The sequence below is a fragment of the Streptomyces sp. Rer75 genome (assembly GCF_013414305.1).
Lineage (GTDB): Bacteria > Actinomycetota > Actinomycetes > Streptomycetales > Streptomycetaceae > Streptomyces > Streptomyces himastatinicus.
The window spans coordinates 57,672-115,342 of sequence record NZ_CP058693.1; the positions used below are offsets into that span (position 1 = coordinate 57,672).

Annotated in this window: 46 protein-coding genes and 5 pseudogenes (1 of these 51 only partly in view); 24 read left to right on the top strand and 27 right to left on the bottom strand. The window is 66.8% G+C overall.

Annotated elements, in window-relative coordinates; all coding sequences use genetic code 11:
• A protein-coding gene (locus HYQ63_RS00225; RefSeq protein ID WP_179931951.1) for a maleylpyruvate isomerase family mycothiol-dependent enzyme crosses the window boundary here: on the top strand, positions 1–741 show its 3' portion. Its footprint begins 60 nt before the window's first position; only the last 741 of its 801 coding nucleotides appear in the window; its start codon lies off the left edge, out of view; its stop codon occupies positions 739–741.
• Positions 742–1,565: 824 nt separating this feature from the next.
• Here the strand turns inward: HYQ63_RS00225 and HYQ63_RS00230 are convergent.
• Positions 1,566–1,961, bottom strand: a complete 396-nt coding sequence (locus tag HYQ63_RS00230; protein ID WP_257231494.1) for a peptidase inhibitor family I36 protein — start codon at positions 1,959–1,961, stop codon at positions 1,566–1,568.
• 233 nt (positions 1,962–2,194) lie between these two features.
• Here HYQ63_RS00230 and HYQ63_RS00235 point away from each other — a divergent pair, with 233 nt between their 5' ends.
• The gene (locus HYQ63_RS00235; protein WP_179931952.1) at positions 2,195–3,079 is read left to right on the top strand and encodes a DNA/RNA non-specific endonuclease; all 885 of its coding nucleotides are present in this window, start codon (positions 2,195–2,197) and stop codon (positions 3,077–3,079) included.
• 451 nt (positions 3,080–3,530) lie between these two features.
• A complete protein-coding gene (locus tag HYQ63_RS00240; RefSeq protein WP_179931953.1) occupies positions 3,531–4,181 on the top strand; it encodes an HNH endonuclease family protein in 651 nt (216 codons plus the stop codon).
• A gap of 148 nt (positions 4,182–4,329) precedes the next feature.
• Here HYQ63_RS00240 and HYQ63_RS00245 read toward each other — a convergent pair.
• A pseudogene (locus HYQ63_RS00245) lies at positions 4,330–4,555 on the bottom strand (IS481 family transposase); the annotation flags it as partial.
• A 12-nt stretch (positions 4,556–4,567) separates the two neighbouring features.
• Positions 4,568–4,933: a VOC family protein gene (locus tag HYQ63_RS00250; RefSeq protein WP_179931954.1), complete on the bottom strand. Its 366-nt coding sequence runs from the start codon at positions 4,931–4,933 to the stop codon at positions 4,568–4,570.
• 90 nt (positions 4,934–5,023) lie between these two features.
• Between HYQ63_RS00250 and HYQ63_RS00255 the strand changes: the two genes are divergently transcribed.
• On the top strand, positions 5,024–5,971 hold the full coding sequence (locus HYQ63_RS00255; RefSeq protein ID WP_179931955.1) for a YafY family protein: 948 nt from the start codon (positions 5,024–5,026) through the stop codon (positions 5,969–5,971).
• Between the two features lie 58 nt (positions 5,972–6,029).
• Here the strand turns inward: HYQ63_RS00255 and HYQ63_RS00260 are convergent.
• The 7 genes and pseudogenes from HYQ63_RS00260 to HYQ63_RS00285 form a co-directional block, all read right to left on the bottom strand.
• Positions 6,030–6,918 (bottom strand): annotated as a pseudogene (locus HYQ63_RS00260) (IS5 family transposase).
• Positions 6,919–7,018: 100 nt separating this feature from the next.
• Positions 7,019–7,318, bottom strand: a complete 300-nt coding sequence (locus HYQ63_RS00265) for a hypothetical protein (protein WP_179931956.1) — start codon at positions 7,316–7,318, stop codon at positions 7,019–7,021.
• Between the two features lie 208 nt (positions 7,319–7,526).
• Positions 7,527–9,848 (bottom strand): ATP-dependent RecD-like DNA helicase, encoded by a 2,322-nt coding sequence (locus tag HYQ63_RS00270; protein WP_179931957.1) that lies wholly within the window; start codon positions 9,846–9,848, stop codon positions 7,527–7,529.
• Positions 9,845–9,979, bottom strand: a complete 135-nt coding sequence (locus HYQ63_RS44160) for a hypothetical protein (protein ID WP_257232715.1) — start codon at positions 9,977–9,979, stop codon at positions 9,845–9,847. Before HYQ63_RS44160 ends, HYQ63_RS00270 begins: the two co-directional genes overlap by 4 nt.
• A complete protein-coding gene (locus tag HYQ63_RS00275) occupies positions 9,949–10,524 on the bottom strand; it encodes an SLOG family protein (RefSeq protein ID WP_179931958.1) in 576 nt (191 codons plus the stop codon). Before HYQ63_RS00275 ends, HYQ63_RS44160 begins: the two co-directional genes overlap by 31 nt.
• On the bottom strand, positions 10,521–11,396 hold the full coding sequence (locus tag HYQ63_RS45525) for a DUF6083 domain-containing protein (protein ID WP_179931959.1): 876 nt from the start codon (positions 11,394–11,396) through the stop codon (positions 10,521–10,523). The genes HYQ63_RS00275 and HYQ63_RS45525 overlap by 4 nt, the downstream gene beginning before the upstream one ends.
• A 178-nt stretch (positions 11,397–11,574) precedes the next feature.
• Positions 11,575–11,838 (bottom strand): helix-turn-helix transcriptional regulator, encoded by a 264-nt coding sequence (locus HYQ63_RS00285; protein WP_179931960.1) that lies wholly within the window; start codon positions 11,836–11,838, stop codon positions 11,575–11,577.
• Between the two features lie 1,153 nt (positions 11,839–12,991).
• Here HYQ63_RS00285 and HYQ63_RS00290 point away from each other — a divergent pair.
• The 6 genes from HYQ63_RS00290 (at position 12,992) to HYQ63_RS00315 (ending at position 18,193) form a co-directional block, all read left to right on the top strand.
• Positions 12,992–13,567 (top strand): RNA polymerase sigma factor, encoded by a 576-nt coding sequence (locus HYQ63_RS00290; RefSeq protein ID WP_179931961.1) that lies wholly within the window; start codon positions 12,992–12,994, stop codon positions 13,565–13,567.
• A gap of 17 nt (positions 13,568–13,584) precedes the next feature.
• Positions 13,585–14,556, top strand: a complete 972-nt coding sequence (locus tag HYQ63_RS00295; RefSeq protein ID WP_257231495.1) for a hypothetical protein — start codon at positions 13,585–13,587, stop codon at positions 14,554–14,556.
• Between the two features lie 656 nt (positions 14,557–15,212).
• Positions 15,213–15,437, top strand: a complete 225-nt coding sequence (locus HYQ63_RS00300) for a hypothetical protein (RefSeq protein ID WP_179931962.1) — start codon at positions 15,213–15,215, stop codon at positions 15,435–15,437.
• 138 nt (positions 15,438–15,575) lie between these two features.
• Positions 15,576–16,685, top strand: a complete 1,110-nt coding sequence (locus HYQ63_RS00305) for a hypothetical protein (protein ID WP_179931963.1) — start codon at positions 15,576–15,578, stop codon at positions 16,683–16,685.
• Positions 16,686–16,737: 52 nt separating this feature from the next.
• On the top strand, positions 16,738–17,211 hold the full coding sequence (locus HYQ63_RS45785; RefSeq protein ID WP_373688994.1) for a sigma factor-like helix-turn-helix DNA-binding protein: 474 nt from the start codon (positions 16,738–16,740) through the stop codon (positions 17,209–17,211).
• A gap of 166 nt (positions 17,212–17,377) precedes the next feature.
• Positions 17,378–18,193: an SAM-dependent methyltransferase gene (locus tag HYQ63_RS00315; protein ID WP_179931966.1), complete on the top strand. Its 816-nt coding sequence runs from the start codon at positions 17,378–17,380 to the stop codon at positions 18,191–18,193.
• A 19-nt stretch (positions 18,194–18,212) separates the two neighbouring features.
• Here HYQ63_RS00315 and HYQ63_RS00320 read toward each other — a convergent pair whose 3' ends face one another.
• Complete coding sequence (locus HYQ63_RS00320; RefSeq protein WP_179931968.1) at positions 18,213–19,148, bottom strand: helix-turn-helix transcriptional regulator; 936 nt, start codon at positions 19,146–19,148, stop codon at positions 18,213–18,215.
• 94 nt (positions 19,149–19,242) lie between these two features.
• Positions 19,243–19,479 (bottom strand): DUF397 domain-containing protein, encoded by a 237-nt coding sequence (locus tag HYQ63_RS00325; protein ID WP_179931969.1) that lies wholly within the window; start codon positions 19,477–19,479, stop codon positions 19,243–19,245.
• 299 nt (positions 19,480–19,778) lie between these two features.
• Here HYQ63_RS00325 and HYQ63_RS45790 point away from each other — a divergent pair, with 299 nt between their 5' ends.
• Together HYQ63_RS45790 and HYQ63_RS00335 are read left to right on the top strand one after the other, a co-directional pair.
• The gene (locus HYQ63_RS45790; protein WP_179931970.1) at positions 19,779–20,243 is read left to right on the top strand and encodes an ATP-binding protein; all 465 of its coding nucleotides are present in this window, start codon (positions 19,779–19,781) and stop codon (positions 20,241–20,243) included.
• 196 nt (positions 20,244–20,439) lie between these two features.
• Complete coding sequence (locus HYQ63_RS00335; RefSeq protein WP_179931971.1) at positions 20,440–21,762, top strand: hypothetical protein; 1,323 nt, start codon at positions 20,440–20,442, stop codon at positions 21,760–21,762.
• 152 nt (positions 21,763–21,914) lie between these two features.
• Here the strand turns inward: HYQ63_RS00335 and HYQ63_RS00340 are convergent.
• A pseudogene (locus HYQ63_RS00340) lies at positions 21,915–22,196 on the bottom strand (restriction endonuclease); the annotation flags it as partial.
• 374 nt (positions 22,197–22,570) lie between these two features.
• A complete protein-coding gene (locus tag HYQ63_RS00345) occupies positions 22,571–23,413 on the bottom strand; it encodes a bifunctional 2-polyprenyl-6-hydroxyphenol methylase/3-demethylubiquinol 3-O-methyltransferase UbiG (protein ID WP_257231496.1) in 843 nt (280 codons plus the stop codon).
• A 383-nt stretch (positions 23,414–23,796) separates the two neighbouring features.
• On the opposite strand from HYQ63_RS00345, the gene HYQ63_RS00350 reads away from it, so the two are divergent.
• Positions 23,797–24,429 (top strand): hypothetical protein, encoded by a 633-nt coding sequence (locus HYQ63_RS00350; protein WP_179931972.1) that lies wholly within the window; start codon positions 23,797–23,799, stop codon positions 24,427–24,429.
• 414 nt (positions 24,430–24,843) lie between these two features.
• Here HYQ63_RS00350 and HYQ63_RS45795 read toward each other — a convergent pair whose 3' ends face one another.
• The gene (locus HYQ63_RS45795) at positions 24,844–25,275 is read right to left on the bottom strand and encodes a DUF6283 family protein (protein ID WP_373688995.1); all 432 of its coding nucleotides are present in this window, start codon (positions 25,273–25,275) and stop codon (positions 24,844–24,846) included.
• Between the two features lie 259 nt (positions 25,276–25,534).
• Here HYQ63_RS45795 and HYQ63_RS45530 point away from each other — a divergent pair, with 259 nt between their 5' ends.
• Positions 25,535–25,975 (top strand): VOC family protein, encoded by a 441-nt coding sequence (locus HYQ63_RS45530; RefSeq protein WP_306664799.1) that lies wholly within the window; start codon positions 25,535–25,537, stop codon positions 25,973–25,975.
• A gap of 98 nt (positions 25,976–26,073) precedes the next feature.
• Here HYQ63_RS45530 and HYQ63_RS44175 read toward each other — a convergent pair.
• Together HYQ63_RS44175 and HYQ63_RS00360 are read right to left on the bottom strand one after the other, a co-directional pair.
• Positions 26,074–26,598: pseudogene (locus HYQ63_RS44175) on the bottom strand (hypothetical protein).
• The gene (locus tag HYQ63_RS00360; RefSeq protein WP_373688997.1) at positions 26,595–26,963 is read right to left on the bottom strand and encodes a hypothetical protein; all 369 of its coding nucleotides are present in this window, start codon (positions 26,961–26,963) and stop codon (positions 26,595–26,597) included. The pseudogene HYQ63_RS44175 and the gene HYQ63_RS00360 overlap by 4 nt, the downstream one beginning before the upstream one ends.
• Positions 26,964–27,318: 355 nt before the next feature.
• Between HYQ63_RS00360 and HYQ63_RS00365 the strand changes: the two genes are divergently transcribed.
• Positions 27,319–27,954, top strand: a complete 636-nt coding sequence (locus HYQ63_RS00365; protein ID WP_179931973.1) for an SMI1/KNR4 family protein — start codon at positions 27,319–27,321, stop codon at positions 27,952–27,954.
• A gap of 48 nt (positions 27,955–28,002) precedes the next feature.
• Here the strand turns inward: HYQ63_RS00365 and HYQ63_RS00370 are convergent, their stop codons facing one another.
• From HYQ63_RS00370 to HYQ63_RS00380, 3 genes are all read right to left on the bottom strand, one after another.
• Entirely contained in the window at positions 28,003–30,033 is a 2,031-nt protein-coding gene (locus HYQ63_RS00370; RefSeq protein ID WP_179931974.1) for a hypothetical protein, read from the bottom strand.
• Between the two features lie 724 nt (positions 30,034–30,757).
• Complete coding sequence (locus tag HYQ63_RS00375) at positions 30,758–31,471, bottom strand: restriction endonuclease (protein WP_179931975.1); 714 nt, start codon at positions 31,469–31,471, stop codon at positions 30,758–30,760.
• A gap of 43 nt (positions 31,472–31,514) precedes the next feature.
• The gene (locus HYQ63_RS00380; RefSeq protein ID WP_179931976.1) at positions 31,515–32,195 is read right to left on the bottom strand and encodes a restriction endonuclease; all 681 of its coding nucleotides are present in this window, start codon (positions 32,193–32,195) and stop codon (positions 31,515–31,517) included.
• A gap of 754 nt (positions 32,196–32,949) precedes the next feature.
• Between HYQ63_RS00380 and HYQ63_RS00385 the strand changes: the two genes are divergently transcribed.
• Together HYQ63_RS00385 and HYQ63_RS00390 are read left to right on the top strand one after the other, a co-directional pair.
• Complete coding sequence (locus HYQ63_RS00385; protein ID WP_179931977.1) at positions 32,950–33,132, top strand: hypothetical protein; 183 nt, start codon at positions 32,950–32,952, stop codon at positions 33,130–33,132.
• A gap of 150 nt (positions 33,133–33,282) precedes the next feature.
• Complete coding sequence (locus tag HYQ63_RS00390; RefSeq protein ID WP_179931978.1) at positions 33,283–34,299, top strand: DUF4238 domain-containing protein; 1,017 nt, start codon at positions 33,283–33,285, stop codon at positions 34,297–34,299.
• Positions 34,300–34,362: 63 nt separating this feature from the next.
• Here the strand turns inward: HYQ63_RS00390 and HYQ63_RS00395 are convergent, their stop codons facing one another.
• On the bottom strand, positions 34,363–35,385 hold the full coding sequence (locus HYQ63_RS00395) for a hypothetical protein (RefSeq protein ID WP_179931979.1): 1,023 nt from the start codon (positions 35,383–35,385) through the stop codon (positions 34,363–34,365).
• 496 nt (positions 35,386–35,881) lie between these two features.
• On the opposite strand from HYQ63_RS00395, the gene HYQ63_RS00400 reads away from it, so the two are divergent.
• The gene (locus tag HYQ63_RS00400; RefSeq protein ID WP_179931980.1) at positions 35,882–36,631 is read left to right on the top strand and encodes a transposase family protein; all 750 of its coding nucleotides are present in this window, start codon (positions 35,882–35,884) and stop codon (positions 36,629–36,631) included.
• 303 nt (positions 36,632–36,934) lie between these two features.
• Here HYQ63_RS00400 and HYQ63_RS00405 read toward each other — a convergent pair whose 3' ends face one another.
• From HYQ63_RS00405 to HYQ63_RS00430, 6 genes and pseudogenes are all read right to left on the bottom strand, one after another.
• Entirely contained in the window at positions 36,935–37,090 is a 156-nt protein-coding gene (locus HYQ63_RS00405; RefSeq protein WP_179931981.1) for a hypothetical protein, read from the bottom strand.
• A 1,017-nt stretch (positions 37,091–38,107) separates the two neighbouring features.
• Positions 38,108–38,317: pseudogene (locus HYQ63_RS00410) on the bottom strand (transposase); the annotation flags it as partial.
• 155 nt (positions 38,318–38,472) lie between these two features.
• Complete coding sequence (locus tag HYQ63_RS00415; protein ID WP_179931982.1) at positions 38,473–40,626, bottom strand: LamG-like jellyroll fold domain-containing protein; 2,154 nt, start codon at positions 40,624–40,626, stop codon at positions 38,473–38,475.
• 1 nt (position 40,627) lies between these two features.
• Positions 40,628–42,808, bottom strand: a complete 2,181-nt coding sequence (locus HYQ63_RS00420) for a glycosyltransferase (RefSeq protein ID WP_179931983.1) — start codon at positions 42,806–42,808, stop codon at positions 40,628–40,630.
• Between the two features lie 282 nt (positions 42,809–43,090).
• Entirely contained in the window at positions 43,091–45,292 is a 2,202-nt protein-coding gene (locus HYQ63_RS00425) for a trypsin-like serine protease (RefSeq protein ID WP_179931984.1), read from the bottom strand.
• Between the two features lie 64 nt (positions 45,293–45,356).
• Positions 45,357–45,851: a hypothetical protein gene (locus HYQ63_RS00430; protein ID WP_257231497.1), complete on the bottom strand. Its 495-nt coding sequence runs from the start codon at positions 45,849–45,851 to the stop codon at positions 45,357–45,359.
• A 978-nt stretch (positions 45,852–46,829) separates the two neighbouring features.
• Here HYQ63_RS00430 and HYQ63_RS00435 point away from each other — a divergent pair.
• The 6 genes from HYQ63_RS00435 (at position 46,830) to istB (ending at position 57,305) form a co-directional block, all read left to right on the top strand.
• Positions 46,830–50,180, top strand: a complete 3,351-nt coding sequence (locus tag HYQ63_RS00435; RefSeq protein ID WP_179931985.1) for an ALF repeat-containing protein — start codon at positions 46,830–46,832, stop codon at positions 50,178–50,180.
• Positions 50,181–50,447: 267 nt separating this feature from the next.
• Positions 50,448–52,421 (top strand): DNA/RNA non-specific endonuclease, encoded by a 1,974-nt coding sequence (locus HYQ63_RS00440; RefSeq protein ID WP_257231498.1) that lies wholly within the window; start codon positions 50,448–50,450, stop codon positions 52,419–52,421.
• 31 nt (positions 52,422–52,452) lie between these two features.
• A complete protein-coding gene (locus HYQ63_RS00445; protein ID WP_179931986.1) occupies positions 52,453–53,496 on the top strand; it encodes a hypothetical protein in 1,044 nt (347 codons plus the stop codon).
• Positions 53,497–54,125: 629 nt separating this feature from the next.
• Entirely contained in the window at positions 54,126–54,644 is a 519-nt protein-coding gene (locus HYQ63_RS00450) for a hypothetical protein (RefSeq protein WP_179931987.1), read from the top strand.
• A gap of 493 nt (positions 54,645–55,137) precedes the next feature.
• Entirely contained in the window at positions 55,138–56,499 is a 1,362-nt protein-coding gene (istA, locus tag HYQ63_RS00455) for an IS21 family transposase (RefSeq protein WP_179931988.1), read from the top strand.
• Positions 56,496–57,305, top strand: a complete 810-nt coding sequence (istB, locus tag HYQ63_RS00460) for an IS21-like element helper ATPase IstB (RefSeq protein WP_257231499.1) — start codon at positions 56,496–56,498, stop codon at positions 57,303–57,305. Before istA ends, istB begins: the two co-directional genes overlap by 4 nt.
• The last annotated feature ends 366 nt before the right edge of the window (positions 57,306–57,671 follow it).

Below are 57,671 nucleotides of genomic sequence, written 5' to 3' on the forward strand. Positions count from 1 at the left end.
TTCCGCGCCGCGGTCGCCGCCGCTCCCAGCCTCGATGTGCAGGTGCCGACCTGCCCCGGGTGGACGCTGTTCGATCTGGTGAAGCACCTGGGTGGGGGAGACCGTTTCTGGGCCGCCATCGTCGGCGCGGGGCCTGCCGACGCTCCCCCGGCCGAGGCCACCGCTGCGCGCGCCGCTCTGGAAGTGCCGCGGGAGCGTGAGGCCCTGCTGGCCTGGCTGGCCGCGTCGACGCAGCTTCTGCTGAGCGCCCTGCGCGAGGCAGGACCGGAGAGCGGTAGCTGGACGTGGTGGCCTGCGTCGCAGTCACCGCAAACCTCCGGCGGTATCGCCCGGCACCGGGCCCAGGAGACCGCGGTGCACACGTACGACGCCCAGCTCACCGGGGGCGCCCCGCAGCCGCTGCCGGTCGAGGTGGCACTCGACGGTGTGGAGGAGTTCCTGTTCACCGTCTGCGCAACGCCGAGTGCCTGGCCGCACAAGCCCACGGCCTTCGACTTCCACGCCGCCGAGGGCCGCTCCTGGCGCCTCACGGTCGACGGCGACGGCGCACGCTCCACCCGCATCCCCGCGCACACTGCCGCGACCGACGAGGACTCGGACGCAGCCGGCGCCTCCATCCATGGCACGGCCAGTGAGTTGGTCCTCTACTTGTACGACCGCATCCAGGCCGAATCCTTGCGCGTGGACGGGGACACAGGGCTGCTCGACCTGCTCCGCGCCTGGGAGCCGGAGGAGAAGTAGGACGCGTGCCCATACTGTGCCGCCGTTGAAGCCACCCTGCAGCGGGGGCAGCATGAGGGCAGCGGGTGGCGACTAGACCTCTATGAAGGCGACGACCAAGATCATGTGCAGGACGGTGACGCAGTACAGGCCGCGCGCCGTCGACGGCCCCCTCCCGGTCCGCCTCACGCCGCACGCCCCAACTGCTGCCCCCGCGCCCGCCGTACCTGATCAGCGTGACAATCGTTCGCCGGGCTCTCGGCTACGGCTTTCAGACGCCGCTCCTGGCATCCGCCACGGCGCCTACTCATCGCCAGGCCGCCATCGAGACTTGGACGCCGAACCACCAGCCGTCCAGCTCCCAAACCTGAGCGACCTACGGGACCGCGGTGTACTCGGGTCACCAGGGAGGAGCAAGCAGTGAGCAGCACCCGCCGCGGCCCTGGGTACCGGTCCTTGGTCCGACGAGCCGGTGCTGTCCCGGGTTGGCGACAGCCGCGAACGTGCCCGTTCGGCTGCGGAGCGGGCCCGCCGCTGGGCCGCCCGCCCCGTCCGACGAGGAGCAGCTCCCGACGCGGCTGCCGGGGCGCCGCCAGCTGGGCAGCGGACCAGAGTCGAACCAGCCCGCTCCAGGTGGAACGCGATAACGGCGACGCGCAGGGGCGGAATCGGCCCGCCAGCGGCCGCGATAGGGCGGCCACTGGTCCAGCACAGTTCCGCCTGCGGCCGGGAGCTCCAAGGTTGGTCGGCCACTGAGCCTTGGAGGCCCACACAGATGGACTTGCGGATGCGGATTCCTGCCCCGGGTGCGGTCCGCGTTTCCCCTGTGCCGGACCCGAGGGTTGTCAGCCGCAGTCGTTGCGGTTGATGCGCAGGGAGCGGGTCTGGTCGTTGAGGTTGTAGCCGCGCAGGTCGTGGATCGATCCGCCGCTCTTGGTGACGCATACCCACCGGCCGGAGTAGTTGCGCTTCTCGTAGACGCGTGCGGTTCGATCCGAGTTGTTCCGCACCGAGCTGCCGCGGTCCCGGATGGCCGAGGGTAGGTCCTTCACGCTGCCGTCGACGGCCCGTTTCACCCACGGCTGCCCGCCGAAGTTGATCTCGGGGTAGATGCACACGTAGCCGTCGGGGCAGTCGATCTCTGCCGACCTGCTGGTCGCCGACGCGGCAGTGGGAGCCACGGCGGTCAAAAGAGGCACGGTCAGAGCGGCGGCCACGAGGCTGCGGGAGAGATGGTTCATGCCCACAGTGAAGAGCCACGGCCGCGTTCGCGAGGGCGTCGGGAGACAAAACCACGCGATCGGGCGGAAACGCGCGTGGTTCCTGGAAGGGCTGGGATGCGAGAACACGGTGTTGCCGTTGTGCGCCAGGTGGCGGTTGGGGCTGGGCGCATTTCGAGTCTGCTCTCGAGCATCCGGGTGAGGCCGCATGTCGGGCCAGCGTGTGGGCCAGGTCGGTGCGGTACGACAACGACATGGCCACTCACCCCGACCCTCAGCCGAACACGGAGAGCGCCAGCCGCGAATCCCTGGCGAACCGCAAGGGCTACGACGACCGCTTCCTGGGACCGGCTGTCCCGCTGCCCGTACCTGCCGATTCGGGCACCGAAACGGTCGTCCTCCCCTACGCCAACTTCACAGTCGTCTTCCGCCCGGACCGGCGGCTGGCTGCGGCAACCGCCGTCATGATCGACGGCGCCCGCCTCGTCGACGTGCCGCGCGAGGACGAGTGGCGCTTCGACCCCCGCCTCCCCGAGGCCCAGCAGGCCGGCCACCTCATCTACAAGGACAACCCGCTGGACAAAGGACACCTGGTCCGCCGCCTCGACCCTGTATGGGGACCCGACGCACCCAAGGCGAACGACGACACGTTCCACTACACCAACTCGGCGCCCCAGATGAACGTCTTCAACCAGGGCAAAAAGCTCTGGCAGGGACTGGAGAACTTCCTGCTCGAGCACGCCGAAAACTTCGACCGCAAGCTGACGGTCTTCACCGGGCCGGTGCTCGAGAACTCCGACCCGCCCTACCGGGGCATCCAGGTACCGCTCCAGTTCTGGAAAGTCGCCGCGTTCATGCAGGACGGGGACCTGGCGGCCACCGCCTACGTGCTCGACCAGAGCCCCGACCTCACCAAAGACGCCGCCGCCCAAGCCATGGCGGAAGCCGCGCGAGCAGGAGACCCTCCCCCACTCGGCGCCTTCCGCACCTTCCAGGTGCCCGTGGCCGACATCGCCCGCCTCACTAGCCTGGACCTGGGCCCGCTGCCGGCCGCCGACCGGCTCCCCGCCGGCGTGCGCGCAGCACGGCCCTGGACCCTCCTGGAGTCCTACGACGACATCACCATGCCCACCTCGTAGGAGGGCACCGGGAAGGCGGCCGAGCTGGACAGTCGCCTTCAAGGGGCGGGCCCGCCGCAGTTGGTCGCCCGCTGCCGAGCCTCGGCCGCCATGGGCTGGGGCCCGGTGGCTGCCGGTTATGCGCTGGCCAGGTACCACAGCTGGGAGGACGCGCCGTCGGAGCGGTCTCTCGTGAGCGCGGAGGACCCCGTTGCCGGGAGTGGTGCTGGCACGGCGGATGAGCTGGAACCTCCTTCAGCGAAACCGGAATTAGTGCTTCAGGTTCCCGGTCCACTTGAGGCAGGGTGAGCAGAGGGTCGAAGACCTGGTCGGATTGTCTCGTGCAGCAGGTCAGCCGCGAGCCGGGGGTTCAGCAGGGCTCGGCGGTCATCACAGTGGTGGGCATTCACTCCGTCGAGGCATCTTTTGCCTCCGGCGGCATGGACCGTGAGCATCCGCCCATGTTCAGGACATGAAGCTCGCAATTCGCGCTGGTCTGGCCGGAGTTCTGGCCGCAGCCGCGCTCGCTACCGCCAGCCCCGCTCAGGCCGAGGACATCACTCTTCCTCTGCGTTCAGCCGTCGCCACCCTGCCGGTGGCCGAGGAGGACCGCAGCGGCTACGACCGGGATCTGTTCAACCACTGGATCGATACCGACCGCGACGGGTGCTCGACCCGGTCGGAGGTACTGCTGGAAGAGGCCACGGTGGCGCCTCAGGTGACCGGCCGGTGCACCCTCAACGGCGGGCGCTGGTACTCCTGGTATGACGACCAGGAGGTCGAAGGCGCCCGTGGCCTGGACATCGACCACCTCATCCCGCTCGCCGAGGCCTGGGATTCGGGCGCCTCGGCCTGGACCAGCAAGCGGCGCGAACGGTACGCCAACGACCTCGGAGACAGCCGCGCCCTGGTAGCGGTGACCGCCCGGTCCAACCGCCAAAAAAGCGATCAGGACGTGTCCGAGTGGCTGCCTGACGACGCGGTGGTGTGCCGGTACGTGGCCGACTGGACGGCGATCAAACTCCGCTGGAACCTCACCGTCGACCCGGCCGAACAGCAGACCCTGACCGACCTCGCCGCCAACTGCCCGAACACCCCGGTCACCGTCGCCACCGCCGACTGACCCCGCCCGCCCGTCGCCCCGGAGCCCAGCATGGCGCCGGGGCGACGGGCACAGCCGTCAACTAGCAGATGTGGATCAGCTGACCGGAGCCCGCGTCGTAGCGACGAGACACGAACTGGCGTCAGCTCGGCCCTCGAGTAGGAGCAGGATGCTCTCGTCGCCACGTCTCGACCTGCGCGGTGACCCACGTCGGGGTGGCGCTTGGACTGCAGCGCGGCACCGACGAACGGTCCTGCAGACCGGCTTCACCGAACCTGCGCCAGTGATTGACATACTCATCTCGGCGGCTACGTGGGCGATGGGGCGAGTCCGACAGCGTTGGACTAATCGGCGGCGTCCCTCGACAGTGAGCGGTGTGCATTGCGATGAGTCATAGCCGCGTGTCGTCAGTCAGTGGGGGCGACTCGGATCAGGTTGCCATCCGGATCCGCAACGACGAAGGTGCGCCCGAATATTTCATCGCGCGGCTCGCTGACCACTCGGGCCCCTTTCGCCACCCACCGCTCAAACTGGCGATCGATCGCGTCGGGTCCGCCAGACAGTGGGAGACAGACCTCGCTGGTGCGTGGCACCGCCGGGGTCAGGCCGTCGATCTGCCCGCTCCAGAGCGCAAGGTCTGCGCCGTCGCCAAGATCGAAGGCGATGTATCCAGGAGTCTCGAAGCTGGGCTTGATCTCAAGCAGGTCTGCGTAGAAGCGGGCAGCTTGGGGTGCCTCGTTGACGTACACGATGAACACGATCGAGGTCGACATTGCTCACTCCCTGGGTCGGTCTCACTGAACGACTGGAGCTTGCCTGTCATTTGTGACGGATTCCGTCACGTTCCCTGAGACTCTTGATCCGTGACTCCGGATCGCTTCTTCTCGCTGCTGCTGACGCTGCAATCTCGGGAGACCATGACGACCGCCGATCTGGCGGCGCAAGTCGGTGTGTCGGTCCGTACCGTCCTCCGAGATCTGCAATGGCTGCAAGAATCGGGATTCCCGCTGCTGATCCGACGAGGCCGTTGGGGCGGGGTGACCCTTCTACCTGGTGGGATGCTCGACACGTCACGGCTCACTCCCAGCGAACGGGACCATCTCGCGCTCTACGGCCTCGACGACATGCAGCGCGAGCAACTGGGAGCCGCGGCCGACACCCGGCGCGCGCACCAGAAGATGCGTTCGACCCTGCGCCTGTCGAACATCGACGTGCTGCCCTTGAGCGCGGTCGTGACCACCGACAACAGCCCGTGGTTCTCCAGAGACGCCGAGGGGCTGCCTCCGGCAGCGCTGGTGGGTGACCTGCGGCGCGGTGTGCGGTTGCGCATCTGCTACCGCCGATCCGAGGACGTCGAGGCCACCTGGCGGGTCATAGACCCTTATGGCTTGCTGGCCAAAGCCGGGAGGTGGTATCTCGTGGCAGACTTCGCGGGGCGTCCTCGACTCCACGCGCTGGAACGGATCGTCGGCTGGGAGCCGATGCGGGCAGCTCGTCGGCTGCGTCCGGACGTGACCTTGGACAGCGTCGCAAGCGAACTGACGGCGCACTGGGAGAACCCGGAAGTCTTCCAGATCCACGCCGAACTTGACTCGAACCAACTCAGTCGGGCGAGGCGCATCCTCGGCCGCCGCTTGACCATTCGGGACACCGCAGGAGCGCAACGAGTGAGCATCACGGTCACCGGTCGGGACTTGGAGGACGTTCGCCTGCTACTGCAGTTCGGCAACAGCGTCACCGTCACCAGCCCCGCAGAAGCCCGCGAGCGCATCCGACAACTCGCTACACAGATCCTTCAGAAGTACTCGTAGAGAGTTCTCGCCCTGAATCTCCCACACGAGGTGACATGGTCGTCCTGCCCCGCAACACCTAGGCCGTGTTGCTAAAGGTCTGGACCCAGTGGAGTGTGGCGGCGAGGCACTGACCGGAGTGGTGGTTGCGGGCGGTCTTGTCTGATCGCATCGCGAGCCCGCGCCACTGCTTGAGCTTGTTGAAGCAGCGCTCGACGACGTTGCGGCCTCGGTACCGCTGCCGCTGCTCGTCACCGAAGTCGATCGGGCGGCCAGGTCGCTTGCGGCGGTGGGCTATTTGGTCGTCACGTTCCGGGATCGTCGTGGCGATGCCGCGCTCGCGCAGCCACGCCCGGTTCGCCCTGGACGGGTAGCCCTTGTCCGCCAGCAGCCGGTCCGGACGCTGACGTGGCCGTCCGGTCACGCCGGCCACGCGGATCTCGTCGAGCGTGTCGGGCAGCATCGTCGTGTCCGCGACCTGGCCGCTGGTCAGGACGAACGCCAGCGCCCGCCCCTTGCCGTCGGTGACCAGGTGCGTCTTAGTCGTCAACCCGCCACGGGAGCGGCCGATCGCATGATCAGCGGGTTCGTCTCCGAGCTTCTTATAGCTCGACAGCGCCCCCTTTGTCCCTGGGCAGGGTCGCGCCGTGCTGGTGGACACGCACGATCGTGGAGTCGATCGACGCGATCCAGTCGACGTCGCCGCCCTGGTGAGCCATCGCCTGAACCTGCTCGAGGACGCGCGCCCAGACCCCGGCCTTCGACCAGCGGCCGAAGTTCTTGTAGATCGTGTTCCAGTTCCCAAACCGTTCGGGCAGATCACGCCACGGCGCCCCGGTGCGAAACCGCCACGCCGTCGCCTCGACCACCGTGCGTCGGTCTACCGGCGGACGGCCCATAGTCTTCACAGCGGGAAACAGAGGCCCGAGCACGGCCCAGGCCTCATCAGAGATCACGTCACGCGACACAAGCACAAGGCTGCGCCCGACGACTTCGAAGACCCTCTAGCAACACGCTCCGAGGCTGACCGAGACTCGTTGCCCGCGCGCACCACGAAGCGTCAACTGGTCAGACGGGATCGGTGAACGAGATCGACTTGCCGGTGGCCTGGGCATATGCGATCTCCCTGCTCGTGGACTCGCCGATATACCCGCCGGGGTTGACGACCAGAACCCGGTCAGCCAGGTCGATCTTGCGCAGGTGGAGGGCGTCCAGGGCGGTCTTCTGCTCGTTGGTGATCAACTCGTCTGCTTCGCCTGGCGCGACGACGATGACACCTGCGAAGGTCAGATCACGGTTCGCCGCACGCATCTCGTTCACGAACCGGGTAGAGCCACAGATGCAGACAATCTCAGGTCGGTCGGGCACGGCTCAGTCCTTCGGTCGAACGGGAAACCGTCCGTGTGCACGCTGACGTCACAGACAGGCACACGAGCCAACAGTTTACGTAGCGAGACGGACGCCGCACAGCTACACCGTCGCAGGCAGGAGGCATGGCCCGTACCGGGAATGGCGCTGCTCGACGGCTAAGTCTGGGGTGCGTCCCTGGCTCACCAGCCTTCTTTAGCAACACGGCCTAGCTCAGAGCAAGTTGTCCAAGAGGGTGGTTGGAGCGAGAGCGGGGAGGGGTGGCGGTGGTTTGGTGGTGGATTCGGTGTTCGAGTGCGGTGAAGCGGCGTCGCGTGTGGGTGTTGGTGAGGGCCTGGTGGACGGCGGAGGGCTGGCTGATGAGCATGACGCCTTGGCGGGCTCGGGTGATGGCGGTGTAGAGCAGGTTGCGTTGGAGGAGTTGGCCGGCGGAGGTGGTCATGGGGATGACGACGTAGGGGTATTCGCTGCCTTGGGAGCGGTGGACGGTCAGGGCGTAGGCGTGGAGGAGTTCGTCGAGGTCGGTGAAGTGGTAGGGGACGGGTTCGCCGTCGGTGAGGGTGACGGTGAGTTGGTGGGTGTCGATGTCGATGGCGGTGATGGTTCCGGTGGATCCGTTGTAGACGCCGTTGGTTCCGCGGTGGGGTTGGTTGCGGATCTGCAGGACGCGGTCGCCGAGGCGGAAGATGTGTCCTTCGTGGTGGTGCTGAGGCTTGTCGGGTGCGGGCGGGTTGAGGCGGGCCTGCAGGCGGGCGTTGAGGGCGAGGGTGCCGGTTGCGTGGCGCCGGGCTGGGCAGAGGACTTGGATGTCCTCGAGGGCGGTGTTGAAGTGGTGCGGGATTTGGTTGGCGACCAGTTCCACCACGTGTTCGGCGATGGTCTCTGGGTTTTCGAGGGGGCGGCAGCCGAACACGCGGTCGGCGGGCTGGGGTGGCAGGCCACGGAGGATGCGGTGGGCGTTGTCGATGATTGCTGCGCTGCCATCGTCTTGGCGGAAGATGCGGGTGAGCTGGGTGCGGGGAATGTCGGGGACTGCGAGGAGGTCGCGTAGGACGCGGCCGGGGCCGACGCTGGGGAGTTGGTCGGTGTCGCCGACCAGGAGCAGATGGCAGCCGGTGCGGATGGCGGCGGTGAGTCGGGCGGCGAGTTGGACGTCGAGCATGGAGGCTTCATCGACGACGATGAGGTCGGTGGCATCCAGTCTCGTGTGGTTGTCAGGGTGGGCGGACGCGTCGGGCGGCGTGTTGATCAGGCGGTGGACGGTCGTGGCTGGCTGTCCGGTGGCCTCCTCCATGCGCTTAGCGGCTTTGCCGGTGGGGGCGGCCAGCGCGATGGTGATGCCTGCTGTGGCGGCGAGCATGACGAGGGTGCGCAGGGTGTGGGTTTTGCCGCAGCCTGGTCCTCCGGTCAGGATCGACACCGGTGTGGTGAGCGCGGTCAGGACGGCTTGCTGCTGCTCTTCGGTCAGGTCCTTGGGGGCAGTCTGGGCCAGGAGGCTGGTCCAGTCGGTGTGCTTGGCCAGGGCGGGGTGGGCGTGGTGTAGGCGGAGGATGTCTTCGGCTAGTCCGGTCTCGGCGCGGTACATGGAGGTGAGGCTGACGGCGGTGGTGGCGTGGAAGACGTCGGCGTCTTCGAGGATGGGTGTGGGGAGGGTTTCGATGACGGTGTCGCCGGCGGCGCGGAGGGCGTCCAGGGCGTGGCGGAGGATGGGGTCTTCGAGGATGTCTGTGGTGGTGGGGTCGTCGTCGGTGAGGAGGTGGCGGGTGCGGGCGAGGAGGGTGCGTTCGGGGAGGTGGCAGTCGCCTCGGGTGCGGGCTTGGGTGAGGGTGTGGAGGAGGGCTGCTTGGAGGCGTTGGTCGCTGTGTTTGGGGGTGCCGACGGCGAGGGCGATGCGGTCGGCGGTGTCGAAGCCGATGCCGTGGATGTCGCGGCACAGTTGGTAGGGGGTTTGGCGGACGATCTGCATGGGGTTTTGGTCGGCGTCGGTGTAGGTCTGGTGGATCTTCACGGCCAGGTGGGCGGAGATGCCTAGGCCTTGGAGGAAGACCATGATCTCTGCGATGGCTTTCTGGGTTTGCCAGGCTTGGGTGATGCGGTTCAGGCGGGTGGGGCCGATGCCGTGGACTTCCAGGAGGCGCTGGGGTTCGGTGTCGATGATGTGGAGGGTCTGGTCGCCGAACTGGTCGACGATTGCGGTGGCCAGTGTTTCGCCGATGCCGTGGATCAGTCCGGAGGCGAGGTAGAGGCGGGTCGCGCGTCTGGTGGCGGGCAGGGTTCGCTCGCACGTCTCGGTCTTGAACTGGCGCCCGTAGCGGGGGTGGTGGATCCAGGTTCCGGTCAGGCGCAGGCTCTCCCCCGGTTGTGTGCCGAACAGTGCCTTGCCGACCGCGGTGATGGTCTGGGGGCTGGGTGTGTCGTCGGCGATGGTCAGGCGGAGCACGGTGTGGTGGTCGTAGGTGACGTGGACGAGGTGGTCGACGACTCCGTCGAGGCGGTCGCGGGGTGGTGGTGGGCTGGGCAGCGGGGTCACGGGAGGTGTCTTCTCTGGGTGTGAGCCGGGGTGAGGCGGGTGGTGGTGAGCGGGATGTGGCTGGTCACCGCGAGGGACGCCGGGGTGGTGGTGCGGTGGGTCAGGGTGATGCCGGGGGTGTGACGGGGCACGGCTGTACCTCTGTCTGGGCGAGGTCGGTCTCGGGGGCCGCGGGCGGGGTGGCCTGTGGTGTTCGATGCTGGTCGAGGCGTCGCATGTGAGGGTCGGTGTAGTGGCTGGGCTGCAGCCACAGGCCTGTGTCGGGGTCGGCGGTGGGCACGAGCCAGACGGGGATGTGGTGGGTGAGGGCTCGGCGGCACATGTCGGCGGTGCTGCCCTGGTGGTCGGGGTGGAAGTTTTCGTGGAAGGCGATGACCAGGCGGGGGCCTTCGTCGTGGAGGATGCGCTGGTTGCGTTCGGCTTCGCTCCAGTAGCGGGTGCGGGAGCGGCGGCCGGGTGCTGGGGTGAGGGGGTAGCAGCGGTGGCGCCAGGCGGGCAGGTCGTGGTGGGTGCACCAGTGGTGGGCGGCGCTTGCGGCGCCGGTGCTGGCGGTTTCGATGATGACGAGGTCGTTTTCGTGGCGGGTGGCGGCGCGGTCGAGGAGGGTGGTGATGGTGTCGGGCCAGGGCCAGCGGCGGCTGCCGCAGATCAGCACGCGGGAAGCGGAGTCGGTCATCTGCTGCCGCTGTGGGTGGGGGGTGGCGGGCCAGGTAGGTGGTGCTGGATGTGCTGGTGGTGGGTGTGGGGGTTGAAGGGTTCCCAGCTGGTGCGGGCGATGTCGGCTGCGTCCGGGGTGGTGGCGTGGGTGGTGCAGCGTTGGGCGCGCCAGCGCAGTTGTTCGCTGTAGGGCAGGTGGGTGAGGTCGTAGAGGGCGAGCCACAGTTCGGGGAGTGGGAGGTGGCCGGGGTTGTGGTCGGGGTGGAGTGGGGCGAGGGTCCAGGTGCCGGGGAGGGCGTCGGGGGCGAGGATGGGGTGGGGGCAGCGGTGGCGGTTGCGGGTCTGGGCTACGCAGGGGATGTGTTCGAGTGGTCCGGGGGCGAGGTAGCGCAGGTACAGGAGTTGCACGACCGGTCGGGCATCCGGTGTCGGGGGGTTGGTGGGTGGTGGGTCGGGGCGTGGGGGTGGGGTGAAGCGGCCGGTGTCGTGCAGGCGCCGGGTGTTGAGGGCCAGGCTTCGGCGCAGGCTGTCCAGCAGGCTGTTGCCGGGCGGTGCGGGGGTGGCGGGGCACAGGGCGCGGTGGCGGACGCGGCACCAGGGTGAGCCGTCGCCGGCGGGGTGGGCGAGGCCGGAGTTGATGTGCCAGCGCTGGTGTGGGGGTACGGCGGCGGTGGGGAGTTCGTGGGGGTGGAGCGGGACGGGGTTGTGGCCGCCGGTGCGTTCGTACCACTCGATGCGGTTTCCGCATGCGGTGCACCGACCTTGTTGGGCGATGCGCAGGAGGCGGGTGGGGCTGTCCGGGGCGACGCGCAGAAAGCGTGGCGGGCAGCGGTGCTTTGGGCTGCCGTCCCATGCCAGATCACCGGCGGCGGGGGTGCTCGTGGAGTGCATGGCCGGGAACCTGACAGGCGACACGCCGCAGGGGCTGCAGCGCAGCCGCCGGTGTCCCCCGCGTGGCCGCAGTGCCCCGTACTCACGTTCCCTTGATGGTCGTTAGTTCGAGGACTGTCGTCAGTTCGGGTGGTGGCGTTTGCTCAGCCTGGAGGGCCCGCCCGGGAGGACGGTGGGGTCAGGTAGCTGGCGGGGCGGGCGGTTCGTGCCCTTCGCAGAGGGTGCCCAGGAGCTGGTCGATGGGGGCGCCGAGGGCGTGGGCGAGGGCGTGCCAGGTGGCGATGCTGCCGATGGTGCGGCCCTGCTCGATTTCGATGAGGGTGCGGCGGGATAGGCCGCTGTGGGCTGCGAGTTCGTCGTAGCTCCATCCGCGCGCGGCCCGCAGCCGGGAGAGCTCGAGGCGGAGCTCGTCGAGGTTGGGGTCGGGCGGGAAGATCGTCACTCGCCTATCGCACGGTGCAGACCCCTGCCCTGTCAGTGCAGACCTCTGCCCTATTTCTGTTGGTGTCGGTCACCCGAGGTAGGGCAGAGGTCTGCACTACTGTGCCGCCGCCGACCCGCTCACCACCCGAAGGCAGAGGCGACGAACGACGAACGCGGCCGGCAGCCAGACCAAGCACGGCACGGAGGATGACCACCGATGGGGCTCGGCACGACCACCCGCCCAGTACGGCGCACCTGGACGGTAGAAATCCGACCGCATGCGCGGGGCCGGGTCCTGCTGTGCCCGCACTGCGACCCCACTCCCGTCGACACCGAACCTGCGGCAGTCCGCGCGACCGTGGTGGCCCACTTGGCACACCACGCCCGCAACGAGCCACTCGCGTATCACCTGCGGACCTGCCAGTGCGGTGAGCACGCCTGCCAGTGGCACCCGCGTCACCGGGGTTGCGATGGCAGCCTCGTTCTCCTCCTCTCGCGTAACCGCGGCGGCCACCACTGGCGGCTGGCCGACACGTGCCGTGCCTGCGCTGCGGCTACCGAGTACGCGGCCGCGGTCCCCGAACCTGCGCATCAGCCCGCCCCTCTCCCCCACCACTCCGAGCTGGAGCCCAGAGCGGAATCCGACGCTTCCCTGCCCGGCCGGGAGTACGGCACGGCGCCTTGCCGCGAAGTGGCCTTGTACGGCTATGACTTGCTGGAGGATGGCCCGTTGTGGCCCGACCCCCTGGCGCACAACTGGGATGGATACCCCGCATAACTCAGTGACCTGAACAGGCTGGTCCGGGGGTACCTCGCCAGGGCCCTTCTGGAGTACGTGCCCCCTCTGACCAGCGAGATGTCACAACTCGACGATTCTCAAGCACTGTTGCATGGCCGCCCGTCGGGTGCGGCCCTGGGGAGAGGAAAGGAGACAAGCACAGTGGATCCGGTGTTGGTCGGGGCGGTGGCGTCCGTGCTCGTCAGCTTGGTGAGCGGTGCAGTGAAGATCGCTCACCGCTGGATGGAGAAACAGGTGGAGCTGGCGCGTATCGCCGATGCAGGGCTGACCAAGCGGGTCAGCTCCGCTACCTCCAAGGGGGCGATGCAGGAGTCGGGACAAGGCCACCTCGTTTGGGCTGCGGCGCCGTCTTCTCTGATCGGGGGTGGCTGCGATGGAGGATGCGGTCGACGTTGAACTGCCTATGGCCGGACCGCTGGAGGCCACCGCAGTAGCTCTTCCGGGTCGGCAGCTGGCGGAGGAGCTGCATCACGGGCAGTTCCCGGCCCTGGTGCGCTTCCTGCTGCTTCAGGGGGCGTCCTGGCCGGAGGCACAGGATGCTGCTCAGGATGCCTTCACTCAGATGTGCGCGCCTGGTGTGTCGATCGCCTATCCGAAGGCGTGGCTGCGCACGGTGGCGACGCGGTCTTGGTTGCGTCAGCAGGTCAAGCCCGAGGATGCGTGTGCGGAGCCGCCTGAGCCCCAGGGGGTGGTGCGGTGGCAAACTCCCGCCCATGCGGTGGAGATCGGTGAGGAGGAGCGCCGTGTCATCGCTTTGCTGCTGCAGTTGCCGGCTAAGCAGCGGGCTGCGATGGCCTGGCACCTGGATGGTTTCGCCACTGAGGAGAGCGCTCGTGCGATGGGCACTACGCAGGCTGCGGTCCGCCAGAACCTCGCCAGGGCACGAGCTGCGTTGAAGGCAGGGCTCGGTCTGTGCGGCGGCGGCAGTAAAGAGCCGGGAGGGGAATGATGAGGGACAACCGGTCCGTGCACGCGGCGGACGGGCGTTCAAGCGACTCGCTCGATGTGCTGCTGGCTTCCGCTCACGGACAAGTCGGCATCGCTGTACATGACCGGCTCATGGCGCAGGGAGGCGTGCCCGAGCTGCGTGATCCGGATCTGGCGTTGGACCGGCTGCTGGCTGCTGCTCACCGCACAGCCGGGCGCGCGATTACCGCCCGGCTGAGCCAGGCAACACACGTCGATCCCGCGGATAAGGGTGGTCAGGAAGCCCCGCGGCCCGATAACGGCGCGTTGGCCAGCCGTCCCGCGCCGGTGCGGCTGAAGTACCGCCGCGATGCCATGCAGATCGCTCGTGCGTACTGGCCCAGGGATCTGGTGGACGCCTTGCGGACCGCGCTGCGGCTTCTCGAGAGGTTGAGCGAGATGCTGGAGGCGTCGCAGCAGCCTGCCGATAGAGCACGTGAGGTGGTCGAGCAGCTCGATGCACGGTTCGCGGAGGTGCTGTTGCTGCCCGCGCCTCGGCGGCGGCCTGTGGAGCTGACGGGGACCGACTACCTCGCGGCCGTCGAGGTCCGTCTCGCCCGTCCCGCGGAGCAGCTCTTCTACGATGTGGAACGAGTCCGGCAGGTGATGGACGAAGAATTCGCTCCTCTGTTCACGGCAATCGATGACGCTGCTGCCGGGTACCTTCTTGGAGCCGAAGCAGTCGCGCAAGATCTCTACGACGACCTGGAGCACGCCAGCACGCGGGCGATGGCCCTGTCCCGGGCTGTTGCCGAGGTGGAGAAGATCAGCAATGACTTCGTCGGGGCCGATCTCCGCCACGCCAACCTGGACGGCGTGCTCCTGGAAGGCATCCGCTGGGACGCTGCCACCATCTGGCCTGACGGATGGGAGGCACTGATCCGGCGGGCGTCGCTGCCGGTCGGCGGAGAACACGGAGTCCTCGTCATCGCAGCAGAACCAGACGACAGCGTCATCCCCGCCAAGGCCTGAGGGCGAGAGTGTGCGGCCGCACGTCTTGGTGGGCCGATCGGCGACACCCGGTATGTCTTCGAACAGAGTTCTGCCCACTGCAGCAGTTGACTTCCGCGACTTCTCGCCTTTTGCCCCTCCGCCCGAGGGGGTGGTGGCATGCTGCTGCCCCCGGAAGAGCGCAACTTCTGTGCGCACGCGCCCCTTTGAGGCGGTCCTCTCGTCCTGACTCAGCAGCGAGAGCCGGAGTCAACGAGCCAAACCTGTTGCATCTTCACGTGCATCTCTGTAGCCCACAAGAGTGAAAATCTGCACATCTGGGCCTCCATACCGGAATGGCGGTAGCGCCGTCAGCAGAAGCCACTTCCTGGCCATTGTTTTTCGTGCTTTAAGGATCGTCGGCTCGGCAGGGATCGCTCACCCTGCGAATTCTTTCGACTTCCCTCAGAATCTGATCACCTGCGGACGGCGGCGACTTACGGACCGCGTCAACCGATAATTTGCACGCCCGCAACGGTTGTGCGGCCGACTGTAAGTTGGGGTTTCGAGCGGGGCGCAAGGCCCCGCATACAGTCGCCCCAGGGTGGGTTAGGTCCACCCTGGGGCTATTCCGATCGAACAAGAGGATTCAGCTAGTGCTCGACCGAATTATCCGAGGAGTCCGTGGGACCGCCTCGATGCTCAGCGAAGGTAGCAGGCTGCCGCTTTCGTCTTGGCAAAGCAGCGGGCTGGTTGCCTGGCATGTCACGCTGCGTCTGCGGGCTGCGATTTTGGTGGTCATCGTGATCTGGGTGACCACGACGGGATTCGGCCATCTGCCTGCATGGGCTGTCCCGTTGGGGGCAGTGGCGGCGGCGGCTGGCCATTCAAGCGTTCGCTACCTGCGGATTCGCTTCCTCTGAGATACCGGGCGCCTGTCCTGGAAGGCCGAGCCTTACCGGAGCAGGCGCCCGCCCACACTGACGACGGTATGCCGGATTCGTCGGGGATTTTCTGTTCCGGGCGGATGGGCAGGTACCCCGGAGGAAGGGGAGAAACAAATGGGTGCTTCGGATGTCTACGCGCGGTGTGTGCTGTGCGGACGCCGTTTCCGGCAGCGGACAGGGCCGGGCCGCAAGAGGGACTACTGCGAGAAAGCCTGCCGGCGTCGGGCGCAGCGGCTGCGTGATGGTGAGGCCAAGGCCACGCCAGCTGCAGCGTTTCCCTGGGGGCGGCAGGTCGCCGATGACGCTTTGGTCTTGGCCGCGCGGCTGGCCGAAGCCGAACGGGAGAAGGTCCCCTTGCCTGATCTGCTGGCGCACGCCGACCGGTTGGCGAGGAATGTGTCCTGCTATGTGGCAGCTGCGGTACAGGATGCGCGGGCAGACGGTACCGGGTGGGCTGCGGTGGCCGAGGCTGCAGGGGTCAGCGTCGAGACGGCGAGGATCAGGTGGAATGAGCAAAAGGTGAAGCGGCTGCTCGCCCGCCGTGATCAGCACTGGACCGCACCGACGGAGCCTGCGCAGGGACAGCCGGGAGCTCTGGGCGCGTCCTTGGGGCGGTCGTCCGCCCAAGAAGACACCGGGATCGGGCGTGCGCGGCGTCAGCTGGCGGCTGCGCTTTCCTGCCTGCAACGCAAGAGCTCGGTGACTCTCCAGGAAGCCGCCCATCAGGCCGACTTGTCGCCGTCTTACGTCTGGCGGGTCCTTAACGGCACTCGCCTGCCGGCCTGGCCGGTGGTGTACATGCTGGCCACGATCTTCGGGGGCAATGCCGGGGAGCTGCGATTTCTGTGGGAGCGAGCTCAGGGAGTCTGTCCCCCGTCGCGCCAGTCGGTGACCGGTGCGGCGGGACGGCTGCAGGCCGCGCTGCGTGGGCTGTATCTGGCGGCGGACGGTCCTGATCTGCGGCGTCTGAGCAAGAGCGGTGGAGAGTCCTTGGCCCCTGAGCTTGTCCAGGAGGTGCTTGATGGTGACCTCGTTCCTGATTGGTGGACGGTCGAGAAGCTGGTTGCCGGGATGGGCGGGGACGCGTCAGCCATCAGGCCGCTGTGGGAGGACCTGCACTACGCGTTCCTCGCGTCTCGGGACGTTTTTCCCACGGGCGGACTGCCCCGTTCGGGACTGCCTGGTACTGAGATGGACACCGACTTCGATGCAGCGTCTTCGTAAGGCGCAGCCTGCAGTGAGCAGTTGGGCGCCGTTATGTCAGGAGGGAGGTGTCATGGCTCAGCCGGGGTGGTCCACGGACGCCCTTGCACAGGGGTACACCGGGTTCCGCCAGCTGTATCGCGAGCACTATCTGCGCTACGCACGCCTCCGGATCGGTGACAGAGCAGTTGGGGCGGTGGGGGCCGCTTTCGGGCATCTGGCGTGTCGGTGGCCCACGATTCTGGGCAGTGCGACTCGCCCTGCGGCGTATTCCTGGCGCCTGCTGGGCCGGTGTGTTACTGCGGCTGGTCAGGGTGGGCCCGGCACCGCGGACAGTGCGGGGGAACTGTACGGCGCGCTGCCTGCTGAGCAGGCTGACGCGGTGTTGCTGCACTATCGGCTGGGTATGACGCTGATCGAGGCCGCAGATCTCATGGGGATCGATCCGTCAGCGCTGGCGGCTCATCTGCTCATGGCTGAGCGCTGTCTGCCGCAAAGTCTTTCCAGTGTCCTTCGTCTACCGGAGGCGGGGAGCATGCGCGGCTGATGGCTTGGGGAAAGTGAGGCGAGCAATTACTCCCCTCCATGTCCAGTCCCCGTCAGCCGTCTGGGGGTCCTTCCTTTAGGGGGGTGGGCGCCGGACTGCCATCGTCTCTAGCATGGGCCTCCTTGCTGCCAAGCGGCCTCCGTGTGCAGGAGGCGAGGGGGGTCGGATGGATCACTGGGAGAATCCCATTGCTCACTCCATTGACATCAACACGCCAAGCATCGCTCGCATGTACGACTGGTATCTGGGAGGGACAGACAATTTCCCTTCTGACCGCAAAGCTTGTCGGGATCTGTTAGAGATCGCTCCCAGCACGTGTGCCCTGGCCCGGAACAACAGACTGTTCCTCCAGCGGGTGGTCCGCGTCCTTGCTCTGGAGTATGGGGTGCGTCAGTTCATCGACTTTGGTTGCGGGCTACCCACTGGGAACAACGTGCACCAGGTCGCCCAGAGCATCGACCGCAGTTCACGGGTCGTCTACGCCGACAGTGACCCGATTGTTCTTGCTCATGGCCGGACCTTGCTGGATGAGAACGACGAGACTTGCTTCGTGCGGGCGGATTTGACGGATGCGGACCGCATTTTCGACCGTCCGGAGGTCGCTGGACTCATCGACCGCAAGGCCCCGGTGGCTGCGTTGTTCGTCTCGGGGTTGCACCGCATCCCTGACTCCCACGAGCCGGGGTGCATAGTGCGGCGTGTTACCGAGAAGCTGGCCTCGGGCAGCTTCGTGGTCATCTGTCAGCTCGTCAGTGACAGTGCGGCTACCCGGCAGGCGGCCACCGAGTTCATGCGGCAGACCACTGACGACAACTGGGGCCGCGTCAGGGAGAAGAGCGAGGTGCAGGCCTACTTCGACGGTTTGGAACTTCTTACTCCAGGGCTGGTCGAGGTTTCCGCCTGGCGGCCGGACTCCGACGTAGCCCCGCGGCAGCGCACCTTCGAGTGGGAAGAGTACGGCGGAGTCGCACGTCTCCCCTGACGTCCGGACGGTGGAGTGCTCAACTCCGCTGCCGAAAAGCGTGGGCCGCGTACTCCCTTATGGCTGCGTGGAGAAGTTCCATGGTCTCCTTCCGGGACGCGGCTGCCCCCCAGAGCTCGGAGAGCACGTAACGGTAGCTCTCGACGCCGCTCTTCTTGCTGATGTAGGTGGCACCAGCTGCCTGCTCGAGATAAACGAGCTCTGAGGGGCCTCCCGGAGCAAATTTCAGGTAGGTCACCGGAGTACTGGGGGCAATCTTGGCTCCCTTCATGAACCGCACGACGCGGATTGTGATCCCGCTACGCTCTGCTGCGTGCAGCAGATACTCGAGCTGTTCAACCATGACGTCCGCACTGCCCACGGGCCGACGCAGGATGGCTTCGTCGAGCAGTGCCACCAGCTGTGGTCTGCCGCCACCTTGCAAAAGTCTCTGGCGGGTCATCCGCAGATCGACGCGTCGCCTGACCTCGGTTTCGCTGGCGTTGGGCAGACCGGATGTGACGATCGCTCTTGCGTAGCTGGGAGTCTGCAGCAGGCCCGGTACGACGCTGACTTCGTAAGTGCGGATCTCAGTGGCCGAGTCTTCCAGGCCGATCAGGCGCTTGAGCCAGCCTGGTGTCACATCGGCGTACTCGTCGTACCACGCCTTGGCTGTGGCCTGTCGCAGCAGTTCCCGGACCGCCTCGACTTGCTTGGGGTCCTGGACCCCGTAATGGTCGACGAGGTCGAGGACGTCTCGTTCCCGGGGCGGGTTTTCTCCTCGCTCCATGCGGCTGATCTTGGAAACAGATGCCCGGATCACCGGCGCTGCATCCTTGATCGCTAGGCCCTGTTCCCTGCGCAGCCTCCGCAGGTACGCTCCCAGCACCTTGCCGGCAGCGACCGGTTTCTCGCCCTGGCGAGGCAATGGGAGAGCCCCGGCGGTCAACGGTCGGTCCGGATGATCGGCGGACATGCAGACTCCTGCTCCTGGTGCACTGGCGGTGCCCATCACTATCTCAGGATGGTGTCTGCCTGTCCGCCGCAACCTTCCTTGTTCTATACCTGCCTCAGGCGGTCATATGATCGAAATCACCGCTCTTGGCGCCCGTGACAAACGCCGCGAGTTCGGCCCGCGTGTAGACCAGCGCGGGCCCCTCCGGGTGGCGCGAATTACGTACCGCTACGTCTCCATCAGGCAATTCAGTCAGCTCCACGCACGCGCCTGCCGCGTTGCTACAGGTACTCTTGATCCATTTTGCGCCTGTGATCGAACTGGCCGGGATGCCGTTGACGAAGCGCTCCATCGTGACCTCTTTCGCCGTGCTGTTCGAATACCCGCCTTCCAGGGGCGCGCCGGAAGCGCCCGAAGGGCAGTACCGGCACAGATTTATCGCACTCGCGAGAACTCACATGCAATTGCACGAAGGGCGGGATGCTGGGAATACTAGCGTCACCAGCCCCTTCGCGAAGTCCCCCGAAAGAGTGTTCCCGTTAAGGCCGCGGACGCGGCCGGTTCAACGCCGAAGAGGAAAAGTTGGCTCCCCGCAGCAACGCTCCGCGCCTCCCCCGTCCCAGCTCCGCCCCCCTCGACTGGGGGCTGGCCATGGGGCTGGGAGTGCCCCACTTCTCAGCCCGCCGCTTCAGCTCAAACCCTGCCAGCCTGCTACCCATTCGACGCTTTACGCACCGCACTCTCGCCCAGTGGGGCCAACATTCTTGCGTCGAAGACACCACACTGGTGGTCAGCGAGCTTGTGGCCAACGCAGTGCGCCACGCCCTCTCGCATCAAGCCGGCTGCCATGGATGGCTTGGGTTGATGAACACCGCTCACACGATCATCTGTGCCGTACAGGACCCCAGCCGCCACCCACCCCTCCCCCGGGCGACCACTGCCCATGACACAGGGGGGCGCGGACTTCTCATCATCGACGAACTCAGCCACGACTGGGGGTACTCACTCCACGGCAACACTGGCAAGACGGTCTGGGCACTTGTGCCCATCACCATCGCCGGAGTCACCACAGGGGCTGGAAATGGTTGCGGCACACCCAAACTTGAAGGATGGTGATCGCCACTCATCCGGGTACGGCGAAGACCGCACCAAGGGCACCGACGGGCAAGACGGGCGGACACTTCGGCCACAGACAGCAGCCCGCCGCCGACAACTCGAGCCAGTGTCCGCCCGATTGATAGCCTGCTGTTGATCTGATCAACGTTGCAAGGGGACGCAAGAGAGCGGTGCCGCTTCTTGTCCTTGGAGGGGGATGTACATCGTGAGGGTCGTGAAGGTTGCGTCGGCTGTGCTGCTGGCTTGTGCTTTGTCAGCATGCAGCGGTGGCGGCGAGGGGTCGAAGGATGACTCCAGGCACGGCACTGGCGGTGACCAACCGGCTGATGAAACCGCACGGATCAGCGTGCCCTCGACGTACGACAACTCGCAAGGCTGGCAGGAACCGGTCGCCGCCGGCGGACTCGATGGCACTGTGCCGCTGGCCTCGGCCCCCCGCAGCAACCTTGTGACCTACCTCGACAGCACTGGCCAGGGATATGTACTCAAGGCCCGGGACGCGAAGACGGGGAAGCTGCGCTGGCGCAGCAGGCCATGGACACCACCGGTGCCGGAGGAGAGCGATACGGAGACCGGCGAGGCCGAGCCGCCGAAGCTCAGCGTGATCACAAGTGGCGGTGCCGAGTACGTCGTGGCCTATGCCTACGGGGAGAAGCAAAAGGACGAACTCAGTCGTAAACGGGAGGTTGTTGAGGTCGTCTCCTACCGCGCTGACGCCTCAGGGCAGAACGTTGCCCCGTTGAAGACTGCCGATGTCCCTGTACTCGGAGAGCCTGATGGCATCAACGCCGATGGATCCGGAGTAGTGGTCCGTGAGACCGACAGCGTTGAAGCCGTCAACGTCACCACAGGGCGCATCAAGTCGTACGAGTCATGCGACCTGTGTGACGAAGAGGGTGACGCGTTCGCGACGGTTGACCGCGGCTTGGTCACCAGCACTCCTGCCACCGGCTATCAGGTTCTCGGTGCGTGGGAAGGAGCTGACACTGTTCCGGCCGAGTACCGGGACCGGTACGCGAACGCGATCGCTGTCACGGAGGACTATGTCGTCGGCACCTGGAAGGACCTTTCTGCCGACGATTCGCGGTGGGTCGTCCACGACTCCCGTTCCGGCAAGGCGCTCGTCACTATGCAGTGCTCTCCTCCTGAAGGTACGGGGACAGCCAACCCCAAGCTGTACACCCCGTCTGTATCCGCGAACGGCCGGTACCTCGTTGTCGGCACCGGCGCCTTCGACCTCGAGCGCAAGAAGGGGTACTGCTTCGAGGGCACGGACGAGCGCAACCCCATTGAGCTGACCACAGTGGATGACAACGGCGTCGCCTACGGAGCGTCCGTCCCCACAGACACCTCCGAGCCCAGCCCTCAGGTGCAGGTGTCACTGGACACAGGAACGCCCAAGCCTCTCCCATCCGGCGCTATCGTCCCCGCCGCAGACGTCGCTGGACACGGCTTCTTCACGGCTCCGACCGGCAGTGGGAAACTCGCCCTCGGGCTCATCGCCTACCCCCACCGCTGAACCTCCGGCCGCTGTCGTCCCCGGTCCCCGGCAACGGCATCCGGACCGGGGACACACTGCCTCCGGGAAGCGACCTGATGCGTGGCACCGGATTGCTGGCGCCCCAGAGCTGGCCCGTATCTTCCGTTAAGCGGCGAAGCGCTCTTGCCCGATCACGGAGTGCGGGTGCTCGCCTTGTGCCCAGCTGTCCAACGCCTGCTGCCCGATGAGCGTGATGTCGTGGCGGGCCGCGAAGTTGGATGCGGGCGTGATGAATCCGCTAAGGCGACGATGACCGCCGTTTTGGCGCCGTGCTCTGGCCGGGCAGTGCCGTTGAATGTCTGGACCTCTTTGGATCCGACCGATCGCGCATACTGCTTGCACTGCAGCACGATTTTGCCGCCGCTCTGATTCCAGGCAACGACGTCGGCGCCGAGGTCACCGGCCCCGCCGACACGCCGGGTCGCGCATCGGCGAGGGGCCGGTGGCTGGCCGGATCCCCGAAGAAGTTGGCTCGTACCGCAGTGACGACCCGCAGCCCGCTATCGGGCGCGGACCGCGGTCAGGAGGCGGTCGATGAACCGTGCTGAGACGCCGCCACTCTTCGCTCAAGCGCAGCTCCGGCTCCTCTTGCGGAAGAGCCAGCATCAAGCCGTCTTCCCATGCACCACAGTGTCGCTCGGTTGGCACCGAGGGACTCGTGTCCGGGTGGGTGAAGATCACGAGCAGGGACAGCAGGGGCGAGGGACTGCCCACGGCCACGGGATAAGCCATTCGCACGGCACAGCAGTGTGCTGGGCGATCGTGTCACGGTCGGCCTGCCGGTCAGCTACGGCGTTCGAGTGGAGGGGGCAAGGGGCGGCGGGCCTGGATAAGCGTGCAGGACAGCGGGGTGTCGCCATCGGGATCGGTGAGGACATCGATCTGATCGGCGACGAGGCCGTGCTCGGTGAGGAGGTACGTCCAGAGGTTGGGGGGTGAGCACCCACATCCCTACCGACATCGGCTCGGCGCCAGGCAGGGTGAGGACCTCGGGCCGCACGGCGATCGCGGTGGAGGGCCCCGTCCCGGTGGAGTTGGTGTGCAGGGCTGAGAAGACAAGGCGGCCGTTGGGACGGAGTGCCAGGGTCAGGGCGGGCAGCAGTCGGTGGGGGTCGATGTAGGGGACGGCGTGGATGGAGTAGATGACGTGGTAGGGCTCCGTTTGCTTGAGGTGGTCCACAGCGTCGGCGCAGATCAGCCGGAGCCCGGGCAGCCCGCCGTAACGGGCGACTGCGCGCTGGTGCTGCGAGGGGGATGCCTCGACAGCATCGACCTGGACACCGCGGCGGGCGAGGTGGGCCGCGTACTTGCTGATGCCGGATCCGAGGTCCAGTACGCGGAGGCCGGTCAGGTCGCCGAGGATCTCTTCGTCGGGACCCGCGGGCCAGTAGCCCCACGCCAGCCTGTCGACTTCGGGGACGTCGGTTCCCCGAGTGGCGTGGTGCGCGCCGTACCTGGTCCAGGCATCGGCGGTCTGCACTTCGATGTCCAGCATTACGTGCTCCAAGGGGGCGGGGTCACAGGGGCAGGGCGCGTAGCGGCGGAGCAGGGCGAGGTCGGCGATCCTTACGACGGACCTACCCGTGGTGAGGAACTCGGTGTCCCGGCGCCGGCGGGCTGTGGTTCCCATCCCAGCTTCACAAGGGGGCGAGCTTCGGAGAGAAGACAACCTCCGCAGCGGGCCAGCTGTACAGCAGTGAGTAGGCCACACCCTACGTCGGAATCGTCCCGCGAAACACCGAAGAGCTGCCCCGTCAGCACCGCCTGGCTCCCTACCGGTATGACATCGCAGGTGCGCGGTGACCGTCACCAGACTTCGGATCCGCTGCGGCTGCGTCACACGGCAGAGCAAAACACATGCCCTTTCCGTACTATCACTACGACATTGCCGTGCGGGAGTAGTACCTGCTCCCGCACACGTGGCAGCAGACCCTGACAGCACACGCATGAGATTCGTACACGCCGCGAGCTTCGCCCCCGTCGGCCGTGGCGCCCAGAAAGGGACGTAAACACATGTCGAAAACCACTGCTCCGCCCACCCAGTTGACCTCGCAGTACAGCACGCAGGTGGCTGATGACCTCAAGCACAACCTCAAGGAACAGGAACGAATTAGCGGTGAAATCGAAGCGCTGAAAGCACAGTTGGCCGCTCTGGAGCAGGACCACACCGTCCTGGTGAACATCCAGCAGGCCCTCGGAACCTCGGCAGCACCCGCTGTATCCGAGTCCACCGCAGCAGTGCCCGCGCCCCGCAAGAAGAAGACTGCCGCCTCGAAGGCCGACAAGCAGCCCCGGGCAAAGAAGTCCGCCACCCCGGCCCCCAAGCAGACCCGCAAGAAGAACACGCCCGAGGCATCCGCCGTACCATCGGCCCAGCCCACCCTCGTCGACCTGGTGCGCGAGCACCTGACAGGCCAGGGCGAGCCTCGCTCCGCAGCCGAAATCACCGCCGCGCTGGACAAGCAGCACCCCGAGCGCAACGTCAAGACCACCGTCGTGCGCACCACGCTCGAAAACCTCGTGGCCAAGAACCAGGCCCAGCGCACCAAGCAAGGCGCGTCCGTCTTCTACACCGCCCCGGAGGCCGCTGGAGCTGCCGCACCGGACAAGTCGGCAGAGCAGCAGGCTGCGGGCTCGGACCGCTGAACCGCGGTGACGGTGTCGTCGCCGATCTCGAGCAGGCTGGCGGCCTTGAGGTCGGTGCCGACGGCTCCTGGGCCATGTCGTCCTATGGGCAGCGGTCCGGCTGCTGAACCGGCACCGCGCCGACGGGGTGTTGCCTCGTGGACTGGCGAACGATGGTCGGCGAACGTCTGGCCTGGAGGCGTGTTGTGTCCATCGCGGTCGAAGGTCCGTGGCAGGTCGTAGGACCGCGCTCGCTCGGTCGCCAGGGAACGGGTCACACGCAGCGTGTCCGGCCATGCGTGATCGCCTTGTTCAGGTTGACGATCTCGTGGACCACGGGCTCCGGCAGTCCGTACGGCGCCAAGCCTCGCACCACCATGTGCGTGCGATAGCGTCCCGATCGAGCAGGAGGGCGGCTCTCACGCAGTAGGAGTATCAGGTGCGAAGGTCTCCGCGTGCCCGGGAGATCTTGGCCCTCAAGCGACTGGCTTCCTCGTTGGGCTGGTCGATATCCGATTGCCCATGGGCGGCAGCTTCACCGCCAGAGGTGAACAGCGGTACTGGGGAGACGTACTCGGCCGCCGCTTGGTAGGTCGACGCCTCAATGTGGCCGTCGAGCACGGCTATCCGCAGTGCCAGCAAATGTCTCCCGTGGCATCCGGCCCAGCCGGCACAGATGCGACGTGCGTCGCTGTCAAGATCGGCCTGGTGGCATTGGAACAGCGCCGGTGGCTGGTCAGGGGTGGGAGCGTCGTAGCGACGGAGTTTGTCGTACTCCTCGTGTGCCCAGACCCCCGAGGGAACATCGCGCCGGTAGGGACAACTGTCGCAAGGGCGCGGCGCAGGCGGACGGAGCGAAGAGGACATGACCTCAGTATGGTCCGAATGCACCAGCGGGGCCGCCCGATGGCGGTTGTCGTGGCGCAGCCTCGGGATCTGTGCTGGAAAGTGCCGCAGTCCAGCACGCGCAAGAGCTCTGCCGAAAGGTGAGCGGCAGCGCCTGTTCAGCTCGGTCACCTCGGGAGTAAAACGACCTCGTCGGTCAGCCGTTTCCACGCGATCTGGACCTGCGAGACCGGGCCGGGCAGGTCCGCGTGACACTGCTGCCCGGTCCCCGCAAGAGCGCTTGTATGCCGCACTGGATGAGCACGCGAACACCGAGATCGCCGCCTCGGTCTGGACGGCGGACACCTCGGCGGCGATGGCGCGGGCCTCCGTCCCCACCCCACCGACCCATGGAGCTCCTGTGTCCCCTACGGCCACCGCGACCGCCCGCATCGCACTCATGGTCCTCTACACCGACCACCTGGAGGAAAGCCGCGAGTTCTACACAGCCCTGGGCCTGCCCTTCGTCCGTGAGCAGCACGGCAGCGGCCCGGTCCACTACTCCACCACCCTTCCCGACGGCATGGTGATCGAGCTGTACCCCGCCACCGCCAAACGGCCCGCCAGCAGCGCCCGGCTGGGCTTCACCGTCGATGGCCAGACCCTCACCCCGCCGCTGGCTTCCGGACGGCATGTGGTGAAAGATCCGGACGGGCGGATGATCGAGCTCTACGCAGCCTGACGCCCTTGGCCGCCTCGTTCGACGAAGTGCAGCAGTACTTCGCCGACCATTCGACAACCCTGATTCTGAAGTGAAGATCGGTGGGGTGCTGCGGTGAGTCAGTCGTCGGTGGGGTGCTCGTGCAGCCGCTGGGTGAGGTCGTCGCACCAATCTCGGACCCAGGGGCGCAGGGTGGCCGTGTCCGCATCGCTGAGGCCGTAGGCGATGAATTCCTCGTCCTCGTACCACTCCGCGCCGCCCAGGCGGACCTGGAGGTCCTCCTGACTGAACTCGTCCCGGGCGGGCGGTGGCCGAGCGTTTCGAGTTCGGCTGTGGTGTGGCGGCGCGAGGCGGCGTGGACGTCGATGAGGTCGCGGACGGCCCCGCGGTCGGCCAGAGCCCGGACCGTGGTGCCGATGACGTCATCGAGAGCGAGGACGGGACCGTACTCGGTCCTCGCACTCCTCGCCGCTGGCGGGGTCGGTGACGACGAGGCGGCCGGAGAGCGGGGCGACGCCGATCTCGCGCACCTGCTTGGCTGAGCCGGTCGACTGGACCGTAGGCCTGCACTGCGTATACACCGGTGATGACCAGCGGGTATGGGATGTTGGAGAGAACCGGCGGTGCAGGTCACTGAGGTTCACGCTGCGGCTGCCGGGCGGGCGGCGGCCAGCTCGGGGACAGCGGCTTCCCATACGTCGCGGATGGCGCGGCTGATCAGCGTGCGCAGCACGGGCCACTGGGCGACCAGGAGGTCCCGATTCAGCAGGGTGGTGAGGTCGTCGTGCTGTCCTTCGGCCAGCACGGTGCGGTACATGCTCATCCGCGACCGTGGCCGGTCGAGGTCGAACCCTGTCAGCCCCGACCAGGCCATGTGCAGCGGCAACTGCACGGTGCCCTGCGTCGGCCCGGCCAGCTCGTCGAACGAGTCGGGCAGCCTGCTGGCGTACCGCTCCCGCAGCACCTCGGCAGCGGACGGCGACGGCTCGGCAGCAGGCATGGCGGACATGCAGACAACTATGGCGCAGCTTCGACGTCCAGCATTACGTGCTCCAAGGGGGCGGGGTGTGGTGGCGGAGCAGGGCGAGGTCGGCGGTACCTGCGACGGACCGACCCGCGGTGAGGGCTCGGTGCCGGTGGCTGTGGTTCCCAGCTTCGTGAGGGGTTGGTGTCCTCCTGGACTGTCGGCGAGCTCGGTGACGGGCCAAAGGATGTGTCGTGCGGAAGGATGTGGTGGACGTGGTCGTGGAAGGCTGGCTTGTTGTCCAACCATCGGTAGTCCAGGCGGCAGGTGACGGTTCGGCCAGGACCGTAACCTGTCGATGGCCTCGGTCATGCGACCTGCGGCCGATAGGGTGTTCAGCATGAGTGGCGATACGCAGCGGGTGGCCGCGGCCTGGGGGCGGATCGAGACGTGGCTGTGTGAGCACGCTGTTGCTTCGGCTGATTTGCTGCGCCCTCCGGTTGGTGAAGCCGATATCGCTGCGGCGGAGGTTGCCATGGGAGTGGAGCTCCCGGCGACGCTCGCGGCCTGGTATCGGGTCCATGACGGTTTCGATGAGGGCCATGGTTCTGGGATTTTGCCGGCCGGCATGGCGATGTTGCCGCTCGCTGACCTGGTGGATGAGTACTGGATGCATACGCGGGACTGGGAGCGGGAGGTCGGCATTCTGCCGTTCGCGCGGAGAGCTGGGGACACCTGGTCCGGCTGGTATGTGGACGCGCGTAGGGGCGAGCCCTCCTACGGTGACCTGGGGCATTGGTCGGTCGACGGTGGAGATGATCTGTACCCGTTGGGGCGGGGGGGTTGGCCGCTGGTGGACTGGCTGGAGGAGATTGCTGCGGCGTTGGAGGAGGGCCGGTGTCTGCACCGGCCGGATGGAACGGACGACAGGCACGACTGGCCGGTATTGACCGGCAGTCAGGGACTGGCCTGGATTGATCCCAGGGATCCGCGGCTGTTTCCCGACGGGATGATCAAACTCGACGGTCCTCGTTAGGGCTGGTGGCCCGGGAGCGCGTGGGCCCCTGGACCACCAGCTGGTCGTTTACGGCTTAGGGACGGTGCACTTCACGGTTGCCTTGCTGGCGTCGCAGTGTTCGAACTCGGGGAACTTGACCCAGTACTCGTCGGTGTCCAGCAGGTGGTACTTGCCCGCGGCGGCGAAGGAGCCAGGGAAGCTGGCCATTGAAGTGGTGTTGATCCAGCTGGACATGCTGGAGCGCCCGCAGACCTCCTGCCACGTGGGGCCAGCCTTGCGCTCATCGTCGTACAGGTGCCACTCGCCTTGCTTCACACGGGTGGCATAGGTCTGCACGCACGTGTCTCCGCTGGTGACCTCGTTCAGTCCGCCCAAGGACTTTGGCATGCCGCCGCTGTTGTACGAGGCGGCGTACGCGAACTCGTCACACGACGCCGTGTCGTTCGGGGCGATCTCAGTCACAGCAGTGGTGTCCGGATGCCCGTTCTTGGCTGCCCAGCTCGATGGGCAGATCACGTCCCGGTTCTTCTGTGGGTCCCGGTTGTGCTGGTTCTTGTCCGCCTTGGGCAGGTACTTCATCGGCTTGCCCGCGGCAATGCTGCCGGGGTGGTTGGGCAGCTTCGACTGGATCAGCCACGCGTGGGCGACCGCAGCCGGGGTCTTCTTGAAGTTCATTACCCACGTGGGCTTGTACTTGTGGAACACGCAGCCAGGCTTGGCCGGATCGGCGACCTTGTCGCAGCGGACGTCCAGGTCCGGGGTGGATGTCCCCATGTCACCTTGGTTCAGCTCCGCTGTGGTGTCGGGGGTCCTGATCGACCAGTTCCACGTCATCTTCACCGTGGACTTGTCACTCGTATTCGTGCCCGAAGAGGTGTGGGTGAAGGTGGCAACAGCAGGGTGGAGGTCGGTTCCCGTCGTGGTCCACGTCGGGAACCCTCTCCAGGTGGGTCCGCTCGTGGAGCACTGTGGCTCACAGGAGAATTTCGGAATGACAGTCAGCGGGCCCCACTCGGATGACTTGCCCTCCCAGTCGACGAAATCGACCGGGAGGAGCGTCCACTCCTGCTGGAACGTGGTCGACTGCGGATCCAGCTTGATCTGGATGACGGACGCGAAGGTGGCGGTGCCGACCAGGATGGTTTGCCCATCCGGTAACTTGCTGTACATGTGCCCGTAGAGGGGGGTTGCCCTCTTCATGCAGGCTTCTGTGCGCTTGAACCAGTCCGCATCCGATGGGACATCGCTGCACCACTTGACGAGATCAGCTTCGTCCCGCGTGCTGCGGAGGCGATTCTCCACGGACGCCTGCTGTTCCTTGGTCAGTTCGCCGACCTCGCCGACCTCCGCGCACAGGACCTTGTTGTCGCCGACGTCCGAGCACTTCTCATCCGAGGTGGACCGACCGCTCCTGCCGTTCGGATCGTCGTAGTCCCGCTGCGCTTTTTGCGGCTCCTGGTAGGCATCCAAGCCGACCGCGGGAGCGTCCTTGTCTGGTTCCGGCAGCTTGATATCCACTACACGGTCGCGGATGCGGAATGTCGCCCACGGCGACCAGTCGGTCTCATACAGGCCGCCGTCGTAGGCGGAGGTGTGGAAGGCGTAGGTCTTGCCAGGCGCAAGCCACTTGGCATCCACGGTGACCTCGGCAGGCTTCCCGGAGGCAACCATGGGTGAGACCTTGACGCCGTACTGGTTGTCTTCGATCTTGACCTGCTTGTCCGGCTTGCCGTCGGCGCCGACCGAGTAGACCTCGAAGGTCAGGTTCGCCTTGTCTCCGTCCGGGTCGGTGACGGTGTTACGCAGCACGGCCATCGTCCGGTTGACCTGCCACACCTTCTTCGCGTCCTGCTCGAAGTCTGGGCCCGCGGACGGATTCTTGCCCGAGACCGGGCGGTTACCGGCCTGGATCAGCGACTCGGGCCCGGCGGCCGGCCTCGACGACGGAGGCGCGTTCGGGTCCGGGTTGGGGTTGAAATCGCTGTCTGCTGCAGTTGCTACCCCCGAGCCCAGCAGCAGAGCGGCTGTGGCGGTGACTGCGGCGATGCGGCGGAAGACCGCGGAGGGTCTTCTTGCTCGGTAACGGGATACGCGCACGTGGTTCCTCTCACGCCGATGCCCCGATGCGGTTGTGGCCCCCGGGACGCGGCTTCGTAGGTCTGTTTTGTCGCGCTGCCGCCCTGTCTACGTGGGCTCGGGATCGACGAGCAAGAGCGTCGAATGAGACGAGTGTTTCTGTTGGTTCGTACCTGATGTGTGCATGGACACGGCTGCACAGGGTTCAGCGAGCAGCACGGTCTTTCATCCGGGTCAGGGCTGGGCGAGGAGGAGGGGAACCTGGGTAATCAGGCTGGCTTCGAACCTGATGATGACCGCCCCTCCGAGGGCTGATCGACCCGCGATCTTCAGGGTGAGCAGCGCGCGGGTCGGGTTCCGACACCGGCCGAATATCATGGTCGCGTCGGCGGTGGTCGGGCTGGCCGCAAGACTGGTGAGTCAGTTTGTTTCACCAGGGCCCATGCCCCGGCACGTCGTGTTGCTTGACGCGTGGCCAACGTCTTGGTCCGTCTCGTGCTGAAGGGGGCATGGTGTTGCTGTCCCTGTCTGGGTCTGTGAAGAACCGCAGATCATGCGCATCATAGGCGCCGAGCCTCACACGCTGTTTCGGCAACGAGTGGTTCGCGCGAAGGGGCCCGCCCCTTCGTGGTGCGAGGCAGTCAGCAGGCCGGAGGGTGCATGGCGCTTGAGAGAGCGGTGTGTGCACCGCTGCCTCGGGTGTGGCTGCGGGCTGGCGGTCGGTCGGTCGGTCGGTCGGTCGGGGTCACCATGTCGTGTTCTGGATGCCGAGGACGTCGTAGAGGTGTTGTCCGTGGGCCCATTTCTTCAGCTCCGGGCGGCCCATGAGGATGAGCTGGTGGTGCTGGGCGAAGTCGATTGCCGGCTGGGTGAAGCTGTTGAGCGCGATCATGATGGGGAGGTCGGCGCCGTGGTGTAGGCGGGCTGTCCCGTTGAACTTCTGCACGTGCCCTGATCCGACTGGGTTCTGGTACTGCTTGCACTGCAGGATCAGGAGACGGTCTTCATCATCACGGGCGGTGACGTCCACGCCGAGGTCCCCGGCGCCGCCGACCCGCCGCGGACTCCGGAATCCGTCACGAGCCAGAAGATCGGTGCACGCCTGTTCAAAGCCCGTCGCGCTCATCACGGACAGTTGCTTCATCTTGAACGTCAGCACGTCAGGGTCGGCCGAGTCGTCAGACGGATCGACGAACGTGTTCTCCGGGCCGACGTAGATGCCGGCACCGAGCAGGAATGACAGGAGCCTGCCGAGCAGGAGAAGCACGGACAGCCCGCTGGCGACGACGAGCCCGGTCCACCACGGGTGATCGGCTATCAGGCCCCACAGGTCAACGGTGATCCACCGGCTGACGTCCTCGGTGAGCCACTCCCAGAGCATCTTGCCCGCGGCCAGCGTGAGGACTGCATACAGCAGGAACTTCAGTACCGGGTCGAGCGACCCGTCTTCGTCGAACACCAAACCCCCAGACGTGATGAAAGATGATCACGACCTCCGCCGGTCACGCTGCGCGCTTGAACCGATTCGGGCGAAAGCGCGCGGAGACTCCGAGAAGTTCGTGTAGGGCGGCGCCGCTCTCGGCCCAGCGCTGCAGCTTCTCCCGGTCGACCCAGTGAATGCCGTGCCGGTCACCCCACGTCATGGCATCCCGGGTAAAGGCGCCGTTGGTGACGACGACAGCGTGATCGGCCTTATGGACCGGCCCGGCCGTCCCTTTCACCGCGTACATCACCGATGACCCCACCTTCCGGCCGAGGCGGGTGTGCTTGGCTTGCACGACGATCCGACCGCGCTGTGGATGGTCGCCGATGACGTCGGCTGCCTGGTCTCCTTTTCGGCCGACCTTGCGGGCCGACCAGCCGTCACGGATAAGCAGGTCCCGCAGCGCGAACTCGAACTCCTCGTCGTCCATAGCGTCGATTTCGGCAAGTGTGACCCGCAGAAGCGCCAGCCTCTCGGCCCGGGTCTGCCGCGCTCGTGCTGCGCGAAGCACTTGCCACGACCCGTAGGCGAGGCCACCGACGGCCAGGATAAGGAGGAATGGCCATCCACGGACCACCGCGTCCCCCGCGGCGCGGGCCATCTGGAGCAGCAGGGTCGCTGCCGCCAGGGCGACGACTCCGGCCGCGATGTGCTCGCCCGTGCCACGAGGCTTGCGCAGCCGCGGCCAGCGCTGGGCCATCAGCGTGCCGCCGGGGCGGATACCGAGGGCTTAGGAGAAGGCGCCTGTTCGGCCTTGGACTCGCCGAAGCCGAAGACTTGGCCCCATAGCCAGACTCCCCCGATCAGTGCGGCAATCGTCCAGCCGCTCATCTTCTTCCCGCTCGGTCGCGGGTTGCGTCGGATGTGGCTGCGGACGACGTGGAACCCTTGCGGTGGCATGCTGCCTTCCCCTCCCCTTGGTGGGCCGCGTGTGCAGCCCAGGTCCTGAGAATTGGTGTAGCAGCGGGCTCTGACAACAACGGCTGGGTGATCAAGGAATCCCACATGCACAGAGGCCAAACAGGTCACCCACCCGATGGAGAGACAGCTTGTGTTCGAATTCCGTGAGCGCACGCCACTCACCTGCAGGTAAGGGCAACATGGCGGGATCACTGCGCCGCTTGTCCACTAACCGCAGAAAGTGAAAATTCAACCTATGGCCACTACTTGATCTGGGAGAACGGCGTCCCCTGCGGTCATCGAGCACAAAACGCGAACGGCGCAAAATAACGTGTGTTCGATCCACCTCAGATCGGTCTGCGAGCGATGCTGCGTGAGAGCGGAGTGCTGGCCGGTCCGGAGGCCGTTCGAGCGAAGTCGTCGACCGCATCGGACCCGCGCTGGACGAGTTCGCCAAGACCGCCCCGGAACTCGCCTCTCTGCTCAAGGTCGTTGTTAAGGAGCTGGCCGACCCGAGGGTTCACGGCTTCGGGATCTCCGAGGACGGCACCACCATGCTGCGCAGCTCAGCGCGCACCTTCGCCAACCTGGAGGACAGCGCCAACCTGCTGGCCAACGTCGCTGACACCCGCAAGAACCTGGAGGACAGTGCCACCGTACTGGCCGGTGCCGCCCGCTCCTCAGGACTCTGCCGGACAGTGCTGACGTACTCGCCGACGCTGCCGACACACTCGTGAACCTCCCGGACAACGCGAAGCTCCTTTCAGGAGCCGCGGAGGAAGCCCTCAGGGCCGCCAACGCCCTGAACCACAGCGCTACTGAGCACTGGCATCGCAGTCCGAACTCGGCGCCGTCGTACAGCACCCCTCGACCTAGCATCGATGGACATGAGGGAGAACACGCCGAAGGATCACCACCTGGTGCCCCGGCTGTGGCTGAGGGAATTCACCGAGGACGGCCACCTGATTGGGCGATGGCGCAGCGGTGCGGAGCACCGGACCCCGGTCAGGGCGGCAGCCATGAAGAAGCACTTCAATACCGATCGGGTGGCTGAGGGCGCGCAGCGGGCTGCCGTCGAGACGTTCCTGGCTCGCGAGGTGGATGACCGTGCGGCTCCCGTGCTGCGGGCGATCCGGCGTGGCCAGTGGCCTCTGGCCGAGGCGGAGCGCGGGGTGCTGGTGGACACGTTGGCCTGGCAGCTGGTGCGCACGCAGGCGTTCCGGTCCTGGGACGAGCAGGTGGGGACGCACTTGTTTCCCATGTTCTGGGCTGCGGAGGCGGTTGGGCGGTGGCAGGCACGGCTGGGCCGCGAGCTCGAGCCGTGGGAGCGGGTGGAGGTGTTCTGGATCGCCTACCACCAAGCGCCTGACGTGGCGGGGACTGGTGATCCTCGGTCGCCGCTGCGGGCGGCCCTCCGGGCGTTCCAGCACGCCCAGGCCGCGCTCAACGCCCCGGGCCGGGAGCTGGTGCTGCTGCGGGCCGACGTGCCGTTGCTGGTCTTGTCCGACAGCGGCGTGACGGTGCGCCGCAAGGACGGCACGTACAGCATCACGCCTCCGCTGCTTCCCGCCACCGCTCAGCTCCTTGCCCCTGTCTCCCCCACCCACCTTCTGATCTCCGCCCCACCCACCACCCGGTACCAGCACGGCCGGTTGACCCGCCGGATGGCGGCCAAGGCCAACCGAGGCGCAGCCGCCTGGTGCCAGGAAGCCGTCTACCGCCTCCCTTCCATGCCGTGGCCCCCACACCTCCACCTGGCCGACGCTCCGCTTCACATCCCCGCGCCCCGCCTCGCCGTCACCCCCAGCGATGGCCCCGCGACTTCCCCCGCAATCGAGCACCTCCACGTTCGGCACCCCGGGTTACGCGCCCTTCTGGAACAGCTCAGCACCGACGCCGACTGAATCCAGGACACCCGAGAGGAGGCCCGCTCCCCCCGGTCCTGCCCGTGCTCGTGGTGCGGGTGGTCAGTCGGACGACGACTGGCCGTCGGGGAAGACGACGACGATGTGGGTGCCGTCGGGGGCAGTTTTGCCCAGCATGCGTAGCTCGTCGTAGTTGCGGACGAAGATCACCAGGCCCTTGAGCAGGCTCCAGTCGATGAATTGCGGACTCGGGCGAAGGACGCCATACGGCCGGTTGCCCGCGTACAGGGGTGTGCCCAGGGCCCAGCGCCGGTTGCCGTCGGTGTGCCGCAGGACGCCGCGGATGTTGTACAGGACACGGGCCTTGGCAAGGGTGGCGGCGTGGAGGCGCTCGCGTTCCTCGCGGGGAAGGTCGACTTCCCACTCCAGCTCGTCTGAGGCTTTGCGCGGTCGGTGCTGGTGCGGCACCGTCGGCGTCGGGCGGGCCAGTTCGGCTCGCATCTGTGCCTCGTGGCGTTGCCGCTCGATCTCCTTGCGGCGTTGCTGTCGCTCCCACTCGGCCCGTGCCTCCTCCTCGGCCCTGCTGTAGGCGGTGGCGGCGTCGATGTACTGGGGCGCGGTCCACAGGCCTTCCCAGTAGTGCTCGTCGATGTAGAGGCCTTGTCGGTGCGGCACTATGCGGCCGGTGAGCGTCCATGCGACAAACGACCGCAGGTCGGTGGTGCTCTCCTCCCACCCACCACGTCCGATGGCCTGGTCCAGGCGCGGGTCGGGCTCCTCGATGCTGAAGCGGGCCAGTCCGCCGGCGACCGTCCACTGAGGCTGGTCGTCGTCGGGTGGGCGGACGTGGATGGAGGGCACTTCGCCCACCCACGGCCGCACTTTGGTTGCCACCCAGCACGCTCGTACGCCGTCCTTGGTGAACCGGGCGGTGCGCTCGCGGATCTCGTCGGCGGTGATGGGGGATAGTTGAGCTTCCCAGGCCGTGCGCACGGTGCCGTCCGGGGAGGAAGCCATGACGTCGGCTCGCCAGTCGCCGTCGGGCCCGCGGACCTCCAGTTCGGCGTGGTAGCCGGCCGCGCGGATGGCGGTGGCCAGTTCCAGCTTCAGCAGGTGATGCTCCATGGACTCCCCCCGCCAGCGCGCAGGTGGGCGAGCCGGGGTCGTGGGCGAAGAACCGCAGGCCGTGGCGGGAGACCTTTGCATGCAGCGGGTGCGCACACTCGGGGCACGTCATGGCGACGCGTGGGCGGACCCGGTGGACGGACTCCCAGGCCCAGCCGCAGCCGAGGGCGGGCTGAGTGGCGTCGAGTCGGCCGCGTTCATCATGCTGTGCGGTGAACCCCACGGGTTTCTCTCCCCCTGTCGTCGAGCGACGGCAGGGGCCGGGCTGGTGATCAGTCGGCCGGACGCCCCACTGCCGCGGTGGTCAGCTGCCCGCGCACCGGGCGTGAGGGGGAATCCTGCCCACCAGTCTCCGTCTTTTCACTCACTGAGCTCTTTCAGAGTGGCCACTGATCGAGTGACCCAGGCCGAGTCAGGATGAGGACCGCAACGCACAAGGCTCCCGCGCCGTTGAGGGAGGTGTTCGAAGTCTCAACCCATCGGTACAGGAGCCCTGTTGGTTCCCCATCCTGCCGCACTCGACCTGCCGCACGCCCTGGTCGAGTGGGTATCTATGCTCATCGTCACCCGGGAGGGTGACCGACGCTGCAAGCTGCCGCCTCACCAGCGTGCCCTCGTCGGCCTGGTCTACCCGCGCCGCCACGACTCGCTCGCGCAGATCGCGGCCGGTTTCGGTATATCCGTCGGCACCGCCCACGCCTACGTCAAGGCTGTCGTCCAGCACCTGTCCGGTCGGGCACCCGGACTGCTGCGAGTCCTGCGGGAGGCCGATCCTGATCACGTCCTGCTCGACGGGACGCTCGCCGAGTGCGATCGCGTCGGCGACAGCCGGGCCGACTTCTCGCAGAAGCACCGTCGTCACGGCGTGAACGTGCAGGTCGTCGCCGACCCCGCGGGCAAGCTGCTGTGGATCTCGCCCGCGCTGCCCGGCCGCACCCATGACCTGACCGCGGCCCGAACCCATCGCATCATCCGGATCTGCGAACGCCAGGGTGTTCCCGTCCTCGCCGACCGCGCCTACATCGACGCCGGCCCGTGGGTGACCACACCGATCAGACGGCTTCCCGGGCGGGACCTCACCACGACCCAGCGGACGATCAACCGGGCTCTGTCCGCGGCGCGGGCACCGGTCGAACGGAGCATCGCAAGGCTGAAGTCCTGGCGAATCTTCCGCAAAGCCCGCTGCAGCCCCAACCGGATGACCGCCATCGCCGCAGCCATCCTCACCCTGGAACGTCAGCGCTGAAAATGCTCAGTTTGTCGTCGTAGCTGTGCGCTCCGCGCGAGCGGAGGTGTTCCCTTCACGCATGTCCTTCCTTGGTCGCCTCTCCGTGAGCTCCGCGCGAGCGGAGGTATTCCGCGAGGCCGTTACGGTCTGGGCCCCGGCCGGCGAGCCGCACAATCATACCTTCGGACGGTCCCGCTGCGGGCTGGCCACGAAGGTTCCATCGTGTGCGAGGCGATCGAGGCCGAGGTCCGGGGCTACCCGCCATGTGCCGCGTGTGGGTGAGTGGAACGCCACCCTACTTGTGGCGGCATGCGGCAGTGGTCAGCCGATCCGGTAGCCGTCATAGACGTAGCCGCCCTCGAGCTGAAGATGCCACCACTGCTTGCCGGCGTCGCTGACGCACGACTGGTCGACAGAGCGGTAGTAGTCGTCGAGGTAGCCCGAGACCCTGGAGCTTCCCGCGGGCAACACATGCATGGGAGTGCCCTCCTTGAACCGCATGGCTGTGCTTGAGATGGCGGTGCATGACGATGTGGCGGTGGCGTTCGCTGTGGCGGGCGCGCCCAGCATGGCGGCAGCCAAGGCCGTGGTGATGCACAACGCTTTGAGAGTGCCCTTCACGTTTCTATCCCCCTCCTGCGGAGCTCATCGACGACGCGATCAGTCCGCAAATCGGTGTCCGAGGGTTAGCTTGACGTGCAAATCTACTTTCCCCGTAGTCAAGTACCGGCCAAGCGGCATTCAAGTGCAGGTGGGTGAAAACGTAGACTGCTTGTCAACGACTCGGCCAGCTACGGCTCCCTCGCAGCGCGCCGTCTATCGCGCCTCGCATCTCGCTCGGCAGCCGCCCGCCCGGCTCGGACAAAGGAGATCGAGCGTCATCACGCGCAGCCGCTCACCGCAGCGCGCAGCTTGTCCGCCACGTCCTCCGGGCGGTAGCCCGCGCGGTGGCGTGGTCGAAAAGGTCCTCATCGTCGCCCTCCTCCCCCAAGCTGCCCGGCATCTCGGTGCCCACGACGTAAGCGCCGACGCTATGAGCCCAGCAGGTTCCAGCTCACCAGCCGCCGTGCGGAGTGCGTCCACGAATCACTGTGCTGGTGACCCCACTCGACCGGCAGCTCCGTGCCCAGTTCGAGCTCCTCCAGCAGCTCGGGACATTGAACATCTCGGGCTGGCTACCGGCGGCCCGGGCCGGGTCCATTCAGGGACTCGCGCTACACGTCGGAACCTGGGTGGAGCGGGTGAACGAGCTCGAGCGCAGCCAGAAGCAGTGTCAGGACGTCACCGCGGCGGCCGGGAACTGTACGGGGGCGGGGTCGGGGGCATGACAGTGGCAGCGAGCAAAATGGATCTTGACGACCAGCGGCGGCAAATCTTCGACACGTGAGGACACCTGCCCATCGAAGTCGGCCCCGGCTGCGGTTAAACAACCATCGCCTGGTCAAGGCCAAGTCGGCTACGTCGTCGCGTCCATCCTCCGAGGTCGGCAGGAGCGATGGTGGAGATGGTCTGCTTGGAGACGTCGGCGCCGTAGACCTCGGCGAGGTGGGCCTGGACCTCGCCGGTCGTCAGGCTCTTCGCGGACAGAGAGACCACCATCTCGTCGACTCCGGACAGGCGCTTCTGCCGCTTGCGCACGATCTTCGGTTCGAAGGTGCCGTCCCGGTCGCGGAGCACAGATATCTCGACCAGGCCGCCGCCATCGTTCGCATGCAAGGAGGAGACCTTGACGATGGGAAAGACGGAGTCAGCGACGGCGTCTCGACCTTGTTGTAGATGGGCTCGACTGTGTCGGCGACTCTGCCGCCGCTGCGGGTCATGAGCGCGAGGACTGCATCCGCTCTCGGCGTGTACACCTCTCAATCGATTTCGCTTCCGCCGACGCAGGAGGAGTTTCGCCACTGAAGGTACTCGTGCGTGCGGTTTGTGATAACGCCGTCGACGCCCCACGAAACAGAGGACTGCCAATCGCTCTGGTCATCAACCGTCCAGACGAATACCTCAATGCCTGCGGACTTCAGCTTGCCGATCTTCTCCACCTGGTCCGAGATTCCCTTGAATTTCACGGCGTAGGCGTCGAGGGAGTACTCGCGGGCCGTGGCCACGGGGTCAGCATCGACGTTGGAACGGAGCAAGCCCACGCGCGCCCGGTAGGGCGAGACGGTCACATCTTTGACTACGTTTTCATCGAAAGACTGCACAAGCGTGCGCGGTGCCATTCCGGTCTCGTGCACCATACGGAGCGCAAGGTCGACTTCCTCAGAGGATTGTGGGCCCTTGATCTCCAGGAGAAGTTGCACGGACCGTACCTTGGGAGAGTTCAGTACTTGCTGGAGGGTGGGAACCCGTCCCCCTCCTTTTATCGTGAGGCGCGCTACCTCCGCGGCCGTCAGCTGGTCGACTCTCCCCGTGCCGTCGGTGGTTCTGTCCACGGTTGCGTCATGGAGGATGACCGGCTGCTTGTCCTTGGTGAACTGCACGTCGGTCTCCACCCAGTCCGCACCGCCATCGACCGCGGCCTCCAGCGAGGCCATCGTGTTCTCCGGCGCCAACTCGGGTGCTCCGCGGTGGCCTATGGCGTCTGGAGCGAGGCAGGGGCCGTCGGCGTCCTGTTCGGATATGCGGACGTCGTCGATGGTTCCGTCGAGGTGCTCATGCCACGCGTCGTTGTAGTAGAGACGGCCGAACTGCAGACCACCTTGTGCCCGCCAGGGGGTAGTGAAGGTCGCTTGGGGCTGCGGTTGGCTGTTGACGAAGAGCTGGATCGTCCTGGCTTCCCTGTCGTACACGCCCGTCAGCTGCGTCCAGGTTCCTGCCACCGCCGTTGTGTCGCTCATGGAGCGGATGATTTGGGTGCCGTCGGTGTCACTGGCATGGCGGTTGAAGACCCACTTGTCGTAGGTCTTGGAGTAGTAGAGCTGGAATCCGCTGGCGTGGTTTCCGGCCTGGGAGAGGAACGTGTAGTTCTCCTTCTTATCGTCCAGCTTCACCCACGCCGACACGGAGAACGACTTCGTCGTGTCCAGCATGGGCCCGGACGTGGCGGCGTAGCCGGAGGAGCCGTCCAGGTGCAGGGCCGTGCCCACCTTCCCCGCGGCGCCCAGCTCGGCTCCACGGCCCGCCAGTCTGCCGACGGGGCCGGCGCCGAGACCACCGCTGACTCGCGGGCTGCCCGGCTTCTCGTCGAGCGGGAAGTTCGCCAGCTGTTGGAGGTGGTCCGGTATCTCACCGCTTCCCAGGGCCGCGGCATCGGTTGCCGACACCGGGGACTGCACGAGCTGGACGTCGTCGATGGCGCCGTGCGCGTTCTCGCCCCAGGCTCCCTTGTAGCGCAGTCGGCCAAGCTGCAGACCTGCCTCGGCTCGCCAGGGTGTCGTGAACTTCTCCGACTGCTGGAGCTGTCCGTTCACGAACAGGGACAGCTCTTGGTCTTCCGCGCTGTAGGAACCTGTGAGGTGCGTCCATGTGCCGGCTTTGGCCGCGTCCTTGCTCATGGAGCGGATGAGCTGGGTGGTGTCGGTATCGTTGGTGTGGCGGTTGAAGACCCACTTGTCGTAGGTCTTGGAGTAGTAGAGCTGGAATCCGCTGGCGTGGTTTCCGGCCTGGGAGAGGAACGTGCAGTTCTCCTTCTTGTCGTCCAGCTTCACCCACGCCGACACGGAGAACGACTTCGTCGTGTCCAGCATGGGGGCGAACGTGGCGGCGTAGCCGGAGGAGCCGTCCAGGTGCAGGGCCGTGCCCACCTTCCCCGCGGCGCCGAGCTCGGCGCCCACAGCCACTGAAGCAGTGAATTGTTGGGGTTGGCCTCCGCTTACCTGCCGGGATGTCACTTCCTCGTCCATCTGGAAGTGTGCCTTCTCGACCAGGTTCGGGCCGGTGGGAGGCATTGGCTCTCGTCCGATGCTGGGAGAGGCGAAAGTGGCCGGGGCGCCGATGCCCAGCAGGGTGACTGCCAGAGCCGGAGTCAGCAGGGTGTAAGCGCGCTCGCGGCCGAGCCGCATCAGACGTCTCATGTCATACATCCGAGTTCGTTGAAGGCTGCACCAATCGCTCGGGCGTGGTCTCCTCCTGGGTGCGGAGACTCAACGCCAAGTCGTTGGTGACTGTGAAGAAGGGCTTGACGCGCGCTGTGCCGTACGCGTCATGCGGCATGGAAACCGCCGGAAGAGCATCGGTCTTCTTGCGGTCGACGATGTCCCCGCCGATGCGGCCGAGGGGAATGGGGGAGCCGTGATCGTCAAGGTGGAGGCGCAAGTCCCAGAGGTCGTGCGGGCTGCTGTGCCTGGTCAGGGCTTGGGCGTAGGGCACCGTGAAGGAGAAAGCACCGGTGTCGTCGGGCGTGCTGGTGACCGGGACGGTGAAGTCGTAGGCGTCTCCTTGGCGGGAGACGGCTTTCACCTGGCTGTGGTGCAAGGACGTGGGTGACGCGACGGTGAAGAGCCGGGCGGTGACGGTGGCGTGCTCGTCGCTGATGGTGATGCCGGATATCTCGGCGTGGGCTCGCCGCTGCCAGGTGCGCAGCGCCAGGAAGCCGTCGGCCGTCTCGTAGGGCAGCCAGGAGGTCACATAGGCGTCGTTGAGGTCAGGGCCCCGGCCGACGCGGCGTGCGCGTTCAGCCATGGCACATAGGAGACGTGTTCTGGTCGGCGGGGCGTCGCGGCCTACGACGTAGCAGTCCCAGCGTCCCTCCGGCAGCAGATGCCGGGCCGGGTCGAGGGTGATACGGACGCCGTCCGGGCCCGAAGAGGAGGCCGTGTCGGGTACGGGGATCCGGAGTGTCCGGCCCTCGGGGTCGCGGCGTAGACGGGCCAGGAAGTCGAGCGGTCCGACCGGCAGGGTGGTCGGGTCCAGGTCGATGGTGATCCCGCCGTCGGAGGTGTTGCGCGCGTGGGCCGTGGGGCGCTCGGGGGGTGTCGCCGCGGACGGCGGGACGGGCGTGGGTGACGGTGTACGCCTCGCAACCGATGTGGTGGAGGCGGTAGTTCGTCGGTTGGACCACCAGGAGCGGAGGCGGGTGGCGGTGGTCGACCGGGGCCTGTGGGAGTGGGCGAGTTCCTGGAACAGCCTCTCGTAGCGGTCGGCGACGGCGGACGGCGCGTAGGCGTCGGCCCGGTCGCGCGCGGCGGTGCCCAGGCGAGCGCGGCGCGGAGCATCGGTGATGAGCTGGTCGAGGGCAGTGGCGTAGCCGTCCACCCCGGCGTCCAGGGGGACGAGGACGCCGGTGGCGTCGTCGATGATCTCGGCCGGGCCGTGTGGACAGTCGGTGGAGATCACTGGGAGGCCGCAGTGCATGGCCTCGACGATGGTCATGCCGAACGACTCCATGTCCGAGGAGACGGCTGCCAGGGCGCCCTTCGCCCACTCGCTCTCGATCGGGGACACCGCTCCCATGAGGAACACCCGGTCGTACAGGCCGAGTTCGTCGATCTGCCGTCGCAGGTTCGGCCGCTCGGGCCCGCGCCCGTACAGCCGTAGAGTCCAGGAGGGGTGAAGGTTGGCGATCTTGGCGAACGCGTCGATCAGGCGGTCATACCGCTTGACGCGGGCTAGGCGGCCTGCCGCGATGATGACGTTCGAGCTGTGGTCGGAGGGCTCGACTGCGGGCCGGGGCACACTGTTGGGGATGCACAGGATGCGGGCTGCCGCCTTCGGCAGGGCTCGGCGGTACTGTGCGGCGTCGGCCTCGGAGACGGTCACGAATGCGTCCAGTTGCGCAACCGCCTCGTTTTGGTGATCGCGCAACGTGGGGTCGTGAGCGTCCAGGCTCAGATGTTCTTGGCCGATGCGCAGGTGCCGGTTCTGGCCGTCGCGGGCGAGGTAGCCATTGAGGTCGGGCCGAGTGGCGATCACCACCTCGGCGTCGGTTTCGTGCAGCCATTCGCCGATGCGCTCGTCCTGGAGCGCCGAGTAGGGCAGGCGCGCGGAGTTCGCTGCGGCGCCGGTGTCCGGGAACATCGTGCACGGTTGGCGGGTCAGCGGGTGGTCGCCTTCGTAGGTGGGGCGGTCCTGGCGCATGTCGATCAGCGTGGTCAGCCGCACCCGCTCGTCGAGAGCGAGTTCGGGCTCGTCGTTCACCCGGTGGACGCTCACGACCTCGACGTCATGCCGGGCTGCTAATGCGCGGGAGAGGTTGGCGGTGGCGCGGATCGTCCCGCCGATGCCGTAGGCGTTGTTGATCAGAAAGGCGATCTTCACTGCTCGTTCTCCCCGCGCCGCCTCCTTGGTCGGGGCAGCGCTGTCCGCCTTGCGTGGGAGCATCGGGGCCACGCAAGGAAATATCTGGATCAGACGTCCTCTGCATGCCATGCGCATGCAGAGGACGCGGAGCCACCGGCTTTGCGGGTATGCGGCGCGGTGCGTTGGGCTTCGTGGCCGGTTAGGCGTGATGTGCTGTGCTCTCGGAGCCGCCGCGGGAGGAGCGCCGAGGGGACCTGCTGCGCGTCAGGGCGCGATCGGTGCGGTACCTGCCACTTGGAGCTAGCGGATGACGGTGCCGAAAGCAGCGCCTGCTGCGGGCAGACCACCCGTGCCGGGTTCGTAAGTGATTACGGGGCCGCCTGCACCGTCAGTGATGTTGGGCCATGGCACGGTGTGTACAGACCCGTACGGCGCGGGGCCGCTGGGCAGGCCCAGGTACAGGTGCGTACCCACGGCGTGGAGACTGGCGCCCAACTTCTGCTTGGCGCCGGAGGATCCCGGTAGGCCAACCTTGCCCGGCTCAACCACGATGTCACTGTCCCCGGGAGTGCCGAGCAGGGAGAAGACCTCCACGGAGCCGGCGTCAGCGGTGGTGCCGATGTCTTCGCCGGGGATACCGACGGCCACCAGAGTGCTTTTGGTGGTGGACACCGCACCGGGAGCGGTGTTGACAGCGGAGACCTGAGCGCCGAATTTGTCACCGGCTTCGGGCACGCCGGTCACGTTCGCGGCGCCCTGCTGGATGTCGGCGAGCTGGGTCATGGCTCCATTGGCGGCGATGCGTACGGTGACAACCCGTCCGGCATCGGCGGTACCGGAGATCTTCTTACCCGGAGAACCGATAGCCAGGATGCTGTCGGTGGGCAGGGTGGCGGCACCGGCCGCGCCTCGGTGTGAGGTCATCGAGATGGAGGCCGCGAACTGGTCACCTGCTTCTGCGGTGCCGTTGATCTCGGGCGCGGTACTGTCCTGGTCGATGCCGGCCAGGGGAGTCGGCTCCTTGTTGGCATTCAACCTGTGGCGGAAGACCGTGACTGCTCCGGAGCCAGTCTTCTCTCCGATGGCCTCGTTCGGGGCGCCGATGGCCAGATGCTCGGGAGAGCCGGCCACGGTGCTGCCCCATCGGTCGCCCTTCTCGGCGATTCCGGGCACATCCTTGGTGTCCTGGTGCACGGAGACATTGGTCTTGCCGCACAGGTAGAAGGCGTTTCCGCTGTCGACGACACCGCCCGAGTCCTCGCCGGGCACGCCGATGAGCAGGTATGGCTCGCCCAGGGTGGTGGTGCCCGCGGCCACGGCGTCCCCCATGCGGTCGCCCGCCTGGGAGGCTGAAGCGCGGACAGCGCCCTCGCCCTTACCCTGCTCAAGGTCGAGGCCGCTGGGGGTGCTCTTGCCCAGGCCGTCGGCGGCACCGTAGACGATCTGCACCAGGCCGGCGTCGGCCGTACTGCCGATGTCCTCGCCGGGCACGCCGACCACGAGGTCGGTGTAGCCGTCGAGGTTGTAGTCGACGGTGGCCAGGGCGTCGCCGAACTGGTCACCGCTCTCTGCCACCCCGCCGACGCCAGCGGCTAATTGGGTGATCTCGGCAGTGCCCTTGTTGCCGCCGTAGACGACGCGTACCAGGCCGGCCGTGGTTGCTGCTCCGACGCTTGCCTGCGGGTCCGCGATGGCGATGTCACGCACTCCGTCGCCGTTGAAATCGGTGTCGTGCGCGCCCTGGGTCGTGGAGTCGATCCAGGACCTCAGGTCGTCCGCTCGCACGCTCACTGCTCCGGTGTCGGTCTGGGCCGCGTCGGTGCCGAAGCAACCGCCCTGTAAGGAGCGGCTGTTGATGCCTACGAGCTGCGCCCTGCCGTTCGTTTCCCGGAACAATGGGCCGCCGGTGTCGCCTTTGCAGATGGCCGCGCCGTCCTTGCCGGTGACCGGCAGGTCGCTGCCAGCGGGGGCACCAGTGGTGAAGGCTCCTGAGTGCATGGCGAGGGGGGCCCACTCGTTCGTGGTGCGCCCGTACCCGGTGGCAATGAGCTGCTCGTCGGCTGTCGGGGCGCTGGTCGCCAGGGCGATCGGCGCGACGTTCGTCACCGGGGTGGCCAGGCGAGCAAGGGTCACGTCACGGCCGCCGCGCGGGACGAGTTCGACCACCTCGCGTACCTGCCCGGCCGTGGTGGTCAGATCGGTGCGGCCGATGGTTGCGGTGGTCTTCCATGCCGGCTTTCCGGCCCGTACTTCCACGCTCTGTGCAGGGTTTTCGGCAAAACAGCTCGCGGCGGTGAGCAGCCACTGTTCATCGACGAGAGCGGCCGAGCAGGCGCGCTGGCCATCGCCGATGGCCAGGCGGGCGGTGAAGCCGTGGGCCTCGTTGTGGTCGGCAGGTCCGGTGAGCGCCTGCGCGGACGTCGGCAGGAGCGCAAGGGCCGGCAGAGCACAGGCTGCCAGAACGGCTAACGCGCGCAGTCTGCTCTTGAGATGGGCATGCATGACAGGTCCTCAAAAAATATGGCCACGGGGCAACTCAGGCACCACGGGTCGTAGGCGGGAGGAGCTACTGGGCGGTGACGATCTCGACGAGCATGTGATCGCGGCCTTCCGGGTCGTCGCTCTCGCCGACCGGGGTGTAGGCATTCTTCGGGATATCGAAGTTCTTCTCCTGGCCGCCCACGGTCATCGTGACATCGGTGCTGTAGTCGTTGCCCTTGATGCCGTAGACCGCAGGGATCTCCAGGCTCAGGTATCCGCTGTTGCCAGTGACCCGAAAGCAGACCTTGTCCTTACTGCGGGCATAGATCTCCAGCTGTCCGTCCTGGCTGCCGCACGTGGCCAGCACGATGTGTCCGTCGCCACGCTTGAGGAGAATGCCCTTCTCCAGCTGGATCTTGTCGGCCTGCGGGTAATTGAAGTCCTCTACCGCGTGCTCGGGTGATCCCGCGGTGACGGGCACTGCCGCGTTGGTCGACTCAGCCGGGCCGGACACAGACCACACCACGGCTGCGGTCGCAGCAACACACCCCGCCACAAGGGCGCGAGCGATTAATTTCATGGGTTTCCCCTATCTAGATCAAGTGTCACGAGGCTCGCCAACTCACCCGACAATAGGGAGTCGTATCTACATAGCTGCGCACGAAAAAAGACCTGTGCCTACACACCGGACGGACTCGCCCCCTCGGGCGAATTAGCAACCAGGAAGTACAAACAAAGAAGAGCCCTCGCCGACGCTATCTGGAGACGTTCGATGCGACGGCAACGGGGGCATGCTCCCGCCTCGCCACCAGTGCGTGACGTGACCATTTAAATCCACACACTGTCCACATGTCCAACATCATATACGAGTCATTTATGTCTAAAAGCTGACATTCGGCCTAAATGGGCGCACTGGTAATTCCTCTCCCCCGTGCGGATTCAGACACCGAATCAGCCAAGGTCCGTAGCGCCCGCCTCTGTATTGCTCGGCAGGAATGACAAAAGGTCACAGGCCCACAACGTCATGAGCTACGACTTCAAGTGACAACCTTGCCTCCGTGCCGCCCATGCTTCACGAGCGGAAAGGTGGACACTTTTGAGACGATCTACGGAGCTCTCCGCTTTACTCTCTTGGGAATGCCATGTGAGGATCCCTTTGAGGCGGCGCGCAGGCGTCGAGGGAGAAGGCGCCCCGCACAACGCGTTCAGATGGAAGTGCCACCGTGCACATCGCGGGGTGTCACGCTCCGGGCGAAGAAGTGGACACATCGCGTTCGGGCAGCGCAGGACCGCTTCCCCTGCGCAACCCGCTTCGCCAAGAGCAGTTTCATAGGCAGCTTCCGGCACCTCAGCTGCCTTGAGCGGTAGTTGTTTCAGACACCGCAACTCCGCACGCCGTCGACCGCGCTCCCCAAGCAGCACCTGTCTCCTTCACGGGCACGAACAGGCCATCCGCAGGACCGCAGCAGCCTGCGAACGAATCAGCCGCACGGTGGGACCGCTGCGTCAGTGATCACCGACCCGCCACGGCGGCAGCCATGACGAGGACAACACTCATATGCAGACGACGTTTTGGAGCAGACGCCGCTTTCTTGGCGCCCTCGCCACCACCACCGCAGTGGCCGCTGCGCCCATGGCCTTCACACCACCAGCCCGCGCGGCCAACGGCGAGGTACCTGATCCACTCACGCTGCCGGACACGGAGCGAGCGAAAGCGGTGAGGGCATGGATCACAGGCGGGAAAGCAACCCGGGCCGCCGCAGCCGATGCGCTGATCGGCAGCGACGCTAGCATCCAGACGTTCCTCACCGAGCAGTTACCGAAGACAACCGCCGAGGACAACCGCGTCGCCGTCCTGACCTACCTGGCCAACGCCGGTAAGGGGATGCGCCGGGACGCCACGGCAGCCCTCGATAGCGGCGACGCGGCCATCGCCGCCTTCGTCAAGGACGGTTTCAAGCCCGCCATCACCGAAGACCTCCGGGTGGCCACGTCGAGCGTCATCAGCAACGGCGGCAAGGCGGTGCAGCAGGCAGGAACTGCCGCCATGAACGCCGGAACGCAACAGGCCCTCGAAGACTTCCTCACCGAGAAGCAGTTCACCGCTGACTACGAGGACATGCGAGTGGAGGTCAGCAAGATGATGATCTCCGCTGGCCGTGAACTCACCAAGTACGCTGATCGCGCACTGAGCGGCACCGACGACGATGTGCTGTGGTTCCTCGAGACAGGGCAGCACATAGCGCGGGCCCGCGACCGGGAGTCGGCCACCATCGAGGAACTCGTCAAGGTGGTGGAGAGGGAAGGGAAGCTGGCGAAGGCCAAGACCGACCTGGCGGTCGAAGCATCCGAGCGGGCCCAGACAGCCGCCCAGAAGGCCAAAGAAGCAGCCCAGAAAGCCGCAGCGGAGGCAGAGAAGGCCGGGGAAGACGTCGCGAGATCCGGAGCAGCAGCGCGCAAGGCAGCCAAAGCCGCTCGAGGCGCGGCGGATGCCGCCCGGACGGCCATCAGGGCCTCCAATACTGCAGTGGGGGCATCCCGCCGCGCGGCCTGGGCGGCAACGGCTGCTTCCCAGGCAGCCGCCACCGCCGGCCTAGCCGCGTCCCGCGCCTACAACTCCGCGATCGCTGCGTCCAAGGACGCCTCCCGTGCCAGCGTCGCGAAGGACGCCGCTGTCGCTGCACGTGGCGCAGCTGCCCGGGCGCGATCGGCTGCCAAGGCTGCCGACCAGGCAGCCAACGCCTCTGCACAGGCCGCCGGTGCCGGCGTCGCAGCCGCATCGGCAGCCCGCAACGCCGCGGCGGCGGCCAATGACTCCGCGCGGGCTGCGGCCTCTGCCGGCAAAGCCCAGAAGGAGGCGGGGGAGGCAAAGCGCCAGGCGGAGATCGCGTCCAAGGCTGCCAACCAGGCCACCAGCGCAGCTTCGGCGGCGAGCGCTCTGGCCACCACTGCGGCAGATGCCGCAGGTGAGGCACGCGATGACGCCAACTCGGCGGCCGACCATGCGGAGAAGGCGGCGGATGCGGCCGATGAGGCCGTGAAGTATGCAGGTCAGGCCATTGACTACGCGAACAAGTCCAAAGCCCATGCGGTAGAGGCCGTCAAGGCAGCCAATGTTGCCACTAGGGCTGTTGAGAAGGCCGTGAAGGTCGAACAGAAGGCGCGCGACGCTGAGTTGGCGAGTCTGGAGGAGGACCGCAAGCAGGGAATTGACGAGGCCAGGGAACTTGCTCGGATCGAGGCAGAAGAGCTCGCAGCCCTGCAGAACAAGCGTACGCAGGCGGAACAGACCAGCCAAGCTGTCAAGGATCTGATCGCCAAAGCCGAACAGGCCCTGGCTGCAGGCGACCTGCCTCTGGCCGGCACGCTTGGTCGGAAGGCCGCCATCGGTCTTCTGGACTCCAGAGGGGCATGGACCCGGGAGGCTGCTCAGTTCGCTCTCTCGGGAACGGACGAGGATGTGTATGCCTGGGTAGACCTCGACCGGGAGCTCGCTGAGGCACAGGACAACCGGGAGACCATCGTCCACATCGCGCGGGTATCTGACCCTGCCGTGGCGGATGCGGCAGCCAAGGCCCTCGAGAGCAACAGTGTTCCAGCCGAAGGAGACTTCAATACCTCAGGCGTGATCAAGTCCCGGGAGACCGAGAATCGCGTCCAGATCTTCCGCATCCTTAACAGCAAGCTGGGCAAGGCCGTCATCACAGCAGCGAACAATGCGCTCAAGGCCGACACCCCGGAGGCACTCCAAAAATTCTTCGACCTCGACCTCGCCGCGGCGGTGCGGGAAGACGACGCGGTGACTACGTCAACGATCATCGCCTCCGGAGGCCCATACGCCAGGGCATACGGGGATGTTGCGATGGCCGGGCCGACGTGGATGCGAAGGCGCTTCGTCAACATCATCCAGTACCAGGCCGCGCAGCTCGACTTCGACTCCGCCAGTCATGCCTCAGCCATCCGCGCGGCGATCTCAGCCGCCGCACGGATCGCCCACCAGGCGCAGAAGGACGCAGCGCTGGCGTCGAAGGCTGCGGCGGACGCGCGGGATGCCGCGGCTGAGGCAGCGGAATGGGCCAGCAAGGCGATCGTGTCCGCCGACAAGGCCGAGGACTCTGCCAAGGAAGCCGACAGGAACGCGGACGCCGCGGACCAGTCGGCCGCCAACGCCCAAGCCTCCGCGAGCAAAGCCAAGTCAGCAGCATCTGTCGCCCATGGCGCGGCACGCGCGGCGAACTACTCGGCAAACAGGGCCATCGACTCGGCCCGCAGCGCCCTCAATTCCTCGTATAGCGCTCAGGCGTCAGCAGCCAGTGCGCGCCAGTCCGCTGTCACAGCGGGCAAGGACGCCAAGACAGCGGCAGCCGCCGCCAGCGACGCCCGACGGATCGCTGTGGACAAGCGCCGTGCTGAACTGGTCGCGGCTGCACGTGAGGCGGCCAAGAAGGCCGGCGAGGACAAGCAGAACAACCACAACCCAGCCGACTCCCCCACTCACGATCAGGTCAACCCGAAGGGAACTGGCGGAGGCAAGGAAGACTGGTGGGAGGATGCTGGAGGGTGGGCCGATGCGTTCAACTACGTCAGTGGCGCCTCCGGACTGCTGTCAGCCGGCTTCGGAACGCTCAGCCTCGTGTTCCCCGCCGGCGCCCCTGTCACGGCGCCGATCGCCTTCATACTTGGAGGGTTTTCTCTGGCCACCGCCGGCATCAGTGCCGTCTTCGAAGGCATCGAGCACGGATTCGGCAGTGGTGAGTTCATCAACGCGGCGGGCAGCGCAGCATTGAGCTTGGTGACCAGAGGGGGATCCAAGGGCATCGGGATCGTAAAGAGGATCCCCAAGGCTGTCGACAAGGTCACCGACTTCGCCGGAGACGTCGCCTCCCCGATCATCAAAGTCTTCTCGTAGCCGTGGCGCGTTGCGCTGACTCCGGACAAGACAGTGAGGGACGAGGTGTCCCCACGATCGGTCTGTTCAAAGCCGAGTTGATCAAGCCGCAACGGCCCTGGAAGACACTTGCGCAGGTCGAGTTGGCCACCGCCGAGTAGGTCAACTGGTACAAACACCGGCGGCTCCATGACGGAATAGGCCACATCCCGCCCGTCGCATACGAAGCCAACCACCCTAGCCCCCGCTCGCCAGGCAGCACGTCACACCCGAAAGGTACGTACGACCATGCGATTACCCTCCCTCTTTGCGCGGTACCGACGCGCGGCCGTCCCCTTGCTGGTCGTCCTCGCCGTGGGCACCACCACCACCGGGATGGCGCCGGCACCCAAGGAGCCGGAGACATCCCCCCGCCAGGTGGGCAGACTCGACCTGGCCGATCTGGCCGACGTTCCCACCCTCACCAAAACCCGGCCTGTCACGGTGACCACCAGGGAGGACTGCGAGCCCACGCGCGCTGGCTCCCGCGAGCGCAGGGCGGGTGCCGTGGAGGCCTGCGTCACCACGAGCACCACGCCGGTGACGCCCGCAGGGCGACAGTCCCTCACCGCCGCGCATCCGACGGCCTCGGCCGCCGGCGACGACTCGGCCAACTGCACGATCACGGCCCCCGGGACGTGGAACTACGGCCGCTTCGGCTACTGCGTGAGCGGCCTGACCGTGCGGTACACGCTCAAGGACGGCAACGGCAAGGAGATCGGCACCGGCACACTGGACGTCGCAACCAGTGCCCTCCTGCCCGCCAAGCGCACGACGTGGAACGAAAACGTCACGGTGACCATGACCGGTGCGACAGGGGCCGTCACCTCCCTGACCGCGAAGTTCAGGTCCGAATGCTCGGCCGGATGCAAGGCCACCAAGACCACCCCATGGTACGGGGGCGAACTGGTCAAGGGGCAGTCCGTCTACGGCAGCGTGTCCTACTCCTCCACCCCCGCCGCCGCCACGAAGGTCGACTTCACGACGTCGTACAAGTTGTACGTGACCTCCCCCGGCGCCCAGATCACGGACCCGACCGCCTCCTGGAGCAACCCGGAGAAGATCCGCTGCGACGACGACGTCCGGGACACAACCAGTTCCACCAGCACGCCTGGCCCCGGCTGCGTCGTGCCCAGCGTCATGCCGGTCGTCAAGATGAGCGCGCTGCCGAACGCGTCAGGCTCGGGCGCCGCGGCGGCCGGCTATCTCTGGGCCCAAAAGAACCTCGCCGACGGCTGGGGACGCGACAAGCCGCTGACCCGGGCGAAGAGCGGCATCGCCGACCGCACCAGTCGCACCTGCGGGGGGTCGAAGCCCTTCCAGGCCATGACGGACTTTGTTGCGACTGACAGCTGTGGCGAATTCCCCTTCGCAGCCACCCACGAAGGAGGAACCGACGGCGCTCAGTGCGCCGAGATCATCCCCAATTTCAGCAGCGGAGGGTGGGACATCTACCAGCTGGGGGGCGGCACGGATTCCAGCAGGCCCTGCGCACGCGTTCACGCCCCGCTTGCCGACAACCAGTCCGCCAAGACGCAGCTCTCCGAAGGCTTCGCGAACCAGCGAGTGGTGGAGGCCGAGCAATTCAAGGTGGAGATCACCAGCTCGACCCCCGAGCCGCAGGCCGCCTGCCTTGGGAGCGCGCCGGCCGGGTCGCTCCCCTCCGGCGACGGGTGGATCAGGAACACCACCGAACCGGTCGCGCACCGGAACAAGACCACCAACCCGCCCGGCCCGGCGGGTACCCGGGCGGCTATGGCTCAGGCTTGCCTCGGGAAGAACCTCCCAAAGGGCACCGAGGCCTCGGGGGACATCACCGGCTGGCAGGACGCCCAGGAGTTCGCCCGCCTCAACTCCCCCGGGACCGGGCTCGCCCGGTGTCACCTGATCGCCAACATCCTCGGTGGAAAGGGCCAGATACGGGACGGCGGACAGGACAATCTCGTCCCCTGCTGGCAGTCGGGCATGAACACCGGAACACCCAGCATGCGGACCTACGAGTTCGAGGCTCAAAGGGCGGTGAGGGACGCCAACTTCGGGGCGAACGACGCCATCCTCTACCAGGTGACGCCCGATTACCGGGACAGCACCAGCACGATTCCCGAGGGGGTCACGATGAGCGCTACAGTCGAGCGGGCGGACGGAACATCGCAGCCGCTGTTCCCCGACGTTTACATCACCAACACCCAGCGCAATACCGGGCTGCTCAACCTCGGAAACTGATCCCAACCGATTCGCGCCATCGGGAGCCAGAATGAGTCGTACCACCCCACCGCGGCCGTTCGACGTCACCGCGCTCTTCCCTCAACTGGCCCCGCTGGCACGCATCGCGACCCGGTTGCATCCCCGCGCCGGGGCTCCGTCGCAGCACGACAGTTCGGTCGGCGGGCCGCTGCTGTGGCCCGCCGACGAGCCGTGGCCGTACTGCGACGGCCCGCACGTGTGGGATCAGGTGAACGCGGCCCTCTCACCGGAAGACGTGCGGTTGCAGCGGCACATCCAGGCGGTCGTGGCGAGCCGACCGCACGGCATTCCCGAAATGTCCCGGTACACGCCCGAGGAGCGGGCGATCAACGACCGGATCAATGCCGGCCGTCCGTGGCCCGAGGGCCCGATCGCCATGCTCCCCGTGGCCCAGTTGTACGTGCGTGACATCCCTCTACTGCGCCCGCCCGGGCAGGCCGAGGCCGATCTGCTCCAGGTACTGTGGTGCCCCTTCGATCACCCGGACCACCCCCGGACCGCGCTGTTCTGGCGGTCCGCCGCCGCGGTCACCGATGTCCTCGACACGCCTCCCGAGCCGCCTGCGGTCCAGTTCCCCGGCTACGTGCCGGAACCGTGCCTGCTCGCGCCGGAGCAGGTCACCGAGTACCCCAACTTCCTGGAGCTGAGCAAGGAACTGCAGCAGCAGCTGGGAGACTGGAGCATGTGGCAGGCGGCCGGAGCCGCAGTGGACAGCTCCTACGCCGTCGCCCCGCAGGAGTTCTACATGAACAAGCTGTCCGTCGCTCCCGGCTGGAAGGTCGGTGGCTGGACCCGTTGGGGCCTCACCGATCCCATGCCCCGGATCTGCCCCACATGCGGCGCCGAGATGGATCCGCTGCTTACCATCGCCACAACCGAATGGAACGCCGGCACCGAAAGTTGGGTCCCCGACGGAGACCAGGCCCGCGACCCGCTTCCCCCCGGTACTCCCCCGGCGAACTACACCTTGATCGACCTCGCCCGAGGCTATGATCTGCAACTCCACGTCTGTCCGGCATCCCCGGATCATCCGCACATCGAGCTGATCCAGTGAGTCCTTTGGCCGGGTGGTATCGCACCGGCGGCGGGCTCCCGTAAACGGGCACTCAGGACGGCAAGCCGACCAGGCCCCAGCCGCGACGGGCGGCCTCCGCTGTCACATCGCCCCACTTGCGGACGAGCGGTGAACTCCTCAAAGGTGTCCGGGGCGTCCGACCCAGCCCTCGCACTCCGCGGCGAAGGGCCCGCGCAGTAGCAGCACGGAGAGAACAAACCCTGGCTAATAGGAGCGGTACGAGCGTAGTGGGCACTCAGGTGTCGATTGAAGAAGGCCTGATCACCGGCATCGGTCTCGTCGGTGCCTGCTGCTTACCCTGCTTCCAGGTCTGTCTTCGCTGTACCGTGCCGAAGGCATCGGTGCGGTCTTCGCCCTGATGGATGCCCTTCTACAACATGAGGCAGGGAAAATAGCGCGTGTCCACGGACGGATCCTCCCAGAGTCGCCGCCAGACTCGCAGTCGTCTGACGGTCCTGGCCGGTCTCGTGGCTGCTGCTGCGCTCGGCGCCGCGACCTTCTCGTTCGTCACCAACGGTTCCGACTCAGGGCACGATGACTCGGGGAAGCACTCCAGCCAGCCGCCGACTGCTTCATCGCTGCCGACTCAAGGTACGACGGAGCCGACCGTGCTCCCCAACGCTAAGAGCGTGAAGAAGGGGGTGCCGGTCGGCTACCCGCACACCCTCACCGGCGCCATCTCGGCGGCAGCCCACTTCTACGACGTCGGGGACCCGTTCGACCCGGCCGCAACAGAGCAGCAGTACCGCATCACCGCTGAGCCGGGCAAGGAGAAGCAGATCGGCGACGACGCTCTCCGTCTGTCCATGGGGCTCCGAGCCACCGCGGGTCTGCCGCTGCTCGGAGAGTCGGACGACGCGAACTACTACACCCTGCAGTCCCGGGCGTATCGTGTCGCATCCGCTTCCCGAGACCGGGTCAGGGTGTGGATCCTCACCGACACCGAGCTGTCCGCCCGTGGGGTCACGGACTCGGACACCACCGTTCAGACGGCCGACCTGGTATGGGCCGCGGGAGACTGGAAGTTCACCAGCCTGGACGGAAAGGGCCATAAGCCGGACCCGGCGGTACCGGACAGCGCCCAAGCGGTCAATGCGGGGTGGCGGGCCCTTGCGTACGCCAAGTAGACCGGCCACTGCTTGAGGGGCCGACTCCGGCGCTGTGGTCGACCAGACGGCTCGGCTTACGCGGGGGCCACGACATGGGAGTAGGCGGCGAGAGGATCACCGACACGTAGGCGGCTCGAGGAAAGGCCTCGATGATCGGCGCCTGCACCGCTCCAGCGGCGGCGGTCCGGCTCGATCGTCAGCTCTTGAACGACGGCACCGGCCAGGGATGTCCATCTGGTGCGCTGTCTACTGGCCGTCCGGCCAGCACATAATCGTGATACTCGTCCTGGACCACATCAGCGTTGACCCACCTTCCGCGTGCTGCTGATGGCGCTTCTTGAAAATCACCACGGCTACTCGCGGGGTTCGCCAAACCTGCTCAGTTGATCTCCCCACCCTTCGTGTGACGTTGTTCGGTCTCTTCGTGTGATGTTGCTCGGCGTGTCGAACTAGCGTCGGTGTGTCGTGGACAGCCTGCGTGTGCTTGACGGTCGGCCTTTCGGGGGCCCGGATGCTCACTCAGGAGGAAGACGTGGACGCTCACGCTCTGCGTCGCCAGGGATGGACGATCTCGGCGATCGCCCGGCATCTGGGCCGCGATCGCCAGACGATCCGGGACTACCTGAACGGGAAGACGGTGCCGGGCGAGCGTCGCCAAGCGCCGGATGCGTTCGTACCGTTCCTGGACTATTGCAGGCAGCGGATGGCCGATGATCCTCACCTGTGGGCGACCACGCTGTTCGACGAGGTGCGCGAGCTCGGCTATCAGGGCGGCTACTCGACGTTCACCCGGGCTCTTCGTCGGTTTGAGGTGCGGCCGCACTGCGAGCCGTGCCACGGCGCCAAGGGCCGCGACGTCGCGGTCATCACCCACCCACCGGGCGAGGAGATCCAGTTCGACTGGCTCGAGTTGCCCACTCCTCCAGAGCAGTGGGGCGTTGGAGAACACGCGCATCTCCTGGTCGGGGCCTTGTCCCATTCGGGCCGGTGGCGGGCCCAGCTCGCGGAGCGCGAGGACTTCCCCCACCTGGTCCAGGCCCTCGATCAGGTGGTGCGCAAGCTGGGCGGGACCGCGCGCCGGTGGCGGTTCGACCGCATGTCGACCGTCTGCTATCCCTCCAGCGGGCAGGTCACCGCCGCGTTCGCCGCGGTCGCGAAGTACTACGGCGTCGGCGTTGATATCTGTCCACCACGCCGCGGCAACCGCAAGGGAGTGGTGGAGAAGATGAACCACTCCGCCGCCCAGCGCTGGTGGCGGACGGTCCCCGACGGATTGACGGTCGAGCAGGCTCAGTCCGGGGTCGACAAACTCGCCGCCAGGATGGACGAACGACGCCGCACAGTCACCGGCGCCAAGGTCACCGTCGGTGAACTCGCGGCGGGCGAGGCACTGCTGGATATCCCGGCCCTGCCGTTCCCGGCAGAGATGACCGTTGAGCGCATGGTCACCCCGCAGGGACTGGTGCAGTTCGAGGGCAACTTCTACTCAGTGCCGCCCGGCCTGCCAGGCGCGAAGGTGAGGGTCGTGCACCGTCTGGGCGAGGACTTTCTGAACATCGCCACGATCTCCCGCGCAGTCATCGCCCGCCATCGCAAGGCCGTGCGCGGGGCTGGGCAGACCATCCGGGACGCCGGCCATGTCGTCGCCCTGGAACGCAAGGTGCTGGAGTCCTTCTCCGACCGGGCCCCCTGCAAGTCAAAGGTCCGCCGCCCTCCGTCCGAGGCCGCCCTTGCGGAGGCCGAGCGCCTGCGCGGGCGGCAGGTCACCGGGTCGACGGCCGAACGGGTCGTGATCGACCTGTCCCACTATGCCGCCGTGGCCGACCGGCTGCGGACCGTTCCCCCGCCGAAGGAGGAGGAGAACAAGGAGTGAGCACGACGCCGATGCAGATGAGCGAAGCACGCCGCTACCAGCAACTGCGAGCCCACCTGTCTTACCTGAAACTCAACGACGCCGCCGAGGCCCTCAACCGGGTCCTGGACCAGGCCCGCGCGGAACGCATGTCGCTGACCGCCGCTCTGGAGAGGCTGCTGGAGATCGAGGTCGAGGCAACTGATGCCCGCCGCCTGGCATCACGGCTGCGGTTCGCCTGCCTGCCAGAGCCGTGGACACTGGCTGACTTCGACTTCGCGGCCCAGCCCGGCGTCGACGAGAAACTCGTCCGTGACCTGGCTACCCTGCGCTTCCTGGACGACGCCAGCAACGTGCTGTTCGTCGGCCCGCCCGGGGTCGGCAAAACCATGCTGGCGGTCGCACTGGCCCGGGCCGCGGTCGACGCCGGACACCGGGTCTACTTCACCACCGCCGCAGAACTCGCCGCCAAGTGCCACAAGGCCGCGCTGGAAGGCCGCTGGAAGACCTGCATGAACTTCTTCTCCGGCCCCAGACTGCTGGTGATCGACGAGCTAGGGTACCTGCCGCTGCCCGAGGACGGGGCATCCGCGCTGTTCCAGGTGATCAATCAGCGGTATCTCAAATCCAGCACCATTTTGACCACGAATGTCGGTATCGCCGACTGGGCTGGCGCCTTCGGAGACGCCACCGTCGCCGCAGCGATGCTCGACCGACTCCTGCACCGGGCCGCCGTCGTCGGCATCGACGGTCCGTCCTACCGGCTGCGTGGTCACCAGAACCAAGCCGAGGCCATGCGAGCTGGGGTGAACGCCCGTGTCTCCTGAACAGCTCCCCGCCACCACCCAGGCGCCCGAACAGGTGACGCGACGCTGTCCGGTCTGCAAGACCGAGTTCGCCGTGACCAACTCCGCCAGCCGCCAGGTCTACTGCTCACCTACATGCAGGGAGGCCAACCGCCAGCACCAGCCCGTCCAGCGGACCTGCCCCACCTGCAAGGAAGAGTTCACCACTGATGTGAGCCCGAAAAGGATCTTCTGTTCGCCCCAGTGCCGCCTTGCGGCCCGCACCAGCAAGGATGCCTTGGAGACACGCACCTGCCCCATCTGCGAGGGCGCCTTCCAGGCTCCGAAAACCGTCCGGCAGGTCTACTGCTCACCCACCTGCCGCAGGGACGCCGACCGCCTCCGTGG

Bases quoted from the DNA above. Each gene is read 5' to 3' on its own strand.
- HYQ63_RS00445 (WP_179931986.1), top strand. From the start codon at position 52,453: ATGAGTCGTACCACCCCACCGCGGCCGTTCGACGTCACCGCGCTCTTC.
- HYQ63_RS00435 (WP_179931985.1), top strand. From the start codon at position 46,830: ATGCAGACGACGTTTTGGAGCAGACGCCGCTTTCTTGGCGCCCTCGCC.
- istA (WP_179931988.1), top strand. From the start codon at position 55,138: ATGCTCACTCAGGAGGAAGACGTGGACGCTCACGCTCTGCGTCGCCAG.
- HYQ63_RS00230 (WP_257231494.1), bottom strand. From the start codon at position 1,961: ATGAACCATCTCTCCCGCAGCCTCGTGGCCGCCGCTCTGACCGTGCCT.
- HYQ63_RS00305 (WP_179931963.1), top strand. From the start codon at position 15,576: ATGGGTGCTTCGGATGTCTACGCGCGGTGTGTGCTGTGCGGACGCCGT.
- HYQ63_RS00350 (WP_179931972.1), top strand. From the start codon at position 23,797: ATGTCGAAAACCACTGCTCCGCCCACCCAGTTGACCTCGCAGTACAGC.
- HYQ63_RS45525 (WP_179931959.1), bottom strand. From the start codon at position 11,396: ATGCACTCCACGAGCACCCCCGCCGCCGGTGATCTGGCATGGGACGGC.
- HYQ63_RS00250 (WP_179931954.1), bottom strand. From the start codon at position 4,933: ATGTCGACCTCGATCGTGTTCATCGTGTACGTCAACGAGGCACCCCAA.
- HYQ63_RS00405 (WP_179931981.1), bottom strand. From the start codon at position 37,090: ATGCATGTGTTGCCCGCGGGAAGCTCCAGGGTCTCGGGCTACCTCGAC.
- HYQ63_RS00425 (WP_179931984.1), bottom strand. From the start codon at position 45,292: ATGCATGCCCATCTCAAGAGCAGACTGCGCGCGTTAGCCGTTCTGGCA.
- HYQ63_RS00415 (WP_179931982.1), bottom strand. From the start codon at position 40,626: ATGAGACGTCTGATGCGGCTCGGCCGCGAGCGCGCTTACACCCTGCTG.
- HYQ63_RS00240 (WP_179931953.1), top strand. From the start codon at position 3,531: ATGAAGCTCGCAATTCGCGCTGGTCTGGCCGGAGTTCTGGCCGCAGCC.
- HYQ63_RS00385 (WP_179931977.1), top strand. From the start codon at position 32,950: ATGCTGCGCAGCTCAGCGCGCACCTTCGCCAACCTGGAGGACAGCGCC.
- HYQ63_RS00325 (WP_179931969.1), bottom strand. From the start codon at position 19,479: ATGGAGCGCTTCGTCAACGGCATCCCGGCCAGTTCGATCACAGGCGCA.
- HYQ63_RS00380 (WP_179931976.1), bottom strand. From the start codon at position 32,195: ATGGCCCAGCGCTGGCCGCGGCTGCGCAAGCCTCGTGGCACGGGCGAG.
- HYQ63_RS00290 (WP_179931961.1), top strand. From the start codon at position 12,992: ATGGAGGATGCGGTCGACGTTGAACTGCCTATGGCCGGACCGCTGGAG.
- HYQ63_RS00430 (WP_257231497.1), bottom strand. From the start codon at position 45,851: ATGAAATTAATCGCTCGCGCCCTTGTGGCGGGGTGTGTTGCTGCGACC.
- HYQ63_RS00275 (WP_179931958.1), bottom strand. From the start codon at position 10,524: ATGACCGACTCCGCTTCCCGCGTGCTGATCTGCGGCAGCCGCCGCTGG.
- HYQ63_RS00440 (WP_257231498.1), top strand. From the start codon at position 50,448: ATGCGATTACCCTCCCTCTTTGCGCGGTACCGACGCGCGGCCGTCCCC.
- HYQ63_RS00390 (WP_179931978.1), top strand. From the start codon at position 33,283: ATGAGGGAGAACACGCCGAAGGATCACCACCTGGTGCCCCGGCTGTGG.
- HYQ63_RS45790 (WP_179931970.1), top strand. From the start codon at position 19,779: ATGGGGCTGGGAGTGCCCCACTTCTCAGCCCGCCGCTTCAGCTCAAAC.
- HYQ63_RS00360 (WP_373688997.1), bottom strand. From the start codon at position 26,963: ATGTCCGCCATGCCTGCTGCCGAGCCGTCGCCGTCCGCTGCCGAGGTG.
- HYQ63_RS00235 (WP_179931952.1), top strand. From the start codon at position 2,195: ATGGCCACTCACCCCGACCCTCAGCCGAACACGGAGAGCGCCAGCCGC.
- HYQ63_RS00365 (WP_179931973.1), top strand. From the start codon at position 27,319: ATGAGTGGCGATACGCAGCGGGTGGCCGCGGCCTGGGGGCGGATCGAG.
- HYQ63_RS00320 (WP_179931968.1), bottom strand. From the start codon at position 19,148: ATGTCCGCCGATCATCCGGACCGACCGTTGACCGCCGGGGCTCTCCCA.
- HYQ63_RS00395 (WP_179931979.1), bottom strand. From the start codon at position 35,385: ATGGAGCATCACCTGCTGAAGCTGGAACTGGCCACCGCCATCCGCGCG.
- HYQ63_RS45795 (WP_373688995.1), bottom strand. From the start codon at position 25,275: ATGTCCTCTTCGCTCCGTCCGCCTGCGCCGCGCCCTTGCGACAGTTGT.
- HYQ63_RS00345 (WP_257231496.1), bottom strand. From the start codon at position 23,413: ATGGGAACCACAGCCCGCCGGCGCCGGGACACCGAGTTCCTCACCACG.
- HYQ63_RS00300 (WP_179931962.1), top strand. From the start codon at position 15,213: ATGCTCAGCGAAGGTAGCAGGCTGCCGCTTTCGTCTTGGCAAAGCAGC.
- HYQ63_RS45785 (WP_373688994.1), top strand. From the start codon at position 16,738: ATGGCTCAGCCGGGGTGGTCCACGGACGCCCTTGCACAGGGGTACACC.
- HYQ63_RS00315 (WP_179931966.1), top strand. From the start codon at position 17,378: ATGGATCACTGGGAGAATCCCATTGCTCACTCCATTGACATCAACACG.
- HYQ63_RS00335 (WP_179931971.1), top strand. From the start codon at position 20,440: ATGTACATCGTGAGGGTCGTGAAGGTTGCGTCGGCTGTGCTGCTGGCT.